Source organism: Marinobacter sp. MDS2 (assembly GCF_030718085.1).
Classification (GTDB): Bacteria; Pseudomonadota; Gammaproteobacteria; order Pseudomonadales; family Oleiphilaceae; genus Marinobacter.
This window is the reverse complement of record NZ_JAVAJF010000002.1, coordinates 1-57671: the sequence shown is the minus strand read 5'-3', so window position 1 is coordinate 57671 and position 57671 is coordinate 1. Positions and strand designations below refer to the sequence as shown.

Genomic DNA, 57671 nt, shown 5'->3' with positions numbered 1-57671 from the left:
GACCCCCGATTACGGGTTAAGTTAACGGCCGGACAGAAGCTTCTGGGCTTCATTCACCCGCTCTCGTGCATCACTCAGCACCTTAAGACTGCGCGAAGCATTCAACTGCAGCTCACCCAACCGCCGCCAGGCCGGAACCTGATCAAACGCGGGTAACGCGCCGCCCTTGCTGGCACCAATCATGGCGTGCATCTGGGCAACAATCACGATATCAACAAGCTGCGGCGCAGGCTGACGGCACTCGTAACTCCAATCCTCGGCATGCCGGGCCGCTTCAATAAAGCTTTTAGGGAACGACCAGTTTTCTAGCACAGCGCAACTGACATCTGCCCGCAACTCCGAGATCGCATGCTGCAGGTTCTTCTCGTCAGCAAACAGCTTCCCGTGTTTCTCGGCCTGCACCAGCACTGGCACCACACCCACGTCGTGCAACAGCCCTGCCAGCATCGCTTCCTCCGGATTGACGCCGGTGGCATGATCCGCCAGAACCCAGCACAAAGCGGCCACCTCTCGCGAATGCTGCCACAAAGCTTCCATTTCTTTTTTCAAGGTCGGCTGCTGGGTTTTGAACACTTCACGCATGGCAAACACCGTCACCAATTGCCGTGTCGTACGCATCCCTAACCGGACAACCGTTTCCTGCACATTCCGAACGTCACTAAAGCCACGATATAACGGACTGTTGCAGGCTCTCACCAGTTTGGCCGCCATCGCAGGGTCCGCCGACACAGCACCCGCCACTTCCAACGCGCCTGTATCTTCTCGTTCCACCAGCCGGCGAACTTTCCAGGCGACATCCGGCACACTCGGCAGTTGCAACTGGTTTGACCGCAGTTCCGCATAGAACTCCATCAGCAGAAGCTGCTCTTCGCTCTGCCCACCTTCGTCAACCGTTGATGCCATCCCATCCTGCGTGACAGGCGCATCACGCAACAGCTGGTTGAGCGTTTCCTGCTCAACCACCAGAAACTCACAAGGCTCCAACGCTTTGACGTCATACATTCTCGGCTGAAGCCGGGCAATGGGGTTGACGGCTTTGTCGGTTCCGGCCTGAATCACCGAATTTCGTCCATCATGAGATGCCAGCTGAACCGAGCCGGAAATCAAAAAGTAATCCAACCCGTCCCTCACCCCGCGCTCTAGTATTTTCGCTCCACGCTTAAACGCACGGCGCTCGGCACGGTTGGCCAACACCACCAATTGTCCGTCTGTCAGCCGACCGAGGGGATTGAAGTCTTTCAATCGACGAAGCGTTAGCCGTTCCTGGCTTCCCATAAACAAACTCTCAAGCTAATGAATAATCGTTGTTACATATTGTAATCACACACGGCCAAAACAGCCATGCGAACGCGTCGAATCTGGTATCCTCTGATGTTTACAGCACCAACAGCTTTTAATATAGCTTTAATAAGATCATTCGGGAGAGAAAAGCACATCATGCCCCAGTATCGTTCGCACACATCGACAGCCGGCCGGAACATGGCCGGAGCTCGCGCCCTCTGGCGTGCAACTGGTATGAAAAACGAGGATTTCGGCAAACCGATCATCGCCGTGGTTAACTCCTTCACCCAATTCGTACCGGGTCATGTTCACTTGAAAGATCTGGGCCAGCTGGTCTGCCGTGAAATTGAAGAGGCCGGCGGTGTTGCCAAAGAATTCAACACCATCGCAGTCGACGACGGTATCGCCATGGGGCACGACGGCATGCTCTATTCCTTGCCATCCCGCGAAATCATCGCCGATTCGGTCGAATACATGGCCAACGCCCACTGTGCCGACGCCCTGGTGTGCATCTCTAACTGCGACAAAATCACCCCGGGCATGCTGATGGCCGCCCTGCGCCTGAACATCCCCGCCATTTTTGTTTCCGGCGGGCCAATGGAGGCCGGCAAAACCAAGCTTTCGGAAAACAAGCTTGACCTGGTCGATGCCATGGTGATCGCCGCCGACCCAACCGCCAGCGACGAAAAAGTGGCGGAATACGAGCGCAGCGCCTGCCCAACCTGCGGCTCCTGCTCCGGCATGTTTACCGCCAACTCCATGAACTGTCTGGCCGAAGCCATTGGTTTGGCACTGCCCGGTAACGGCTCGATGCTGGCAACCCACGCTGATCGCGAGCAACTGTTCCTGAAGGCCGGTCGCCAGATTGTTGAAAACACCCGCCGCTATTACGAACAGGATGACGACAGCGTGCTGCCCCGCAGCATTGCATCGCTGGAGGCGTTCAAAAACGCCATGGTCATGGATATCGCCATGGGTGGTTCAACCAACACCATCCTGCACCTGCTTGCTGCCGCACAGGAAGGCGAAGTGAACTTCGATTTGGCAGACATCGACCGCTTGTCCCGGGAAGTTCCACAGCTGTGCAAAGTGGCGCCAAATTCTCCCAAATACCACATGGAAGACGTTCACCGCGCAGGCGGCATCATGGGTATTTTGGGCGAACTGGACCGCGGCGGCCTGATCAACAGCAATTTGCCAACCGTGCACAGCAAGACCATGAAAGAAGCCCTGCAAACCTGGGACATCATGCAGTCGCCCACGCCTGAAGTGATCGAATTCTACAAAGCTGGCCCTGCGGGCATCCCGACCCAAACCGCGTTCAGCCAGAGCACTCGCTGGCCAAGCCTCGACGGTGACCGCGAAAACGGCTGCATCCGCTCGGTTGAAAACGCCTACTCATCCGAGGGTGGCCTTGCAGTGCTATACGGCAACATCGCCTTGGACGGTTGCGTGGTAAAAACGGCCGGCGTTGATGAAAGCATCTTTGTCTTCGAAGGTACGGCCAAGGTGTTTGAAAGTCAGGATTCCGCCGTCGCCGGCATCCTCAATGATGAAGTAAAGTCTGGCGATGTGGTTATCATTCGCTACGAAGGCCCTCGCGGCGGCCCTGGCATGCAGGAAATGCTCTACCCCACCAGCTATCTGAAATCCAAAGGGCTGGGTAAAGAGTGTGCTCTGCTGACCGATGGCCGGTTCTCAGGTGGCACCTCAGGCCTGTCAATCGGCCACGCGTCTCCCGAAGCGGCGGCCGGAGGCGCTATTGGCCTGATCGAAGACGGCGACACCATTCTGATCGACATTCCGAACCGCTCGATCAACGTAAAGCTTAGCGATGAAGAGTTGAGTGAACGTCGTAGCAAGCGTGATGCTATTGGCTGGAAGCCGGCCCAGCCCCGAGAGCGCAAAGTTTCCACAGCGCTCAAAGCTTACGCTCTGCTCGCGACCAGTGCCGATAAGGGCGCGGTCAGAGATGCGTCCAAACTGGACTGACACAAAAAAGCCCGGTTCGTTCAGAGCCGGGCTTTTTCTCTCCATTGCTCGATCACCAGAGCGACCATTCCTCATCTTCTTCCGTTTTTTCTGCCTTCTCTGAAGCCGCTTGCGCAACGGCCTGAGCTGGCTCAACGGACTTGGTCGAAGACAATGCAGCGGCATTCGCGGCAGGTGATGCTGCGGCCTGTTGCACCGGAACCATCCCCAGCACTTTCTTCGTTTCCTCAGTCACCATGCCACTGGCTTTCAAGCCGTGGTCTTTCTGAAAACGAACCAGCTCGGCACGCGTGCTGTCATCCATGGTTGAACTGACATTGGTAATTTTATACCCGGCACCGTAAAGCGCATGCTTGAGGGCCACGGTGTCGTTCGCTTGAGCTGTGGAGGCCAACGTTCCCAGTACGACTGCCCCAATCAACAACGTCGGTTTACCGATATGACGTGCAACTGCTTTCATGGTTCTCACCTGCTCTACTCCTGATACCTGTCTAGTTATTATGTTGTGGCACCTGGTCCACCTACGGCTTAAAAACCGTAACATAATTTACGATTCAGAAACGTGCTCGCTGTCCCGTAATTCCGCCTTTGCCTCCGCGCCTTCACTGAACTCCCGGATAAAGATGCCCCAGAAAGCCATGAACAAAGCCGCCACCAAAGGCCCCATGACAAACCCGTTAATACCAAACATCGCGATACCGCCGAGCGTTGACAACAGCACCAGATAGTCTGGCAATTTGGTGTCGCGCCCCACCAGAATCGGTCGCAACAAGTTATCGGCCAGACCAATCACCACCACACCAAATACCGTGAGCACGATCGCAGAGACAATATCCCCCACCGCAGCCAGATAAATGGCCGCTGGCACCCAGACGATCGCCGCGCCCACGGCCGGCAACAGCGACACAATCGCCATCACCACCCCCCAAAGCAAGGCACCGGTTATCCCGAGAACCGCAAAGATAATCCCGCCCAACGCCCCCTGAATAATGGCGATCAACAGATTGCCTTTAACCGTCGCTCGAGTCACTTCGGCAAATTTGGCAAATAACAACCGCTCGCGCTCGTCTCCCAGCGGCAGCGCCTTGATCATCAGCTCAATGAGTTTGCTGCCATCCCGAAGCAGAAAAAACGCCAAATAAATCATAAGTGCCAGCCCCAGAAAGAACTGAAAGGTATTCTGCCCGAACCCTAACGCCTGCTTGGCTAAAAACTGACTTCCTCCAAGGAACGCGTTAACGGTCCGATCCCGGAGCTCTCCAACATTAATATCAAATTGCGCAAGAAACGATTGAATGACCGGGAACGACTTGTTCACCTGATCGATGTACTCACCCGGGCGAATTTCGCCATCCTGGATCTTCTGGTAGATCCCGACACCTTCGCCAATCATCGCAGCCCCCAGTATCAGGACCGGAATAATGACGATCACCAAACACACAACGAGCGTAATCAGCGCGTTGATGTTGGGCCTGTCACCCAGCCGCCTATGAAGAAGCTGTTGCACCGGATGGAAGATCAGTGCAATCGCGACCGCCCAAAAAATGGGGCCGAAAAACGGTTTCATGAGCAAAACGAACGCTAAAGAAACGCCCACCAGCATCGCCAGAAAAGTTCGTGTTTCAAGCTTGGCGTACATATCAGATAAGACCTTCAAACGGGGAGGTAAAAGGAAACCAAGACTATCACGAGAGCGTGGCCACTGTAGCCATCTTCGCGTTATAGTTGTTGGTTATTGACCCACGACTGAACTCGTTATGCCACTGCCATCTGAAGACTTCAGCATTGAGACGGCACTTGATGCCGCCACGGAATTGCGACGAGTGCTCGCCGCCCGCATGCATCGCCGAAAAGTCATGGGGCAGGAAGTTCTTGTGCCTGGGCAATTAGGGGAAGCCCTGCAACTACCGAAAATCATCAATCGCCTCACCAGCAAACAACAGCGCTATCGAGAACTGGGCCTGAACGACTTTCAAGAGCTCTGGCCAACCCTGTCTGAGCGCACCCGGGAGAAAGTGCTGGACGCCATCGGCTGGTACGACCCCAAAGAACTGGATTGGGATGACAAGCGTTCCAACCGTCGTCCGGTTATTGACCCGAAAGATGGCCCGGATTGACAGCCTCGCGCACTAAAATGGCGCAACGCGGCAGCGCCGGATTCAAACTGACAACGCTCTGTTACGCAACTCAAACAAACAAATTTGCCATCTGTTCTATTCTGAATCCTTAAGATTGTCGACCGGCAGTCGCGCACCCAATCAGTTAGGACAGTCGATGGTATGCGTATCCTGAGAACCGACGAAGCACGCTTCGAAGGCCTACCGGATTACCCGTTTCTTCCGAAATATCAAGAGGTCGAATCCGGCCTGCGAATGCATTTCGTGGACGAAGGACCGGCGACCGGTGTTCCCGTGATCATGCTGCACGGCGAGCCCACGTGGTCGTACCTATACCGGCACATGATCCCGGTTGTCGCCAAAGCCGGCCACCGGGTTCTGGCACCAGACCTGATCGGCTTCGGCAAATCAGACAAGCCCACCGCACTCAGCGATTATTCCTACGACAACCATCTGCGCTGGCTGTCCCATTGGCTGGAAGCACTCGACATTCGTGGAGCGACACTGGTTTGTCAAAACTGGGGATCGTTGCTTGGCCTGCGATTGGCGACAGACCACCCGGACAGATTCAATCGGATCATCGTCGGAAACGGCATGCTGCCAACCGGCGAAACCCGAGTACCGGCCTCCTTCAAAGTGTGGAAAGCCTTTGCCAGCCGGAGCCCGTGGTTTCCCGTCAGTAAAATGGTGCAACTCGGCACAGAACGAACGCTGTCCCGGCGGGAACTGGCGGCTTACGAAGCGCCTTTCCCGAGAGATGAATACAAAGGCGGCGCCCGAGCCTTCCCTGCCCTGATCCCAACGTCTCAGTCAGACGCATCCGGTGCTGCGAACCGCGAAGCCTGGCGCAAGCTGGAAAAATGGCGGAAACCGTTCATTACCTGCTTCAGCAGCGGCGACCCAATCACCCGAGGCGTTGACCGTCAAATGCAACGCCGCATACCCGGCGCCCACGGGCAGCCTCATATGAGCCTCCCGGGAGGACACTTCTTGCAGGAAGATTCACCGAACTCGTTTGCCAGAGTCATTATTGACGCCCTGAAACACGAAATGGCTGCCTGAAGGCAGCCTCTCGCTCTCAACCAAAGACGGTAACCGCCTGACGGCTCAGGGCGATTAGTTCTCCGCTCGCGCTCCAGATACCCGCATGGGTATGCCCATAACCTGAACCCGCCTGATCAACCGTAGCCCGGTACAGCAACCATTCATCCGATTTCAGCACAGGCCTGGGATGCACGATCTCCAAATTCCAGCTCAGCGAGCTGGCCGGAGCCGGTCCCTTCAAATGCGGCAAAATGGCCGGTGGCCACGCATCGGCCAGTGCAATGATATGGGCATCCGTCAACGCCTCCGGTTCGTCCCGGAATTGCATCCAGCCACCCATTTCTCGTCCACCCTTACCAGAAAACGGCATGTTCCCGAACGCCCAACGCATCTCAATGTGCTGGGTAAATTCCGGAGTCACGCCTTTTATGTAAGGCAACTCCGGACACTCCTCAACCGGTTTGGCTGTCGGCCCCGGCAAAGCAGTCACCTGCACCGCAGACTCACGGTCCCCACCAAAACTCGCCAAGCAAACCAGGCGAGGCTCGCCGTTCTGAACGATACGCCCGGTGACCTGAGACGCCGCCTTTCCTTCTCGCAGCAGTTCCACCTCAAAAATCGCAGGAACATCCGGCTCCACCGGCCCGACAAAGGATACCTGCAATGCCCGGAGTGCCCGCCCGGAGGCCACCTTGGACGCCATCACCTCGTAGGTCAGCGCAGCAACCACACCACCAAAGCTTGCCCGACCCTGGCCCCAACTCGCCGGAATCACCACCTCCAGCCCCAGGCGCGCGCCCGTTAAAAGCTCGTCAAACTTCATGTTCATTCTCCAACCCTTAGCCTGCAAACAATGGAGATTGCCCAACTTCGCGGCAGCTGGCAAGACACCCGCCCCGGCAACTACCTACCTGACCTACGGCATAAAATATGTCAATAGAGCCACAAAACGACTATAATCCTCGAAAATCATGCATTGCGTTTGCAATGTCATATCCTCCGAATACCGAGTACATTCATGTCAGAATTGTCTTTTGCCGAACTGGGGCTGGACCCAGCTGTCCTGGAAGCCGTATCCGCCGTAGGCTACGAAACACCGTCACCGATCCAGGCGCAATCCATTCCCGCCCTCTTGGCCGGCAACCATTTGTTAGGTGTCGCCCAAACCGGCACCGGAAAAACGGCAGCGTTTGCCCTGCCCTTGCTGAGCCGCATTGACCCGAACATTGCCCAACCGCAAATTCTGGTATTGGCTCCTACCCGCGAACTCGCCATCCAGGTAGCCGAAGCCTTCACTACCTACGCCAGCAAGTTCCGCCAGTTCCATGTTCTACCGATTTATGGCGGCCAGGACTTCTCGCCGCAGATTCGCGGCCTGAAACGCGGCGCTCAAGTAATCGTCGGCACGCCCGGCCGTATGCTGGATCACCTGCGTAAAGGCACCCTGAGACTGGAAAACCTGCGCGCCTTGGTACTTGATGAAGCCGACGAAATGCTGCGCATGGGCTTTATCGACGATGTTGAAGCCATCCTGTCCAAAACACCGCCGAACTGCCAGCGCGCACTGTTCTCGGCCACCATGCCGCCGCAGATCAAGAAAGTTGCGCAGACGTACCTGAAGAACGCCACAGAAGTCCGCATTGAAAGCGAAACACGCACCGTTGAGCGTATTTCCCAGTTTGTGCTGCCGGTCTATGCCGAACGCAAGCTCGACGCCCTGACCCGCATTCTGGAAGTAGAGCCGTTTGATGCGTCGATCATCTTTGTTCGCACCAAAGCAGAAACCACATTGCTGGCTGAAAAACTGTCTGCCCGCGGCCACGCCGTTGCTCCCTTGAGCGGCGATCTGAACCAGCGTCAGCGCGAGCAAACCGTTGAAGACCTGAAACGCGGCAAGAAAGACATCATCATTGCTACCGACGTCGCGGCCCGTGGTCTGGACGTGCCCAGAATCACCCACGTTATCAACTACGACGTGCCCTACGACACCGAAGCCTACATTCACCGCGTAGGTCGTACCGGTCGTGCAGGCCGCACCGGTAAAGCCATCTTGCTTGTAACCCCACGGGAGCGTAGCTGGTTGCGTACTCTGGAGCGCGCTACCAACTCACCCATGGAACCGTACCAACTGCCTTCGCCGGCTGCGCTGCAGCAAATGCGTGTTGAGCAGTTTGAAGCGCAACTGCTGGGCTTCACCGACGATCCGCGTGCCGCCAAAGCGATTGCTTTGCTGGACGAAATCGCCGAACGCAACGACATGGACATCACCGCAGTAGCCGGTGCCCTGGCCTGCTGGATGGAAGCGTCGCAGCCAGATTCACTGCCACTTGAGCAGCCTGAAGCTCTGCCTGAAGTCTCCTCAGCGCCACCACGTCGCAGAGGCGGCCCTTCCGGAAAAGGCAACTTCCGTAAAGGCGGTCATGGCAAAGGCAACTTCCGTAAAGACGGTAAGCCCGGTGGCGGCCCGCGCAAAGACGGCGGCCGAGGTCGTCCTGGCGGCGGCAAGCCCGGCGGAAAACCTGGCCCTAAGCGCGCCCCGCGCTCATAAGCCAGCTGGCGTAACCGGTCAGCTCGACCGGTTACGCTGGTAGACTACAAAGCTGTAGTCGTACGGATTATTGTCAGACGCGGAGAAATCTTCGCGTCCGATTTCTTCCCACTCATCCCAGTTCACTTGCGGAAAGTAGGCATCCCCGTCAACTTCGGCGTGCACTTGCGTGATATAAATCCGATCAACCATTGGCAGGGCTTCTGCGTAGATCTGCCCACCACCAATAATCATCACCTCTTCACCCCCATCCAGCTCAGCCTGAGCTTCAGCTTTCACCAGAGCCGCATCCAATGATGTAGCTGATACCGTTCCTGCTGGCGCTTCCCACTCCGGATTTCGGGAAATAACCACATTCATCCGGCCCGGCAACGGCCGACCGATGGAATCCCAGGTTTTCCGACCCATAATAATGGGCTTACCCATGGTGGCTTCTTTGAAATAACGCAAATCTCCCGGCAAATACCAAGGCAGCGCATTGTTGCGGCCGATAACCCGGTTTCGGGCCATGGCTACGATTAGTGCTTTTCTCATTTTGGTCTAATCCCCATTTGAATTTGGAGTTAGCAAAGGGCGGGGTGTGCTGTTCAAAACACGCTCGAGCACATCCATGTGGCGCTTGGGCTCCGCCATCCATGGCTCCGCACAGTTTTGAACAGCACACCCCGCCCTTCGCTGCAATACTTTAGGTGCTGGCTTCTCTCAAAATAAACGCTTTAACGTCTAGAACCCCGCATGCATACCGCGATGCTGAAGCGGATAAACGGGGCAAACCCTCCAAAAATGTGCGTAGCCATGGATGGCGGAGCAGAAGCGTCACAGGGACGTGCCGAAGGAGCGGTTTTTGGAGGGTTTGCCCCGTTTATCCGCCACCACCCAAGTCCACGATAAAGGTCAAATAGCGATGGGCGCCTTAATTCCAGGATAAGGCTCATACCCCTCAAACTCGAAATCTTCCAACTCGTAATCAAAAATCGAATCAGGCTTACGCTTGATTACCAGCTTCGGCAAAGCTCTAGGCTCACGCTTCAACTGCTCAAACACAATCTCATCAGTCAGGTGATTCTGATACAAATGACAATCGCCAAACGTATGCACAAACTCACCCACATCCAGATCACACTGCTGAGCAATCATATGCGTCAGCAACGCATAAGACGCAATATTGAACGGCACACCCAGAAACAAATCCGCACTGCGCTGATAAAGCTGACACGAAAGCTTGCCGTCAACCACGTAAAACTGGAACAAACAGTGGCACGGAGCCAACGCCATGCGCCCTTCCCGCACGTTATCCTGCGGACCAATAGACTCATCCGGCAACTCAGCCGGATTCCAAGCTGAAACGATCAAACGACGGGAGTTTGGCTTGTTGCGAATCTGATCGATCACCTCGCTGATCTGATCAATCACGCCACCATCGTGGCACTGCCAGCTACGCCACTGCTTACCGTAAATAGGCCCTAGATCGCCATTCTCCAAAGCCCACTCGTTCCAAATGGACACCTTGCGTTCTTTCAGCCAATTGTTATCGGTGGAGCCTTTCAGAAACCACAGCAACTCGTAGATGATACTGCGCAAGTGCACCTTCTTCGTGGTCACCAGTGGAAAACCTTCCTGCAAGTTGAAACGGATCTGCCGGCCAAACACCGAACGGGTTCCCACCCCGGTGCGATCGCCTTTATCGAATCCGTTATCAACCACGTCTTGCATCAGGTCGAGGTAAGCTTTCATGACGTTTTTCTCCGGTAAGCAATGGCAATCAAGGCGGCGCCAGCAATGATCATGGGCAACGACAATACCTGCCCCATGGTGACCCAATCAAAGGCCAGGTACCCTAGGTGCGCGTCTGGCAAGCGGACGAACTCGACCAGAAAACGGAACACGCCGTAACACAGCAAAAAGAGGCCCGAGACCGCCATTTTCGGCCGCTCTTTCGCCGAGAACCACCATAGAATGGCAAACAGCGCCACACCTTCCAGAGCAACCTGATACAACTGCGACGGGTGCCGCGCCAGCGCGTCTTGCGCCTGAGGGAACACCATGCCCCACGGCAGATCCGTGGGCTTACCCCACAATTCCCCGTTAATGAAGTTACCTACCCGGCCAGCCCCTAAGCCCACCGGCACCAAGGGCGCCACGAAATCGGCGATTTTCCAGAACCCGGCACCGGTTTTGCGGCCGTACCACACCATGGCGACCATGACACCGAGCAAGCCACCGTGGAACGCCATGCCGCCTTCCCAAACCCGCAACAACCAAAGCGGATCCGCAATGAACGCGTCGAAGTTATAGAACACCACGTACCCGAAACGACCGCCGAGGATAACCCCCAGTGCCATGTAGAAAATCAGATCGCCGACTTGCTCTTCCTTCAGCGGTGACCAAGGTTTACGGCTACGGATGGTCCCCAGCCACCAAGCGGCCGCAAAGCCGACCAGATAGGTCAGACCATACCAATGAATTTTGAGGGGGCCGATCGCGATCGCGACCGGATCAATCTGTGGGTATTGCAACATGGAAAGACTCTTAGCTCAGCAGGAATCGTAGGCCGACGATAATCAGCACAATGGCAAAAATACGTTTCAGCAGGCGGCCATCAAGGCGGTGTGCCAATTTCGCCCCCAATCGGGCAAAAATCACACTGGTGGCAACAATACCAATGAGTGCCGGCAAGTATATAAAACCGAAGCTCATCTCCGGCAATTCGGGATGCTGCCACCCGGTCCAGATATTCCCGACCGCTCCCGCCAGAGCAATCGGAAAGCCGCAAGCGGCAGACGTGGCAACCGCCTGCTGCATGCGGACGTTGGACCATGTCAGATAAGGCACGGAAATCGTGCCGCCACCAATGCCAAAAATCGCAGACGCCCAACCGATGAAGCCGCCAGCCACACCCAAGCCCGCGGTACCCGGCACGTCCCGGCCCGGCATGGGATTCACTTCCAGAATCATCTTCAGCGCCACCAGAATGGCGAACACACCGATGATGGTCTCGAGGAACGGCCCGCTTAACATGGCTGCAGTCCAGGCTCCCAATAGCGCGCCGACAATGATTCCGACCGTCATCGGCCGAAAAAGATCCCAACGCACGGCTCCGTGCTGGTGATGGGTTCGAATCGAACTGATCGAGGTAAACAAAATGGTCGCCAGCGAGGTACCAATAGCCAAATGCGCGGCAATCTCCGGACTAAAGTCCATAAAGTTGAAACTGAAAATCAGCACAGGCACGATCACCAGACCGCCACCAATACCAAACAGGCCAGCCATCGTGCCAGCAAGTGCACCCAGCAACAGGTACAGAACAAGTACGCCAATCAGGGTCATAATCGTTAAGGGTCCGGGAAGCATTCAGGCTGGTATGATACGCATTGTTGCCAATCGCTGCAGCCCCGATGAGTAAGGATGACTACCTGCTATGTGCACCATCGTTTTCGCCCTTGGCCAAAGCCGCCAATACCCGCTTGTGGTTGCCGCCAATCGTGATGAATTTTACCGACGTCCCACTGCAGCAATGGACTGGTGGACGACCGACAACGACTCAGAAGTTCTAGCCGGTCGCGATCTGGAATCCGGTGGCACCTGGCTGGCCGTTTCACCTGACGGCCGGGTGGCCGCCGTCACCAATGTCCGAGAAGGCAGTCCCGAAGCGGGCCGCTGCAGCCGGGGCGAATTGCCCCTGAATGCGCTCAGCCTGCCCTACCCGGAACTAAAAGAAACGCTGGGTTCAGAGCCCGGGCGCTACGCAGGCTTCAATCTGGTGTCGCTATCCCCTGACAGGGGCTGGTACTACAGCAACCGGGATGCGCACCCGGGAAGACAGGTGTTCCGCGGCATCTACGGTCTGAGCAATCATCTGCTACAAACACCTTGGCCCAAACTGCTGCGCCTGCGTTCCGCCGTCAGCCAGTCAATCGAAACAGCTCACATTGACACAAGCGCCTTGCACAGCCACCTGATCTCGGTGCTCCAGGACACCACACCCGCCCCTGACAACCTGCTGCCCGACACCGGCGTAGGGCTGGATACCGAGCGTTTTCTCTCCTCCCCGTTCATCAGTGGCGAGCACTACGGCACCCGTGCCACCACCATCGTCACGCTTTCTGCTGACGGTGACACACAGGTCACCGAGCAAACCTGGGGGCCATTCGCCCAGAAGCTCGAAAAGCGAGAGTTCCGCTGGCAGCGATAGCGCAGGGACTCTGTTATAATCCGCGCATTTCCTGACACATTGGAGCGGAGGGCGCCCATGGCCGGTGACAAAGACAAGACATCGATAGCCGACTTTGAAAAATCTCTGGACGAGCTCGAAAAGCTGGTTCGGGATCTGGAGCAGGGCGAACTGCCTTTGGAACAGTCTTTGGCGGCGTTCGAGCGAGGCATTAAATTGACCCGCGAGTGCCAAAGCGCCCTGAAATCGGCCGAACAGCGGGTGGAACAGCTGATTCAGAACAGTGATGGTTCCTTGGAAACACGCCCTTTCGCTGCGGATGATACCCACTGATGACTGATCGCACCGCTCTGGCGATTGACTATATTGAACAATGCCGCCAACGCATCGATGCCGAACTTGATCGCAGCATCCGCCAGGACTCCGCGTCTGAGCGTCTGCAAGAGACTATGCGCTACAGCGTGCTGGGCGGCGGCAAGCGTATTCGCCCTGCGCTTTGTCTGGCGGCCGCTCGGGCTGTTGGCTGCGACGAAGAGATCGCCCTGGTCCCCGCCTGTGCGCTGGAATTAATCCATGCCTACTCGCTGGTCCACGACGATCTGCCAGCTATGGATGACGATGATCTGCGCCGAGGCCGGCCGACCGCCCACATTGCGTTCGACGAAGCCAGCGCCATTCTCGCCGGCGACGCCCTGCAAACACTGGCGTTCAGCTTGCTGGCCAGCGCACCTGAATTAACCGATAGCCAGCGGGTCATCATGATCGCCAAATTGGCTCAGGCCAGCGGGCACGCGGGCATGGTTGGCGGACAAGCCATTGATCTGGAGTCTGTCGGTGTCCAGTTAAGTCTCGATCAGCTTGAAAACATGCACCGCCACAAGACGGGAGCATTGATTGAAGCCAGCGTGGATCTTGGCGCGGTAACCGCCGCCAGCGTCACTCCGGAGCAACGCTCTGCTCTGGCGAATTACGCCCGGGCACTGGGACTGGCCTTTCAGGTTCAGGATGATCTGTTGGATATCGAAGGTGACACGGCCATCATTGGCAAACGTCAAGGCTCGGATGCTGCCAAAGCGAAGCCAACCTACCCGGCTCTGCTTGGGCTCGAAGGTGCGCGGGCGCATCTTGCGACACAGCTGGAGCAAGCCCAGCGGGCACTGGACGGCTTTGGCCAAGAGGCTGAACCGCTGCGCGCGATGGCTGACTACGTGGTCACAAGAAACCACTGACATCCGCATGAACACATGGCAATGCGCCGTTTTGTAACATCTGGCCCGGGAAGCATGAAACAGCCACCGCTGTTCCCTATAATGGCCCGCCAGAGAACTCATATTTTCGAGAAAGACCCGAGCTGATGCAGGACACTTATATATTCAGGGAAATTCCCTCACAGCGGCCGAACACTCCGCTGCTGGACCGTATTGACGCTCCGGCCCAATTGCGTGAACTGCCACCGGAAAATCTGCCTCAACTGGCCCGGGAACTGCGCTCGTTCCTACTGTGGACCGTAGGCCAGACCGGCGGGCACTTTGGTGCCGGCCTGGGAGTTCTGGAGCTAAGCGTCGCCCTGCATTACGTGTTCAACACGCCGGAAGACCGCCTGGTCTGGGACGTGGGCCATCAAGCTTACCCCCATAAAATTCTGACCGGACGCCGAGAGCAAATGGGCACGATTCGCCGCAAAGGCGGGCTTGCCGGTTTCCCGAAACGCGCTGAAAGCGAATACGACACCTTTGGTGTGGGCCACTCAAGCACCTCGATCAGTGCCGCCTTGGGCATGGCCATTGCCGCCCGCATGCAGAACACCGGCCGCAAAAGCATTGCCGTGATTGGCGACGGCGCGATGACCGCAGGCATGGCCTTTGAAGCGCTGAACCACGCCGGCCACCTGCACGCCGATATGCTAGTGATCCTGAACGACAACGACATGTCGATTTCACGCAACGTTGGCGGTCTTTCCAATTATTTCGCCAAGCTGCTGGCAAGTCGCACGTACAACCAGGTTCGGGACAGCAGCAAAAAGGTGCTTGCCGGCACCCCCAATCTGATGGCGCTGGCGAAAAAGACCGAAGAGCACTTCAAGGGCATGATTGCCCCGGGCACCCTGTTCGAAGAACTGGGCTTCAACTACATCGGCCCCATTGACGGTCATGACCTGCCGTTGCTGGTAGAAACGCTGGAAAACATCCGGGACCTCGACGGCCCGCAGTTTTTGCACATTGTGACCACCAAAGGTAAAGGTTTTGCGCCGGCCGAGGCGGATCCTATTGGTTATCACGCCATCAACAAGATTGAGCCGGTCCCGGCCGACAAGCCGGAACCCGTAGTACCAAAACCGGCCAGCCCCAAATACGCCAATGTCTTTGGTCAATGGCTGTGCGATGCTGCGGAGCAGGATGATCGCGTTGTCGGCATCACCCCGGCCATGTGCGAAGGTTCGGATTTACTGGCTTTCTCCGAGCGCTTTCCGGATCGATATTTCGATGTCGCCATTGCCGAACAGCATGCGGTAACGCTCGCTGCAGGGCTTGCCTGTGATGGCGCCAAGCCCGTCGTCGCGATTTACTCGACCTTTCTTCAGAGAGGCTACGACCAGCTGGTTCATGACGTTGCCATTCAGGACCTAGATGTCCTGTTTGCGATCGATCGGGCGGGACTGGTGGGTGAAGATGGCCCAACCCATGCTGGCGCGTTCGATATCAGTTATCTGCGCTGCATTCCCGGCATGGTCATCATGACCCCATCGGATGAAAACGAAACCCGCCAGCTGCTGCACACCGGCCTGCTACACGAAGGACCTGCAGCCGTGCGTTACCCTCGGGGTACCGGCCCGGGTGCCGAGATCGCGCAAGAGCTGACACCGCTGCCAATCGGCAAAGGCCATCGTATACGTGAAGGGGCACGTGTGGCCATCCTGAACTTTGGCCCGCTGCTCGAGCCCGCATTGAAAGCGGCGGAAGAGCTAAACGCCACGGTGGCCGACATGCGCTTCGTCAAGCCACTGGATGAGGCTTTGGTGCTGGAGCTTGCGGAACAGCACGACTTGCTCGTTACCCTGGAAGAGAATGCGATAGCGGGCGGTGCAGGCAGCGCCGTCACCGAGTTCCTGTGCGCCAATGAAGTGACTCTGCCGGTGATGCAATTAGGCCTTCCCGACCGTTTTGTCGACCACGGCAAACCGTCGGAGTTGTTGGCCGAATGCGGACTGAATGCTGAAGGGATCAAAAACGCGATCGCCGGGCGGCTGGAACGCTTGCTCGGGCGGCCGGTTAGCGCGGCCAAATAAGAAAAAAGCGCTGGTTAACGCCAGCGCTTTTTTTACAAGAGGGGTCAGGCCGGATCGTCGTCCTGATGGGTTTCAAGCCAATGGCCCAGCTTGCTCTGCTTGGTATTGAGATAATGCTCGTTGTGGGGGTTTCGGCCCACGTGCAGAGGCACCCGCTCAACTATGTTCACACCATAAGACTCAAGCGCCTTCACCTTTCTCGGATTATTGGTCATCAGCTTTAAGCGACCAATGCCCAAGTGTTTCAACATGTCCTGACACATGCTGTAATCCCGCAAATCCGCACCAAAACCCAACTGCTCATTGGCTTCGACTGTGTCAGCACCTTGGTCCTGCAAGCGATACGCCCGTATTTTATTCAGCAGACCAATACCACGCCCCTCCTGGCGAAGATACATCAACAAGCCACGCCCTTCCCGGGCAATGCTGCGCAAGGCTTCTTCGAGCTGGTAGCCGCAATCGCAACGCATGCTATAGAGTGCGTCACCGGTCAGGCACTCGGAATGTGTTCTCGCCAGCACAGGCTCATCGGTACTGATATCACCCAAGGTCAGGGCCACGTGTTCCTTCCCTGTTTCGATCTCTTCAAAGCCGTGCATATCGAAGACACCAAAGGGGGTAGGCAAACGGCAGGTCTCAATGTAACGAACAGCCACTGTAATTCCTCGTGGTTCTGACAAATGGGGCGGGCATTCTATCACGTGGCCGCTAGCGGCGCGTAGTCTGAGCTAACCAATGACCGGAACGACCGCCTTTTTTTTCCAGCAGCCGAACGTTATCGACCACCATCCCTTTATCCACCGCTTTGCACATATCGTAGAGCGTTAACGCCGCCACCGAGGCGGCGGTCAGTGCTTCCATCTCGACACCGGTCTGGCCAGACAGCTTGCAGCGGGTTTCAATATGAACCGACGCCCCATCAGCACCCGGAGACAGCAGTACCTTGGTGGATGTCAGATTCAACGCATGACACAGGGGGATTAAATCGTGGGTTTTCTTGGCGGCCATGATGCCGGCAATTCGGGCCGTGGCCAGTACATCACCCTTCGGGTGCTCGCCATCCACAATCATTCTGAGGGTTTCGGGCAACATACGCAGCGTTGCTTCAGCACGCGCTTCGCGCTCAGTAACGGCTTTCTCCGTCACATCCACCATTCGCGCTTCACCTTTTTCATCCAGATGAGTCAGTTTGCTCACGCTTGGCACCCTCCGTGTTGAGTTTCAGTTCTGCGATTGTCATGCATGGGGCGGCCACCAGAAACGAATGCCGGCAATACCCTGCGCACCGCAGGATCGCGCCTGGCCTTGCTGTTCCAATGTCAAACCACCCAGCCCATAGACCGGGATGACCGCCGCCGACACCTGCCGTTCAAATTCCCGCCAACCCAGCGCCGGTTCGCCAGGATGGCTGGCCGTCGGCAAGACCGGCCCGAATACCGCGTAGTCCGCGCCCAAACGCTCAGCATGGCGCAGTTGGTCCGCATTATGGCATGACACTCCCAGCACTCGATTCACCGGCACAGGGCGCTCTGACAAGCCTTCAGCTTCGCGCCAAGGCAAATGCAATCCCGCAGCCTCCGGAAACTCGGAGATCAGATCCGGACTACCGTGCAACAGCACCCCTACCCCGGAATCTTCCACCTCGGTCAAAACCGCTTTCGCCAACTTTCGATAATCATGAGCGGGCAAATCCGGCGCGCGCAGAACCACCAACCCGGATTTCAGGGAAGGCAATGCGGCGGCGAATCGACTGTAGCCATTTTCCCACGATGCCATGGCACCGGTTATTGGTAGATTCACGGGTAAGTTCAAGGCTCGAATGATTGGCCGGTTGGCAGCCGGGAAATCTTCATCCCGTAACGAAAGAGGCGGCAGCCACTCGATCGGCTGGCCTTCCCGCCCCTCGGGCTCGCCTTTGGCGGCGGAGGTTTTCCACACATCCAGAAAAACCTGCTTGTCGCCGTAGTCGTGACGAATACCAATCACCGGCTCAAGGCTCTCCAACGGCACGGTCAAACCGGTTTCTTCGGCGATCTCGCGCACCAAAGCCTGCTGAACCGTCTCCCCAGCTTCTACTTTGCCACCGGGAAACTCCAGCAAGCCGCCCTGATGGACGTGATCAGGGCGGCGCGCAATCAACACGCGACCGTCGCGGACAATAACCGCAACGGCAACATGAACCAGCTTGGGCACGGACGGACGATTAGCTGCGGTATTCGGCATTGATGGTCACATAGTCATGGGAAAAATCGCAGGTCCACACCGTTTCCCGGATCTCTCCGCGCTTGAGGTCAATCGCGATGGTAATTTCTTCCTGATCCATCACCGCCTGACCACGCTCCTCGGAATAGTCATCAGCTCGGCCGCCATCACGCACCAGACACACATCACCGAGGTAAATTTCCAGGGCGTGCAAATCCAGGTTCGGGACGCCGGCCCGACCGACCGCCGCCAGAATCCTGCCCCAGTTCGGATCTGACGCGTACAGCGCTGTCTTCACCAATGGCGAATGGGCCACGGTGTAAGCCACATCCAGCGCCTCTTGCTGATTCGCCGCACCGGATACGTCAATGGTCACGAACTTGGTCGCGCCTTCACCGTCACGAACAATGGCGTGAGCCAGCTCCAGATAGATATCACGCAATGCTGTTTTCAATTCTGCGAACAGCGGGCTGTCTGTCGTGATTTCCGGCCCACCGTAACGGCCACTGGCAATCAGCATGCAGGCATCGTTGGTGGAAGTATCGCTATCAATGGTAATCCGGTTAAAGGACTTTTCGCCCAGTTCCGAGGCCAATTCCTGCAAGGCGTCCGGAGCAATTTTTGCATCGGTGGCAATAAAGCCGAGCATGGTCGCCATATTCGGGCGAATCATGCCGGCCCCCTTGCTGATGCCCGAGATCGTCACCTTATGGCCGCCCAGGTTGATTTGACGGGATGCCCCTTTTGGCCGGGTGTCGGTCGTCATGATACCGCTGGCCGCCTCAGCCCAACGGCCTTCTGAAGCTCCTGCCAGTGCGTCTGGCAAGGCTCCAACGATCTTATCGACCGGCAAAGGCTCGCCAATCACGCCTGTGGAGAACGGCAAGACACAATTTGTATCCACACCCGCATTTTCTGCCAGGGCCGCACAGCATCGCTCGGCATCTGCCAGCCCGGCGTCTCCGGTGCCGGCGTTGGCATTACCGGTATTGATCAGTAGATAACGGGGGGCCGTTTCAGCCAGATGGCGGCGACTCAGTACAACAGGGGCTGCGCAGAACTGGTTCTGTGTAAAGATGCCGGCGACCCGGGCATCGGGGGCCAGCTCAAACACGACAATATCCTTACGACCAGGCGTTTTGATGCCTGCACTGGCAATACCAATCTTCACCCCTGCAACCGGATGAAACTCCGGCAAAGTTCCGGGACCTACCGCCATGCGAATCTCCTTGAATGAGTACCAATCTGAAAACGACAAAACCCGCAAGCTGCTCTTGATCAGGCAGTTTGCGGGTTCTGGTTTGCGCGCTTAGGTGCCGGCTTAACTCACCTTACCGCAGCATTGCTTATATTTCTTACCAGACCCGCAGGGACAAGGCTCGTTTCGGCCAACTTTGCGCTCCTGGCGGACAAAGGTATCCGGCGTTGCTTGCTGCCCGCCCTCGCCTTCACCTTGCGCGGGAGCGGCGGCACTGGTTTCGTCATGGCGCAGGTTAGCTCGCGCCATTTCGCGCTCAAGCTCTTCCTTACGGCGACGCTCTACTTCTTCCATTTCTTCCCGACTCTGAACGCGAACGTGGCTCAGCACCCGGGCAACATCCCGTTTCATACCGTCCAGCATATTTTCAAACAGGTTAAACGCTTCGCGCTTGTATTCCTGCTTGGGGTTTTTCTGAGCATAGCCACGCAAGTGAATACCGCGGCGCAAGTGGTCCATGTTTGACAGATGCTCTTTCCAGAGCGTATCCAATACCTGCAGGAAGACCTGTTTCTCGAACTTGCGCATGGACTCGGCGCCAGCAATCTCTTCCTTCGCTTTATACTCGGCAACAATGGCGTCCAGTATTTTCTGACGCAAGTTGTCTTCGAACAGCTTGCTGTCCTCTTCCAGCCACTGCTGGATCGGCAGTTCAATGGCCATTTCTGACTGCAGCTGCGCTTCCAGCCCGGCCACATCCCACTGCTCGGGCATGCTTTGAGGCGGAATGAACTCACTGATCAGCGAATCAACTACATCTTCCCGAATCGTATCCACCATTTCGGATACGTCTTCAGAGGCCATAACCTCATTACGCTGTTCGTAAATAACGGTACGCTGATCGTTGGCAACGTCATCGTACTCAAGCAGCGTTTTACGCATGTCAAAGTTGCGCCCTTCAACTTTGCGCTGGGATTTCTCGATGGCATTGGTGACCATGCGATGCTCGATGGCCTCGCCTTTCTTCATGCCCATGGCCTGCATCAGATTCTTCACACGCTCGGGCGCGAAGATTCGCATCAGGTTGTCTTCCAGTGACAGGAAGAAGCGAGAGGAACCCGGGTCGCCTTGCCGGCCGGCACGGCCTCGCAGCTGGTTATCAATCCGGCGGGATTCATGCCGCTCAGTACCGATAATGTGCAAGCCACCCGCTTCCAGCAGCTGATTGTGGCGCTCGGTCCACTCCGCCTTCAGACGGGCAACCTCTTCTTCCGAGGCATCGGCCATGCCAGCGGCTTCAAACTCCCAGTTACCGCCCAACACAATATCGGTACCACGGCCTGCCATGTTGGTGGCAATGGTAACAGCCCCCGGACGACCCGCCTGAGCAATAATCTGCGCTTCCGATTCGTGCTGTTTGGCGTTCAGGATCTTGTGATCGATACGAGCTTTCTTCAGCAGCATCGACAGCAACTCAGACGCTTCAATAGAAGCGGTACCCACCAGAATCGGCCGACCTTCAGCGGTTACGTCTTTGATCTCGTCGATGATGGCGTGAAATTTTTCTTCCTGCGTCAGATACACCAGATCATTGTAATCAATACGCTGGATGGGTTTGTTAGGCGGAATCACCACCACGTCCAGGCCGTAAATCTGGCGGAATTCGAACGCTTCGGTGTCTGCGGTACCGGTCATGCCGGCCAACTTTTCGTACAGGCGGAAGTAATTCTGAAAGGTGGTTGAAGCCAGAGTCTGGCTTTCGGCCTGTATCTTGAGGCCTTCTTTCGCTTCAATCGCCTGATGCAGACCTTCGCTCCAGCGGCGACCCGGCATAGTACGGCCCGTGTGCTCATCAACGATCACCACCTGGCCACCCTGAACGATGTAATCCACATCTTTCTGGAACAAATGGTGCGCCCGCAGGCCGGAGTGCACATGGTGCAGCAGGCCCAGGTTGGCTGCCGAGTACAGGCTTTCGCCTTCCTGCAGGAGACCGCGGCTCAGCAAAAGCTCTTCGACTTTCTCGTGACCGGTTTCGGTCAGCTCCACCTGACGGGACTTTTCATCAATGGTGAAGTCGCCGGTGGATTCACCCTCTTCACTGACCTCGCCCTTCTCCAGGCTCGGGATCAGTGTATTGATGGCTTGGTACATCTTTGAGGAGTCTTCCGCAGCGCCCGAAATAATCAGCGGCGTGCGCGCCTCGTCGATCAAAATGGAATCGACTTCGTCCACAATGGCGAAGTTCAGCCCACGCTGCACCTTGTCTTCAATGCTGAAGGCCATGTTATCGCGCAGGTAATCAAAACCGAATTCGTTGTTTGTGCCGTAGGTTATGTCAGCCTGGTAGGCGGCTTTCTTTTCTTCCGGCGCCTGTCCGGCAACGACAACACCCACTTCCATACCCAGGAAACGGTAGAGCTTGCCCATCCACTCGGCATCCCGTCGGGCAAGGTAGTCGTTCACGGTAATAACGTGTACGCCTTTACCCGGCAGAGCATTCAGATACACCGCGGCGGTCGCAACCAGCGTTTTACCTTCACCGGTTTTCATCTCGGCGATACGGCCCTCGTGCAGGGTCATACTGCCCACCAGCTGGACATCGTAATGGCGCATGCCCATTACGCGGCGGCTGGCCTCACGAACGGTGGCGAAAGCTTCGGGAAGGATGGCGTCTAACGTTTCGCCCTCTTCCAAGCGACGGCGGAACACGGCCGTCTTGCCCTGCAATTCGGTATCCGACAGTGCGCTAAACTGCTCTTCAAGTTCATTGACACGCAAGACAACCTTGCGCATCCGCTTGATTTCTCGAGCGTTCTTACTGCCAAACATCTTGGTTGCGAGCTTTGTGAACATAGACCACGGCTTCTTCAGTTAAACGGAGGAAGCCGGCATTCTAACCTTATTTAGGCGAAGGACAAAAGGAGGGCTTCACGGGAATGAAATCAGCGGCTTGCGCGCCGGATATATTTTTCGGGGTTTTCGGGCTTGCCGTTGCGGATAACTTCAAAATGCACGTGCGGGCCGGTAGAACGACCGGTACTGCCCATCAGCGCAACACTCTGCCCCTTCTGGACGATATCTCCCACCTTCACCTTGATGGCTTTTGCGTGCGCGTATCGGGTCACAAGCCCCTCGCCATGATCAATCTCGACCAGGTTACCGTACCCATAGCGCTCATCGGCGTAGGTGACCACGCCACTGGCAACCGCAATGATGTCACTGCCGTCTTTACCAGCGAGATCCACACCGCTGTGCCAGGTGCGCTTACCCGTAAACGGATCAGACCGATAACCATACTTCGAAGACAACCAGCCCCAGGTAATCGGGCGCCCCTGCACGTACAATTCGTCTTCCAGCTTCTGGCGCGAGGCCACTTTCTCCAGCAGGCGCAACTGCTTTTCCCGATCTTCAATTTGCGCCTCGATCTGATCGATCATATCGGTCAATTCAGGCGCACGAAAAGAATCTGCTGACAACCCACCCTCTTCCGGGCCACCAACCGCGGCGGGCTGATCAAAATTAAACTCGTCGCTGGTGACAATGCCGGATTCAACAAATCGCTGCCCCAGCGCATCCAGCCGCAACAAGCTGCCCTGAATGCGGCCTAGCCGAAGGGTCAATGCATCAATCTGTAGATCTACATCCTGGCGCACCCGATCCATTTCGGCTTTTTGTTCTTGCAGTTTTGCCCGCCATTCGGCCACCAGCTCCGACTCAGTCGGTTCCGCTGCCGCGACTCTTTCCATGGCAAAACGGTAGCCGCCCCAACCAGCTGCCAGTACCACCACCAACACGCCAAAAAAGAGGGCGGTTATGGTTGCTGCGTTCAGGTTAAGAGATCTTGGCTGGCTATGGCTTTTGCCAACGAAAATTACATTCATATCGTCGTTCGGTGTCATATAGGGAGTCGCAACCATATCCGTTGTAGTGCTGCGATCCGGAGTGTTTCCGAGCGGGTCTGCTATCCTTAGCAACAACTACGCACTGAAAAAAGTCGTAGCATCCGGTAGACATTGACTTCCATCACAATGTAAAACGGCCGTGTTATAGACGCTACGCATAAAACGTGCCGAAGTGTAACCAATCGTAAACCGATGAGTCGAGCAAAACCCGGCAATGAGCAAAAAAAACGATCAAAAAACGATCTTCAGCACAGTTTCGGCAAGCTCAGGGACGACCCTGAAACAACTGGTCGCGAAAGCCGGAATGCATCTCGAAGCTGAACAAATCGTGCTTTCGGCCATTCCCGATGAGCTCAGTGAAGGCACGCGATTTGTCGCCTGCCAGGACGGGGAACTGGTACTGTCAACGGATACCGCCAGCAAAGCCACCCGGCTCAGATTCCGCCAACACGAAATTATGGAAGCACTGCGGGAAAACGAGCTCTTTCGGTTCGTCTGGAAGGTTCGCGTTAAAGTCGCGCCCGCCCGCTACAAAACACGCAAAAAAGTCGAAAAGGTACCCCTCAGCAAAGAAAATGCCCGACTCCTCTCAGAGGAAGCCGGGCACACGAAGGATAAAGCTCTACGCGAGGTTCTCGAAAAACTCGCAAGCCACGTCCGGGATTAAGGCGTCCCGCCTTAGCCCTCGACCGCCAGCACAGGCTTCATGTAGGAAATCGGAGCCGTTGCTTCGTCTTCGAAGGTCACAACTTCCCACGATTCCTCTTCAGCCCTGAGCTTACGCAGCAGTTTGTTGTTCAAGTCGTGGCCAGACTTCACACCACGGAACTCTCCAATCAAACTGTTGCCGAGCAAATACAGATCTCCGATCGCATCTAACACTTTGTGCTTGACGAACTCGTCGTCGTAGCGCAAACCGTCTTCGTTCAGGATCTTGTAGTCATCAACCACAATCGCGTTATCGACACTGCCACCGAGGGCCAGATTCATGGCTCGCAGCTTTTCGATATCACGCATGAACCCGAAAGTACGGGCCCGGGATACTTCTTTAACAAAGGAAGTGCTGGAGAAATCGACCGTTGCGGTTTGGGCGCGGCCCTTGAACACCGGGTGATCGAAATCAATACCAAAGCTGACCTTGAAGCCCTCGAACGGCAGGAAGGTGGCCTTTTTGCCATCTTCTTCAACGGTCACTTCCCGTTTGATACGGATAAAGCGCTTGGCGGCTTCCTGTTCGGCAATACCTGCTGACTGCAGCAGGAACACGAACGGGCCAGCCGAGCCGTCCATAATCGGCACTTCGGCAGCGCTCAGCTCCACGTAACAGTTGTCAATTCCGAGACCAGCCATAGCAGACAGTAAATGCTCTACTGTTGCCACACGCACACCGTCTTTTACCAGCGTCGTGGACAGCGTGGTCTCACCCACATTTTCCGCACAGGCACGAATTTCAACCACTGGGTCGAGGTCCGTGCGCCGGAAAATGATTCCGGCGTCGACCGGGGCCGGTTTCAGGGTCAGGTAAACCTTTTCCCCTGAGTGCAGGCCAACACCGGTCGCGCGGATGGTGTTTTTGAGTGTGCGTTGTCTAATCATCGGTCATTATTCCGTCACAAAAGAGCGATATTCTGAGCAAAAATCTGCCCGAAGAATATCAGAATTCAAGACTGAGCACCATTTAACCAACACAAGTTTCGTTAACTTATGCAATAGCGTATGGCTATGATCAATCAGCTCGTCTTTGACAGAGGCTTATCACTCCGCACTCGTAACGAATGCACGCCTACCTGTCAGCATCGAGCCAGATTATCAATCAGCCTGCCGGCGAAGGAATGCGGGAATATCGAGATAGTCCACGCCTTGCTCTTCGCTTTCTTTGCTCTGGTCCAGTGCTACGTTGCCTTGCGTGACCGCGCGACGACGCAGAATGGCCGGTCGATCCAACTGGTTGTAATCGGTTTTACCATCCAGAGTGCGGGAGTTGTCCACAACCTTGGTTGGCTTTTCGCGATCACCACCGAGACCGGTCGCCACCACAGTGACTTTCAGCTCTTCCGTCATTTCCGGATCAATCACGGTACCCACAACAACCGTGGCAGATTCGGAAGCGAATTCACGGATAATGTCACCCACCTCGGTGAACTCACCCAAGTTAAGATCCATACCGGCTGTGATGTTAACCAGAATACCTTTGGCACCCTGCAGGTTAACGTCTTCAAGAAGCGGGCTGCGAACCGCCGCTTCAGCAGCTTCCTGCGCCCGGTTTTCACCGGTTGCACGAGCGGTACCCATCATGGCCATGCCCATCTCGGACATCACTGTCTTCACGTCGGCAAAGTCGACGTTGATCATACCGTTACGGGTGATCAGGTCGGCGATACCCTGAACGGCGCCCAGCAGAACATCGTTAGCCGCAGCGAATGCGTCCAGCAGACTGGTCTTCTTGCCCATGACCGCCAGCAGTTTTTCGTTCGGAATGGTGATCAGTGAATCGACGCTTTCTTCGAGCTCCTTCAAGCCGGATTCGGCCACGCTCATACGCTTGCCGCCTTCAAACTGGAACGGCTTGGTGACCACCGCCACAGTCAGGATGCCCAGCTCTCGGGCCACCTCGGCAACAATCGGTGCTGCTCCGGTACCAGTACCACCACCCATACCAGCAGTAATAAACACCATGTCGGACCCGCTCAGCGCCTCCGCGATGCGGTCACGATCTTCAAGGGCCGACTGGCGCCCAACTTCCGGATTCGCACCGGCACCCAACCCTTTGGTGATGTTGCCACCGAGCTGGATGATTTGACGCGCGTCCAGGTCTGTCAGTGCCTGGGCGTCTGTGTTGGCGCAAATAAACTCAACGCCCTCAATGTCGCTGTTAAGCATGTGACGAACGGCGTTACCACCACCGCCACCAACACCGACAACCTTAATGACTGCGCTTTGTTGCACATTATCAACGAGTTCAAACATATCCCCTACTCCTTCGTGCTGTTTCCGGTCTATCCAGACCAGTTATTGCATTCGTTATGTGTTTTCGAGAAACCTTCGTGTACTGCCCCTGATCACCGTCAGAACTGACCGGTAAACCAGGCTTTCATGCGCTCAATCAATGAGGGAGCATCCTCAGCTTTGAGCACCGGTGTCCGGCCAAGGTCCATTTGCCGGAAACCATGAATCAACAAGCCAACGCCGGTGGCGTAAATCGGATTGTTGACCACCTCCGTCATGCCGGAGACCGCCTGCGGACAGGCCAGTCTTACCGGCATGTGGAAGATCTCTTCGGCCAGCTCTACCACCCCTTCCATGGTGGAGGAGCCGCCGGTGATAACGATGCCTGCCGGAATCATCTCTTCGAATCCCGAGCGGCGTAATTCTGACTGCACCAACGTGAACAGTTCTTCGTAGCGAGGCTCCACGACCTCCGCCAAGGCCTGCCGGGACAGATCCCGCGGTGCCCGGTCACCAACGCTGGGCACTTTGATGGTGTCTTCAGCGCCTGCAAGCTGGGTCAGCGCGCAGGCGTATTTGATCTTGATTTCTTCCGCGTTCTGGGTCGGCGTGCGCAGGGCCATGGCGATGTCATTGGTCACCTGATCACCGGCGATCGGAATGACCGCGGTATGGCGGATGGCGCCACCGGTAAACACAGCGATGTCGGTGGTGCCGCCGCCCACATCGACCACACAAACGCCCAACTCTTTTTCGTCTTCGGTCAGGATCGCGTGGCTGGAGGCCAGTTGCTCTAGGATGATGTCGTCCACTTCCAATCCGCAGCGTTTCACGCACTTGTCGATATTCTGGGCCGCGTTGACCGCACAAGTGACCAAATGCACCTTGGCTTCCAGACGAACGCCGGACATCCCCATGGGCTCTTTGATGCCTTCCTGGTTATCGATGACGAATTCCTGCGGAAGAATATGCAGTACCTTCTGATCCGCTGGTATCGCGACGGCCTGAGCCGCATCAATCACCCGATCAATGTCCGCCTGGGTCACTTCCCGATCCCGGATTGCAACAATGCCATGCGAGTTCAGGCTCTTGATGTGGCTTCCGGCAATTCCCGCATACACAGAGTGGATCCGGCAGCCAGCCATCAGTTCGGCTTCTTCCACCGCCCGCTGAATGGCCTGCACGGTAACCTCGATGTTCACCACCACTCCGCGCTTGAGCCCGCGAGATGGGTGCGAGCCAATTCCGACGACTTCAATGGTTCCATCCATTTTGCGCTTGCCGACGATCGCAACCACCTTGGAGGTTCCGATATCCAGGCCGACAATCATGTTTTCCGTTTCAACCGATGACATGTGATTCACCAAACCCCAAGTTCGTAATATTCGTGATCAGGACTTCGGTGCAGCCACTGCTGCATCCGCTTTCCACTGCACCGCTATGCCGTTTGTATAGCGGGCATCTACCCGGCTGACTTCGTCCACGCGGGACGCCAACCGGTTCTCGTAAACCGTTATGAAACGCTCGAATCGCTGCTCGACCTTATCGCGCCCCAACACCACTTCAATGCCATTCGCGAGCGTCAGCGTCCAGGCGCCCCGCGCCTCAAGCGCCAGCCCGGCAAAACCAAGCCCGTATCCATACAACTGCTCACTCATTTTCCGCGCCATGGTGATGACCTCTCTCACTCGCTCATCCGGCCCCGACAGCTTTGGCAAGCGGCCGGCCACTTCCGGATTCGGCGGCGAAAACAGCTCGCCGGAGCGGCTAACCAGTCGGCCATCACTCCAATAGGCCAGAGGCTTTTTCTCGCGAATATCAATCACCAGACGCCCAGGCCATACACGCTTAACTGCGGCAGATTCAACCCACGGCCTCTGCTCCAGCGACGCTTTGATGTCGGCCAGATCGGTCGAGAAATAGCTTTTACCGATCCAGGCTCCCGCAGCTCGCTCCAGGTCCACCCGGCTGTCCCCGACAAACTGGCCCTGAACATCGACGGCCAGGATCTGCTGGTCCATTGCCGTCAACAGACGATCGGTTCCCCACGGCACCAAAGCTGCCAGTAAAACCACCGTCGCTCCCAAGCCAACCTGCAACCAGGGCACAGCCGCCAAAATCGCTTTCAACACCCCAAACCGGTCTTGCCCAGGCTCTACGGTGGTTGCCCCCCGTCGCCGGGGCTGCTCAGGCGGTATCGCCCGGCTCCGGATCAGTAGTGTTTCAAGCATTCGGTGCCTCCACCAAAGTGTCTTCCAGAATTCTCACCACCAGCTCTTGAAAGCTGATGCCAGCGGCTTTCGCCGCCATAGGTACCAGGCTGTGATCGGTCATTCCCGGTACGGTGTTAACCTCCAGCAGCCAGAACTCACCCTGGGCATCCTGCATGATGTCTACGCGGCCCCAGGTTCGGCAGCCAACCACACGAAACGCCTCCAGTGCCAACTGCTGCAACTGCAGCTCTTTCTCGACCGACAAGCCGCAGGGAATGCGGTAGCGCGTGTCGTCCGCCAAATACTTTGCGTCGTAATCGTAGAAGTCGTGATCGGTGCTCAGGCCAATCGCCGGGAGTGCTTTGTCTTGCAGCAGGCTCACAGTGAATTCAGGACCTTCAATCCACTGTTCCACCAACACCAGATCGTCCATCGCAGCAGCCGATTCGTAGGCTTCAACAAGTTCACTGACGCTGCGGACCTTGCGAATGCCGATGCTGGAACCTTCGTGCGCGGGCTTGACGCTCAGCGGCGTACCCAGCCTGGCCACAATATCTTCTGCTTCCTCGGCGGACTTCATCGCGCGAAACGCCGGCGTCGGAAGCCCACAGCCTTCGAACACGTACTTGGTGCGCAACTTGTCCATCGCCAACGCAGATGCCAATACTTCGCTTCCGGTATAGGGAATACCCGCCTGCTGCAGAATCGCCTGTATGGTTCCGTCTTCACCGCCTCTGCCATGCAGAGCGATAAACACCCGGTCAAACTCCGGGGATTCTACGGTGCTCAGCAAACAGCCCTGAACATCGATCCCATGGGCATCCACACCAGCCGACTGCAGGGCTGACAACACCGCTTCGCCACTATTCAGGGAAACCTCCCTCTCGGCAGAGTTGCCTCCCATAAAGACCGCAACCCGGCCCAAGGCTTTCACCAGCTCGGGCGATGCCAAATAGTTATCGGAGTCGGTATGGCTCATCTCACTCACTTTTCGCTACTCCTGCTGCGGCGAGGCGTGCCGCCACACCGCCAATGTCACCGGCGCCTTGCGTAATCAACAAGTCGCCATCTTGAAGCATCTTTTCCAGAAGACCTTCAATTTCCTGGTTGTCTTCAACAAATACCGGCTCGACGTTGCCGCGCTGGCGAATGCTTCGGCACAAAGCCCGCCCATCAGCGCCCGGAATGGCAGCTTCGCCGGCGGAATACACGTCCATCAACAACAGGCCATCGACTTCAGAAAGCACTCGAACAAAATCTTCGTAAAGGTCACGTGTTCGGGTGAAACGGTGAGGCTGATACAGCATCACGATGCGACGATCCGGCCATGCGCCCCGAGCAGCCTTGATAACCGCTTCCACCTCCGTGGGATGGTGACCGTAGTCATCCACCAAGGTGGCTTGAGCATTGGCTGTCTGGTATTCACCGTACACCTGGAAACGGCGACCAACGCCGGCGAAACCTGCCAGACCCCGGCAGATGGCCTTGTCGTCTACGCCTTCATCCGTTGCAACCGCAATTACCGCCAGCGCGTTAAGCACGTTGTGCCGACCAGGCATCTTAAGCTCGACATCCAGATCGGGGCGGCCGCCCGGACGACGAACTACAAACCGGGTTTTCAGACCGTCCGAGGAAATATTCTCCGCTCGATAGTCCGCATCCGGATTGTCGATGCCATAGGTGATGATGGCTCGGGAAATGCGCGGGATGATTTCCTGAACATAGGGATCGTCCACACACATCACCGCGATGCCGTAGAACGGCAGGTTGTGCAGGAAGTCCACAAAGGTCTGCTTCAGCTTTTCAATATCGCCGCCATAAGTTTCCATATGGTCGGCTTCGATATTGGTGACCACCGAAATCGTGGGGGTCAGATGCAAGAAGGAAGCATCACTTTCGTCGGCTTCTGCCACCAGATAGCGGGAACCACCGAGCTTGGCGTTGGTACCGGCACTATTGAGCTTGCCGCCGATAACAAAGGTAGGGTCTAGCCCAGCTTCACCCAAAACCGATGCAATCAAACTGGTGGTCGTGGTTTTACCATGGGTACCGGCAACGGCAATACCATGGCGATAGCGCATGATCTCCGCCAGCATCTCGGCACGAGGTACGATCGGCACCCGGCGACTGCGAGCCGACACCACTTCCGGGTTATCCGACGACACGGCAGACGACACCACTACAACATCTGCGTTCGCACTGTTTTCTTCACGGTGGCCGATGTAAACCTGAATACCCATGGCCCGGAGGCGGTCGGTGACCACGCTCTCTTTAATATCGGAGCCGGATACGTCATAGCCCTGGTTCTTCAGAACCTCGGCGATACCGCTCATGCCTGCACCGCCCACACCGATAAAGTGGATACCACGGATACGGCGCATTTCGGGAACCTGATACACCAGCGGCGTATTGTTCGAATCAGCCATTGGCGGCCTCCAGACAGTAATTCACAACTCTCTCCGTTGCATCAGGGCGCGCCAGCGAACGAGCGGCCTGTGCCATGTTCAGTATGCGTTCGCGGTTGCCCGCTAAATCTTTCAGCGTGCCGGCCAACAATTCTGGCGTCAGCTGAGACTGAGGCACCAGAATGGCAGCACCCGCTTTCACCATGTGTTGACCATTGCGGGTTTGATGATCGTCCACTGCGTGTGGGAACGGCACCAACACAGCGCCAACCCCCGCCGCGCACAACTCCGAAACGGTCAAGGCGCCAGCCCGACAAATCACAAGATCAGCCCAGTTATAGGCTTCCGCCATATCGCGGATAAACGGCTCAACGCTGGCGTTAACCCCCGAGGATTCATAAGCTTCGCGCGCGGCCTCAACGTTTTTTTCGCCACACTGGTGGCGCACTTCCGGTCGTTCATTTTCAGGCATGGTCGCTAGCGCCTGAGGCAACTGTTGGTTGAACACTTGCGCACCCAAGCTACCGCCCACCACCAGAATTCGTACCGGCGTGCCTCTACCGTCAAATCTCTGCGCGGGGTCTGGCAGCGCTGCCAAATCTTTACGCACCGGGTTGCCGGTGCAACGGGTAACCGTTTTGCTGCCGAAGCTGCCCGGAAACGCTTCCAACACAATGCTGGCGAAGCGCGTTAGCAGGCGGTTGGTCATGCCCGAAATCGCGTTCTGCTCATGAATAATCAAGGGCTTGCGCAGTAACCAGGCAGCCACGCCTCCTGGGCCAGTGACAAAACCACCCATGCCCACCACACAATCCGGGTTGATCTTGCGCAGCAACGTGTAGGCTTCACCGAGCGCTCGCATCAAACGGAATGGCGCCAACAGTAATGCCAGCTTGCCCTTTCCTCGCAGGCCCTTAATGTGAATCAGCGAAAGCGGAATGTCGGTTTCTCCAATCAACCGCTCTTCCATGCCGCCCTTGGCACCGAGCCAATGCACTTCATGGCCTTGCTCTTGCAGGGCGCGAGCCGTGGCTAATGCCGGAAATACATGGCCGCCCGTTCCGCCGGCCATCATCAGGAAGCGACGGGAACTAGTCATAAACCGCGCCTCCTTTAACTTTCCGGGCAGGTTTGTCTGCCGCCATTTTCTCTTTATCCAAACGTTCCATTTCGACCCTGGCGATGATGCCAAGGCCCACACACGTCACCAGCAAACTGGAACCGCCGTAGCTCACCAAAGGCAGCGTGAGGCCTTTGGTTGGTAGAAGGCCGGTTGTTACACACATGTTGATGGCAGCCTGTAACCCGACCAGCATCGTTAAGCCGTAGCTGAAACAAGCGCCAAACGGCATACCGCTGCGTTCGGCCCGGCGACCAATCACAAAACCGCTCACCACCAAAGCTGTAAACAAGGCCACCACGATCAGCGCCCCGAGCAATCCAAATTCTTCGGCAATGATCGCGAAGATGAAGTCGGTATGGGCTTCCGGCAAAAAGAACAGCTTCTGCACGGAGTTGCCCAGCCCCACGCCGGTCCATTCGCCACGACCAAAGGCGATCAACGATTGGGTGAGCTGATAGCCGCTATCAAACTGATCTTTCCAGGGGTCGAGGTAGCTTACGACCCGCTTCAATCGGTATGGGGCACTGACCACCAGCACGGTTCCCGCAACCACCATCAGGCCAATCAGCGGTAAGAACCGCGTAAGCCGAACGCCGCTCAGGAAAATCACGCCCGCAGCGGCGGCACTCAGCACCACCGAGGCACCGAAATCCGGTTCGATCATCAGCAAACCGACCGCTAGGCCCAAAACGATCAATGGCCGGAAGAAGCCGGACCAATCATTCAGCAAAGCTTCCCGGCGGCGCACAACATAACCCGAGAGGTAGGCGATCAAGCACAGCTTGGCCACCTCGGAAACTTGCACGTTGAACACGCCCATAGGTATCCAGCGGGTTGACCCGTTTACCGTGCGGCCAAGCGGAGTCAAAACCAAAACCAGAACCAACAAGCCAACACCCAGCAGTAACCAGCCACTGCGCTCCCACCAGGAAATCGGAATATTCACCGCTACCAAGGCAGCCAAACACCCGAGCATGGCGAAAATCACTTGCCTTACCACGTAGTGATAGCTGTTACCCAGCGTCGCCGCGGCCACGTCCATCGAAGCAGACGAGATCATCACCATGCCGATAACCAGCAAAGCCACCGATGTCAGCACCAATACCGGCAGGGGCTGAAACTGAAAAGCTTTGGCCTGGTGCTGGGGAATACTGGCGGCGATCTGCATCACAGCGCCTCCACCAACTCGCGGAACTGATCTCCGCGGTCGTTGTAGTCTTTGAACATATCGAAACTGGCGCAGGCCGGTGACAACAACACCCGATCGCCCACGCAGGCCACGTCCCGAGCTTTACCGACCGCTTGCTTCAGGGAGTCAGCCGAGATCTTCTCAACGCCCGGCCCCAGCACGTCGGCAATTGCACCGGCATCCCGGCCAATCAACACGACCGCGCGACAACACGCGATAACCGGCGCGGCCAAGGGGCCGAAATCAGCGCCTTTGCCGTCGCCTCCCACAATCAGAACCACCTTGCCCTGATCCGGCGCCAAACTTTCGATCGCGGCAACAGTTGCGCCGACATTGGTGCCTTTGGAATCGTTGATGTAATCCACCCCATCCAGCTTACGGACAAACTCGCAGCGGTGTGGCAAACCACGAAACTCTCGAGCCACATCCAGCATCACGGGCATCGGCAAACCGGCGGCGTGGCCAAGTGCCAAGGCAGCCATGACATTGCTGATGTTATGGCGCCCCATCAGGTTCAATTCGCTGGCCAGTAACAAGTTGTCGAAGCCAAAGGTAATCCAGGTTCCCTGGTCATCATCCCGGGTACTGAAGGTGTCGGGGTTAACCCGATTGAAACCAAAACACAGGAATCGCAGGTTATCCCGCGCCATGGGAGTGCTCAGAGCATCATCGAGATTCACAATGGCGTGCTTACAACCGCGATATACCCTTTGTTTGGCTTGGAAATACGCCATTTTGTCGGGGTAGCGATCCATGTGGTCATCGCTGACGTTCAACACGGTAGCCGCCACAGCGTTGAGCGCATCGGTGGTTTCCAACTGGAAGCTCGACACTTCCAGAATATAGAGATCCGCGCCTTTGCCGAGCAGATCCAGGGCCGGCGTGCCAATGTTGCCGCCCACCTGCACCTTGAGCCCGGCGGCTTTCGCCATCTCGCCCAACAGGGTGGTCACGGTGGTTTTCCCGTTAGACCCGGTAATGGCAACGACAGGCGCATCGGCTGCCTCGGCAAACAGATCGACGTCACCGCGAATCAGCGCACCTTTCTTCGCAGCGGCCTCGATGGCCGGCTCGGCAATGCTGATGCCCGGACTCACAACCAACTCGCTGAAACCGGCGAATAATTCGGGATCAAACTCTCCGAGGTGCACCGGCACTTCTGGCCAGCCCTCGTGCAACTCTTCCAGCCCCGGTGGATTTGTACGGCTGTCAGCCACCGTCACCGATCGGCCCTGCCCGGACAAATAGCGCACGCACGAGAGCCCGGTCTTACCGAGCCCTACGATCAATGTGCGACGATCCGAAACAATGACACTCATAGCGACGTTACTTTCCTATCGGAGTTTCAGACTGGCCAGGCCAATCAGTACAAGAACCACGGTAATAACCCAGAACCGCACGATGACTCGAGGTTCCGGCCAACCTTTGAGCTCAAAATGGTGATGCAAAGGGGCCATACGGAAAATCCGGCGTCCGGTCAGGCGGAACGAAGCCACCTGGAGAATCACCGACACAGTTTCCATAACAAACACGCCCCCCATGATGAACAAAACAATCTCTTGGCGAACAATCACCGCAACCACACCCAAAGCGGCTCCCAGTGCCAGTGCGCCCACATCCCCCATAAATACCTGGGCGGGATAGGTGTTGAACCACAAGAACCCGAGCCCTGCGCCTACCAGAGCGCAACAGAACACGATCAGCTCACCGGTACCCGGGAGATGCGGGATCAACAGGTAATTGGCAAATTGTGCGTGCCCGGACACGTAAGCGAAGATAGCAAGCGCACCGGCAACCATCACGGTGGGCATAATGGCCAACCCATCGAGACCGTCGGTCAGGTTCACCGCGTTGCTGCTGCCGACAATGACGAAGTAGGTCAGCAGGATGAACAGTACTGGCCCCAGGGTGAGGGACACATTTTTCAGAAACGGCAAATACAACGACGTTTCCTGCGGCAAGGTCGATGTGGCATACAGAACCACGGCAGCCGCCGCTCCAATCACCGATTGCCAGAAATATTTCCACCGACCCGGCAAACCACGGGGGTTGCGCTCAACGACCTTGCGATAGTCATCCACCCAGCCGATTGCACCGAACAAAATGGTGACCAACAGCACGGTCCAGACATAGCGATTACTCAGGTCGGCCCATAGCAACGTTGAAATGGCAATTGCCACTAGAATCAACGCACCACCCATGGTGGGTGTGCCGGCCTTGCTCAGATGGGTCTGAGGACCGTCATCCCGAACCGCCTGCCCGATCTGGTACTGGCTGAGTTTGCGGATCATCAACGGACCGATCATCAGCGAGATCAACAGTGCCGTCAGCACTCCGAAAATAGCGCGCACGGTCAGGTACTGAAACACCGTCAGCGCAGAAAAATATTGAGATAAAACCTCTGTCAGCCAGAGCAGCATGCGTTTTTCACCTTTGTCTGCATTCCCTCCACCACGCGATCCATGGCGGAACTTCGAGAACCTTTTACCAGCACCACCATGGCACCCTGTCGGCCATCAACGATGGCATTCACAGCTTGCTCATGGGTCTGGAAGTGTTCAGCACCTTGTCCGAAGCCATTGGCGTAGCCCTCACAACCCGGGCCCACCAGCAACAAACGTTCAATACCTTTTTCTTTGGCGTGGGCCCCTACCTCGGCATGCAGGTCGTCGCCCTGCTCACCCAGCTCGGCCATAGCACCCAGCACAGCTACCCGCTGCCCCGTGTATCCGGAAAGCACGTCGATCGCCGCTTTCATGGAAGCCGGATTCGCGTTGTAGCTATCATCAATGACCGTGAACCCCGGCGCTGGCTCACACACATGCAAGCGCCCTTTAACCGCCTTCACACCGCTTAACCCCTGAACAAGCTGGTCGTCCGTTGCGCCCAACTCGCGGCAAGCGGCAATGGCGCACAGAGCGTTACTGACATTGTGTTCACCGACCAACGGCAAAGTGAACGCACAGCGCCAGCCATTCGGCCCTTCCGCCGTGACCGTCATGGTTTGATCGGACCCAACCTGCGCCTCAGCCCTATAGTCCGCCTCCGGATGGCTCATCCGGGAAACACTCACCACCCGACGCTCGCCGGCCCGCTCGAGCCACTGATCAAACGCAGGATCGTCTCGGTTGAGCACAACCAGACCCTGCTCGGCGACGCCATCAATGATTTCACCTTTGGCTTTGATGATGTTCTGGTAACTACCAAAGCCTTCGAGATGCGCCTGACCGGCATTGGTCAGAATCGCCACTTGCGGGCGCACGATCGCCACCGTGTGGGCGATTTCACCCAAGCCACTCGCACCCAGCTCAACGGCGCCGTACTGGTGTTCCGGGGACAACCGGAACATCGTTAGCGGCACACCGATGTGGTTATTCAGATTGCCCTCAGTGGCCAGCGCCTTCCCCATCTGTTCGAGAATGGAAGCCGTCAATTGACGAACCGTGGTCTTGCCGCTGCTACCGGTAATGGCCACCAGCTGCGCGTTGCTTTCGTTGCGGTTCCCCGCCGCCAAAGCAGCAAGCGCATTCACCGTGTCATTGACCACCAGTTGCGGGAACGAAATCGTATCGTCTGCAGTATCAACCACGGCAGCGACAGCCCCCTGCGAGCGGGCCTGTTCCAGAAATTCATGGCCATCGAAACGCTCACCGCGCAGGGCCACAAACAACTGCCCCTCGCCAACAGCGCGGGTATCGGTGGACACGCCTTTGAACCAAATCTCTTCCGCGTTCACCGGCTTGCCCGCCAGCGATGCGTCTAGCCAGGATTTGGCTTCTGCCAGCGAAAAGGCGCGCATCATGCCACACCTCCATTCAGGCGCAACTGATTCTGCACCTGCTCGGCATCACTGAATGGTAATTTCTGGCCCGCCACTTCCTGCCAGGTTTCGTGACCTTTTCCGGCAATCAGCACCAAGTCTTTCGGACCAGCCATGGCAACGGCCTCTGCGATGGCGGTCGCGCGATCATGAACGATCTGATACTGGCCTTCTTCAGAGAAACCTTTCTCGATATCCCTGACGATTTGTGCCGGGGCCTCTGACCTTGGGTTGTCATCGGTCACGATCACCACATCGGCACCTTTTTCTGCTTCAGTGGCCATCTCAGAGCGCTTACCGGGATCACGATCACCGCCGCAACCAAACACGCAGATCAGCTTACCTTTCGCGTGCGGGCGCAGAGCCGCTAACGCATTTGCCAGCGCATCGGGTGTATGTGCGTAATCAACCACCACACAGCGACCGTCTGCGCCCAGGTACTTCTCCAACCGTCCTTGAGGAGGTACCAGCCGGGAGCAGGCATCAACGGCTCGGTCCAATGGAACACCCAGCGTTAGCACCGTCGCCATCGCAGCCAAAACATTGCTCGCGTTGAAGCTGCCCAGCAGAGGTACATCCAACTCAAACTCTCCCCACAGACCATCGACCAGTGCGTGAAAGCCCGTTGCGGTCGGGGTAAATTCTTTCAGCCACAGTTCGGTTTGGGCTTCATGCAAGCTGTAACGGACACGGTCGCACAAGCCTTCCGTCTGTTCATACAACTGACGCCCGAACGGGTCATCGAAGTTGATCACAGAAAAGTGCAACTCTTCACGGCGGAACAAGCGGGCCTTCGCCTCGCCATAGGCTTCCATGGTGCCGTGATAATCCAGATGATCCCGGGTCAGGTTGGTAAATACCGCCCCGGTCATCGCAACCTTGTTAATCCGCCCCTGCGCCAACGCATGGGAAGACACTTCCATAACCGCAGCGCGACCGCCGTCCCGGCGAATCTGGTGCAGCACGCGATTCACCTGAACCACATCCGGAGTGGTATGGGTGGCTGGCTGCAAATTTCCGGGCATGCCATAACCCAAAGTGCCAAGCACGCCGCAGGGCGTGCCCGCCTCTTTCAGCAAAGCCGAGATGTATTGTGTCACCGACGTTTTCCCATTGGTGCCAGTGACACCAACAACCCGCAAATGCCTTGAGGGATGCTCAAAGAATCGGGTGGCGATTCGCCCCATCTGATCGCGAAGGCCGACAATCGGGACAATCAACGCGCCATGACGTTCGTGACACTCTTTCGGGATGGCCGTTTCCAGTAACACCGCAGTGGCGCCAGCCGAGATCGCCTGATCAAGATAAGCATCGGCTGGGGTAGCAGCCCCCGACAAGGCAATAAATGCATCGCCTGACGTGATGTTGCGACTGTCCGTTTGCAGGCCATGGATGGTGACATCGAACACCGAAGGCACTTCAACAATGCCTTGCAAAAGGGTACTGATCGACGTGATGCACATGGTTACCCCCTATCCCCTGACGCAATAGCGGCGCGCCCGACCTCGGAAACTTCCAATTCCGGCTTCACATTCAACAACCGCAACGCATCGCCCATGACCCGAGCGAACACCGGTGCAGCCACTTCACCACCGTAATACTCGCCCGACTGGGGCGCATCTACCGCCACCACCGTGACGATTTTCGGATCGTCAATCGGTGCCATGCCCGCAAAAATGGCTTTATACATGCTGTCTTCGTAACCGTTGGCGCCAACCAGGTGGACAGTTCCGGTTTTGCCGCCAGCCGCGTACAAGCCGGGCTGAGCTCTGCCCCCCGTTCCTTTTGCTACCGCATCTTTCAACATCTGCCGGACTTCGTAGGTGACTTTTTCACTTAGAACCCGCTGCCCCTGCGGCCGCTGCTCTTGCTTCAATAGGCTGACCGGATACCGTAAGCCGCCATTGGCCAGCACCATGTAGGCTTGCGCCAACTGCAATGCATTGACGCTCAGGCCATAACCGTATGACAGAGTCGCTTCCTCAACCGGTCGCCATTTCGGACGGGCGGGCAACACACCAACGGCTTCGCCGGGGAAACCAATTCCAGTGGCCTGCCCCAGCCCCATGCGCGAGAACAAGTTACTCAGAACATCGCCACCCAGATCGTTCGCGATCTTGCTGACCCCGACGTTGCTTGATTTGACGATAATCTTGGTCAAATCCATCACACCGTAATTACGATGATCCCGAATGGTGAATCGCCCGAAGCGGCGATAGCCGGGCGAGGTATCGATGGTGCTATTGGCGTTGTATTCACCAGACTCCAAAGCGGCAGCAATCGTCAGCGGCTTGATAGTGGAGCCGGGTTCAAACAAATCGGTAATGGCCTTATTGCGTAGATTCTCGACCGCCAGCTGAGACCGGTCGTTCGGGTTATAGGAACCCTGGTTAACCATCGCCAGCACTTCTCCCGTACTGACATCCAGCATCACCAATGTACCGCCGCGCGCCTTATGGGCTTCCACTACCGCTTTCAGCTCGCGGTAGGCGAGATACTGGAGCCGGAGGTCAATGCTCAGCTCAAGATCTTTGCCCGGGCGGGCATCTCGCACCAGCATCAGGTCTTTGATGATGTGGCCTCGACGATCCTTCAGAACCCGTTTTGCGCCCGGCTCACCTTCGAGCCACTGGTTATAAGCCAGCTCAATACCTTCCTGGCCGTCCTCATCAATGTTGGTGAACCCAACAACGTGCGCAGTCACTTCACCAGCAGGGTAATAGCGACGATATTCCTGACGTGCATAAATGCCGCCCAGCCCCAGCGCCAAAGCCTCTTTCGCCATCGCTGGCTGCACTTTACGGCGCAGGTAAATAAACTCTCGGCTGGCATAATCACGAAGGCGCTGGCGCAGCTCGCCTTCAGAAAGCTCCAGCAGCCGGGCCAGCACCGCTAATTTCGGATGCTCGGGGTCGATCTCGGACGGGTTTGCCCACACCGTCTGAACCGGAGTGCTCACCGCCAGCGGTTCGCCGTGGCGATCTGTAACCACCCCGCGGTGGGCGTCAATGGATTCCGTTCGAATAGTACGGACATCACCCTGCTGGCGCAGGAAGTCATTATCAACGACAAGCAAATCGGTCAGGCGCCAACCAATGCCCAGCATCACCAACAGAAAAACACCGAGCACAGAATAAAAGCGCCAGGCTTTCAAGCCTGCCGCCAGTCGCTGCACCCTGCTGTTTGTCTGTTCGCTTCGAGCGGACAAATTGGCCACCTTGCTGCTGTTATAGTTTTAATTCGCCGCAATCGGCGTCATCAACGGCACCAGCACGATATCCTGGCGGCCCGGAACCCTCATACCAAAACGCTCTGCTGCCAACTTCTCGACCCGTCCGTGGGCGCTCAGGGCACTCTGCTCCAGTAGCAGCTGGCTCCATTCGCGCTCATGAGCGTCGCGCTGCTGTTGCAGCGTCGATAGACGATTGAACAGCTCCCGGTTCTCGTGAGCACTTACCACCACACCAATGGCAGACACCGTCAGCGCCAATATCAGCACCAACGACACCAGAACCTGTTGTTCACGGGCCGTTTCAAACACTTCCCTAGACACACGAACCGCAGAGACAACACCTTCTCTGACCTTCTCTCGGTTGAGCTTTGCGGTTTTCGTTGGCTGTTCAATCGCTACGGCGCCCATGGCGTCTCGCTCCCTTGCGAATTCGCTTCAGTGAGTTCTTCGTTCCAGCACGCGCATGACAGCACTGCGAGCCCGAACGTTTTCGTCTATTTCGTGATCACTGGCCTTATTGGCCTTGCCGATCAGACGGTAAGAAGACTGCATCTGCTCCGCCGTCACTGGCACGCCCTTTGGAATCTTTGGCCCTTGGGCCAGATCTCGCATAAACCGCTTAACTAAACGATCTTCCAGAGAGTGAAAACTGATCACCACCAATCGACCACCCGGCGCCAGACGCTCGGCAGCGGCCTTCAACCCGATTTCCAGATCCTCCAGCTCCCGATTGATAAAGATTCGGATCGCCTGAAAGGTACGGGTAGCCGGGTGCTTGTGCTTCTCTTTCTTGGGGACGGCCTCGGCCACCAGCTCAGCCAGCTGCCGGGTTGTCTCCAGCGGTTCTTCCGCCCGGCGCTGAACCACCAAACGCGCAATACGGCGAGAGAAGCGCTCTTCGCCGTACCGGAAAATTACATCGGCAATGTCTTTTTCATCCGCGCTGGCCAGCCATTGCGCGGCGCTGGGCGCCTGCTGCGGATTCATCCGCATGTCCAACGGGCCGTCCCGCATAAAGGAAAACCCGCGCTCGGCATCATCCAGCTGCGGCGAGGACACACCCAGATCCATCAACACACCGTTGACGGTCGGCCACTGCCTGGCGTCCAACGCGTCGTTCAGCTCCGAAAACGAACCATGGAACCAGCCAAACCGTTGGTCGCTGGCTGCCAATTCCTCCGCCACCCGGATTGCTTCAGGATCTTTATCAACCCCCAACAGGCGCCCTTGCTCGTTAAGCTGACTCAGAATGAGCCGACTGTGGCCGCCGCGCCCGAATGTGGCATCGACATAACAACCTGAGCCGTCGTTAATCAGGTAATCGACCGCCTCATCGAGCAATACAGACCGATGCTTGAAGCCTTCCATCGCGCCAGACCCGGACTTGTTCATAGTGACAATGCCTCCATCTCTGGTGGCACATCGTCGTCATCAGAAGACTCATCCAGCCAGGCCATCCAACGCTCTTCGCTCCAGAGCTCCCATTTATTTCCCTGACCAATCAGCATCAATTTCTTTTCCAGATACGCATAACTCCTGAGCGTGGGCGGCACCAGAATGCGGCCTGCCGAATCCAGCTCCATGGGTGCAGCATTACCGAGCATCAGGCGCTGCAGACGCCGAACCGGCTTCTTGATATTGGGCAGAGCTTCAATTTTGGGGCGCAGAGCCTCCCATTCGGGCTCCGGGTACAACAGCACGCAACGTTCCTCGTCGGTATTGGCGCTGGCAGTCAAAACAATACGGCCACCACAAAGCTGCGCGAGTTCTTCGCGCAGCTTTGTCGGGATCGCCAAGCGACCCTTCGCGTCCATATTGATGGCATGACTGCCAAGAAAGTTGCTCATTTACGCCGTATCCAAGGGTGCTATTTCCACAAAAAACCACTAGAAACCACTTTTTCCCACTTCCGCACACTATAGAAACACGCAAAAGACAATGCAAGCGCCACTTTCGCCGCCGCAAGGCCAAAAGTTCCTTTAATGACAAGAGGTTACGAAATAGAAATTTATGGAGATACTGAACAGGCGATGAGAAGTATCGAAAAAACAAGAACCTGCAGAGCGTTCTAAACGCTTAACCTAAAGTATAAGATCTTTTGGCTATAACCGCAGGGTTGTGAGAAGTACGCACATTAAATAATGATAGGAAAAAGAGCTCGCCGATAAGCCGGGTTCTGTCGTGGACAGTCATTCATCTAGGGCCTGCGTCACCACAGGCCTCAAGCAACCTACCCGAATCCAGCGCGGGCCACGCCAACGGATTCCTATTTGGTCTTGCTCCAGGTGGGGTTTACCATGCCGTGAACTGTTGCCAGTCACGCGGTGCGCTCTTACCGCACCATTTCAACCTTACCGGTGCCCGAAGGCACTTAGGCGGTGTATTTTCTGTTGCACTTTCCGTCGACTCGCGCCGCCCAGGCGTTACCTGGCACCTTGCCCTATGGAGCCCGGACTTTCCTCCCCCGGTAAAACCGGCGGCGACTGTCTGGCGAGCTCGGAGCTGACAATACCCCTGCAGCTGCCCGCACGCAAGTGCTTTAACCCTCCTTCAACTCCAGCGCTCGCTGATACAGCTCATTCTTCCCCAAACCGCAGACATCCGCGACAATTCTGGCCGCCTTCTTCACCGGCAACTCTTTCACCAGCATCGCCAGCAACTTATCCGCCTCAACAGAAGCCTCAGCGCCCGGAACCTCTTCGGAGCCACGAATCATCACCACAAATTCGCCCTTGGCACCATGAGGATCGGCTTGCAGATCGGCCAACACCTCAGCTGCAGCCCCTGTATAGAAGGTTTCGAAGGCCTTGGTCAGCTCTCGGCCCAACACGCACTCGCGCTCTGCACCCATCACCTCGACAAGATCCTCCATAAAATCCGCAATACGATGTGGCGACTCGTAGAACACCAGCGTAGCAGGTTGGCGCTTAAAGTTTTCCAGCGCAGACTTGCGCCCCGCCCGCTTCGCAGGCAAAAAACCGGCGAACAAAAACTGGTCGGTTGGCAAACCCGCAGCCGACAGAGCCGCCACCAAGGCACATGCGCCGGGAATCGGAGAAACCTGAAAACCGGCCGCCCGAGCCTCTCTCACCAGAATATACCCGGGATCGGAAATCAAAGGCGTACCCGCATCAGACACCAACGCGATGCTTTGTCCTTGCGACAACGCCTCGAGAACCTGCTGTACTCGAGCCCGTTCATTGTGGTCATGCAACGCGAGCATCTGCTTATTTAGCCCGAGATGCTGAAGCAATCTGCCACTGTGGCGGGTATCCTCGGCCGCCACCAAATCAGCTTTAGCCAACACCTGGCGCGCCCGCTCGGTTAAATCTTCGAGATTTCCGATCGGTGTGGCAACGACGAACAACTGGCCGCCGACACTAACGGGTGTTCGCTCAGAACTGGGCATATATGACTCCGAAGAATTGATAACACGGTTATATAGTCGGCCCATGACAGGCACGTCATGTGAAAAAGACCGGGAGCTGGTAAACTTGCCAGCTAATTAGCGGCATCACAAGCCCAATGATCCGGAGACCACCGAGCCTGCCATGATGACAAACCGCAACTCATTACCCACGTTCACGCTACTCGTCGTTCTGATGACCCTGTTTAGCGGCTGTGCGTCCATTAATCTGGACACTCACGTTGCCGAAACGCCAGAACAAGCCTTGTCCATAGCGGCGGATGAAAACGACCCGCAACGCGCCCAACGCTATCTTCTCCGCATAGCCAGCAATTACCAGACGAAGGGCGATCACGCTGCAGCCCGAAAGATCCTTCTGCACGACCTTTTAAAATCTGCTGAGGGACAACTCCTCGAACAGCAACGACTACTGGCCATGGTCAGCGCCATCGAGCTGGAAGACCGCACCTGGGCAGAAGAACTCGCGGCCACCAGCAAGACCGAAGACTTTCTCCAGTATCCCAGCGATTTACTGGCCCGGGCTGCGAACCTGCAAGCACAAACCCAGGCCTTGGCAGGCGAACCACTCGATGCAGCCATGACACTGATCTTGCTGGGCCAAACCGACAGCAGCACCAGCCCCCAGAATATTCATGACAGGATCTGGAATCAGCTGAAAACCGTTGACAGCCAAGAACTGCAAGCCAGCAACAACAAAGCCATCGGCTTTGAAAACCAGGGCTGGCTGGAATTGGCGAGCACGCTCAGAAACACCAGCGGAAATCTCGATGCACAGGGCCGATTGATTCGACAGTGGCAAAATAACTGGCCCGGACACCCTGCAGCCCAAACCCTGCCAAAAGAACTCGCGCTCATGGCCGACATTTCCTCGTCGCGGCCGGAAAACATCGTCTTGGCGTTGCCACTCAACGGGCCATTAGCCAGCGCCGGCAAAGCCATTCGGGACGGGTTCATCGCAGCCTATTACGACGACAGCACGAACCGTAGCAAGACGGATATCCGTGTTGTTGATACGACCAACCAGTCGTTTCTCGAGCTTTACGGCAAGCTCAGTACCAGCAACGCTGACTTGATTGTGGGCCCTCTCGAGAAAGCCGGCCTGACGGAACTATCTGAGATGAACACCCTTCCGGTACCCGTACTAGGCCTGAACTATCTGCCGAATGATCACAAAGCACCTGACGGCCTCTACCAATACGGACTGTCGGCCGAAGATGAGGCCCGACAAATTGCCCGGCAACTGGCGAAGGACAACATCACACGTATTTTGGCGCTCATCCCGAGCGGCGAGTGGGGAGATCGGGTTACCACCGCACTAACCAACAAGCTTGAAGAAACCGGAGTGACCGTACTCCACGTTCAGCGCTTCTTCCCCGAAGACAACCTGCGCGCCATCACCGCCGACGTGCTCGGTGTAACCGCATCCCGGCAACGCGCAATCGATGTCGAACGCACCATCGGTCTGAACGTCGAATTCGAACCCCGCCCACGCCAGGATGCCGAAGCCATCGTGATGGTCGCCGCACCAACGATCGCCCGTCAGTTTAAACCGTTGTTCGCCTTCTATTTCGCGGGCAACCTACCGGTATACGCGCCATCCATCACCTACGAAGGCGTGCCCAACCCGAGCCGGGACCGCGATTTAAACAACGTCATATTTACCGATATTCCGTGGGTGCTCGCAGAAGACAACCCGCTGCGCAGTGATGCGGAAAAGTATCTCAGCGGCACCAAAGGGCAACTGGGGCGACTGTTTGCCATGGGCGCTGACGCCTGGCAACTCAGCAAGCGCTTACCGCTTCTTCAACAGGTCAAAGATGCTGCCATTAACGGCCACACAGGCACACTTACCATGGCCCCTTCCGGCGCAATACACAGAGAACAGCTGTGGGCCAAATTCGTTAATGGCAGCCCCGAAGTACTGGAAACCAAATCTCCGGACGCTCTCGTATCTGGCGAATAACAACCACAAAGCGATAGACCATGGCCAAGGACGGCAAAAAAGCGTTAGGTGCCTTCTACGAGGGAGTGGCCGCCCGATACCTCATCAGCCGGGGCGTATCCATACTTGAACGCAACGTTTATAACCGCGGAGGCGAAATCGACCTCATCGGCCTGGACGGAACCGCGCTGGTGTTTTTTGAGGTACGGTACCGGAAGAGCAACAGCTTGGTAGATCCTTTGGATTCCATCAACCCGAGCAAACAGAAGCGGCTAGTGAGAGCCGCCTCCTTTTACCTTCACCGAAACAACCTTTGGGATGCAGAGACGCGCATCGACGTAGTCGGTATTACGCCGGGAACTACCAGCAAATACCGGGTACAATGGGTTAAAAATGCAATTCAGGCAGATTAGTACCGGCACCATGACCAATACCGAAGAACGAATCAATTACTGGTTTGCAAACCACATGGAACAGACAGCGCAAGCTGCAGTCACCGCAGGCCCGGCCATTGGAACCGTAGCAGACGCGTTCGTAACCACACTGCTCCAGGATGGCAAAATTATCGCCTGCGCGAATGGTAACGCCAACGTGCTTACCCAATACCTGTGCACAGCGCTGCTCTCAAGGTTTGATCAGGATCGTCCCGCGCTCCCCGCCATCAACCTGGGCGCGGACGCGACCACCTACTCTGCAATTTGCCGAGACAACCGCTTTAACGACACTTTTTCCAGACAAGTAAGGGCTGTAGGCAAACCCGGAGACCTACTGTTCGTGGTTGTCGACGACGGCCACAAAGCCAACCTGATTCAGGCTATTCAGGCGGCCCACGATCGGGAAATGATGGTTGTTGTCCTCAGCGCACGGGAGAAATCGGACATCACCTCTCTGATGCACCCGGAAGACCACGAAGTTGCGTTGAACGATCTGTCACCCCACGAAGCCACACCGTTAATGATGGTGATCATCAATGCTTTGTGTGATCAGATCGATGCGAAGCTATTTGGCGGGTAAGAAAAAAGCCGGCAAGCCGGCTTTTTTTTATTTCACTACCTTTAGCGTCGGCCGGCCGGAAGGCCGCTCGTCCGCTTTCGGGGCGGGAGCATCATCCCCTTCCGGATCAGGAAAGCCCGGCTCGCTGCCGAACACCATTCCCTCACCATTTTCTTTAGCATAGATTGCCAGCACAGCCTGCAGCGGAATGAACACCTGCATGGGCACGCCGCCGAATCGGGCGCTAAACTCAATCGCTCCATTACCAATCACCAGACCTCGTACGGCACCAGTGCTGATATTCAGAACAATCTGGCCATTAGCTACGTGCTCTGTCGGCACCTGAACACCCTGTACCCCCGCATCAACCACAATATACGGGGTACAGTCATTGTCCAGAATCCACTCATTCAGCGCCCTTACCAAGTAGGGGCGGCTGGAGGTCATGGCAATATTTAAATCAGACACTACAACAACTCCTGATTTGGAAGCCGGGCGCTATGCCATCAGCTGCGAATATCTTCTTCAAGATCAGAAAGGCTAGCCTTAAAGCCTTCGCGACTGAAGATACTCTCCATATACTTGAGCAGCGGCTTGGCCTGCTTGTCTTTATCGCTCAGCTCGATCCCGAGCGCCGGCAGACGCCACAAGATCGGCGCAATGCAGCAGTCCACAATGGTGAACTCTTCAGACAGGAAGAACGGCATTTCCGCGAACAGAGGGCCGGTCGCCAACAAGCTTTCTTTCAGCTCTTTACGGGCGGCGTCTGAAGCCTTACCGGTTGGCTGAGCAACGATTTGATCAACCAGAGCACACCAGTCTTTCTGAATCCGGTGGATCATCAAGCGGCTGTTAGCTCGTGCAACGGGGTACACAGGCAAAAGCGGTGGATGCGGAAAACGCTCATCCAGATACTCCATCATGATGTTCGGCTCGTACAGAACCAAATCACGATCCACCAATGTCGGTACGGCGTTGTACGGGTTCAGATCCGCCAGTTCTGCCGGAGGGTTGTCCGGCTCCACATCAACAACATCAACGGTAACGCCCTTCTCAGCCAATACAATACGCACGCGATGGCTGTAGTGGCTGTTCGGGTCCGAGAAAAACGTCATTGATGACCGCTTGGTCACAACGCCCATATAAGCTACCTCACGATTCTAAAATCGAAACAATCCAGTAAACGCAAAAAACCAGCGGTCCTTTGAGGGACCGCTGGAATCTAGGATTAAGGATTATACCCTAAATCTTAATGTACGTCTTTCCAGTACTCGCGATTGAGCAAGTATGCGAAGACGAAGAAGATGGCCACGAAGATCAGCACGAAAATACCAAGACGCTCGCGCTCAACCTTCACCGGGTCACCCATATAGGACATGAAGTTGGTCAAATCCCACATTGCCTGATCGAACTCAGCACCATTCATGCTGCCTTCGATGGCGTACTCAGGGCATACATCTCCATTGTTGATGTTTCCGCTGAGAGGCTCAACCGTAGGTTTCACACCGATGTTCGGCTTAACCGCACACAGCCCTTGCAGGCCAACCATCACGTGGGGCATACCGACGAGATCGAAAACCACGTTGTTCACGCCCAAGGGACGGCTTTCGTCCTTGTAGAAGCCACGCAGGTAGGAATACACCCAGGACTCACCACGCAACCGGGTCTCCAGAGTCAGGTCAGGTGGCGGTGCACCGAACCAACCCGCAGCCAGATCTTTGTCCATTGAGTTCTTCATCAGCTCACCAATTTTGGCGCCGGTAAAGATCAGGTTCTCTTCGTACAAATCGGCCGGAATTTCCAGATCTTCGGATACACGCTTGTAGCGCGCGTATTCCATGGAATGACACCCCATGCAGTAGTTGGTGAACAGCGCAGCACCACGCTGCAAAGACGCCTTATCGGTGTGATCCGGAGTCATCTCGTCCAGAGGAACCGCGGCACCCGCTGCCAGCCCGAAAGCTGGCAGGATCGCTATGAAAAGACCAAATATCAGCTTTCTCATTATCCTGTCACCCTCTCTGGTACTGGCTTGGTTTTTTCCATGCGTGTATAGAATGGCATGAGAATAAAGTACGCGAAGTAGAGTGTGGTCAGGATCTGAGCAACCGTGGTACGACCTTCAGTTGCAGGGACAATACCCAGGTAACCCAGCACCACAAAGCTGATCACGAAAATCGTCAGAGCAATCTTGCTCAGCCAGCCTTTGTAGCGGATTGACCGAACCGGGCTTCTGTCCAGCCAGGGCAGAACAAACAGGATAGCAATGGCCGCACCCATCACAACCACACCCCAGAACTTGGCATCGAGACCGAACAGATCAACCGTTACCGCGCGCAGCATTGCGTAGAAGGGCGTGAAGTACCATACCGGTGCAATGTGGGCTGGTGTTTTCAGACTGTTAGCCGGTTCAAAGTTAGGCTTCTCGAGGAACAGCCCTCCCATTTCCGGGAAGAAGAACACCACGATAAAGAAGATAAAGAAGAACACCGCCACACCCAGCAGATCGTGCACTGAGTAATAAGGGTGGAACGGGATACCGTCTTTCGGAATGCCGTTTTCATCTTTGTTCTTTTTAATATCGATCCCGTCAGGGTTGTTGGAACCCACTTCGTGCAACGCCAGGATGTGCAACACAACCAGCGCCAGCAAAACAATCGGCAGTGCAACAACGTGCAACGCAAAGAAGCGGTTCAAAGTGATACCGGAAATCAGGTAGTCACCACGAATCCACAAAGACAGATCTTCCCCGATCACCGGAATAGCACCAAACAGGTTAACGATAACCTGGGCACCCCAGTAAGACATCTGACCCCATGGCAGCAGGTAGCCCATGAAGGCTTCCGCCATCAGCACCAGATAAATCAGCATGCCGAAGATCCAGATCAGCTCACGAGGCTTCTGGTAGGAGCCATACATCAAGCCACGGAACATGTGAAGATAAACCACCACGAAGAATGCCGAAGCACCCGTCGAGTGCAGATAACGCAACAACCAACCCCATTCAACATCACGCATGATGTATTCGACAGAGGCAAATGCGCCTTCGCCGGACGGGTTGTAGCTCATGGTCAACCAGATACCGGTAACCAGCTGGTTGACCAGTACGAGCATGGCCAAAGAGCCAAAGAAGTACCAGAAGTTGAAGTTCTTGGGCGCGTAATATTTCCCAACGTGTTTGTTCCAGGCATCGATGACCGGCAGTCGCTCATCTACCCAATTCAGAAGTTTTTGCATTACGCTGCCTCCGGATCAAGACCAATCGTCATGGTCGTATCGTTATCAAACCGGTAAGGCGGCACTTCCAGATTCAGAGGTGCTGGCTGCCCGCTTAGCACGCGGCCCGACAAATCGAACTTGGAGCCGTGACACGGGCAGAAAAACCCACCCAACCACTCGGCGCCCAAATCTGCTGGAGCCACCTCAGGACGATAGGTAGGCACACACCCCAGGTGCGTACAGATACCCACAAGAACCATAAACTCCGGATTAATGGAGCGGTGGGTTCCTTTGATGTAGTCTGGCTGCTGACTGGCTGCTGTTGACTCTGGATCTTTCAACCGGGGAGTCATTTCCTCAACACGATCCAGCATTTCTTTGGACCGGCGAATAACCCATACCGGCTTACCCCGCCACTCAACAGTCACCTGTTGACCCGGCTCAATTTTGTCGACATTCATTGTTACCGGTGCACCGGCCGCTTCCGCTTTCGCACTGGGGTTCCAGGACGCTACGAAAGGAACGGCTGCACCGACGACGCCGACACCACCTACCACGGACGTGGCACCGATTAGAAATCGGCGCCGACCTTGGCTCACGTCGCCATTACTCATTATGGTTTTCTCCCATCAGGCGAGGCACAGACGCGGAAACACCGATACTGCGCTTCGAAAAGGACTTCACAACCCAAAATTATAAGCGAGGAAATGGTAATGAAATTAACCTTCGCTTACAAGTTAGAAAGGCCCAGTGCTGGGCCTATCCCTGCGCCAGGTCAAAATTTTCGATCATCTTCAGGCACAAAAAAACCCGACCAAAAGATCGGGTTTTTCCATCGGCACAAAGTGCAGATTAACGCTTGGAGAACTGCGGACGCTTACGCGCTTTACGCAGACCAACCTTCTTACGCTCAACCTTACGTGCGTCACGGGTTACGTAACCCGCTTCGCGCATTGCTGGGCGCAGAGTTTCATCGTAATCCATCAGGGCGCGAGTCAGACCGTGGCGAATTGCGCCCGCCTGACCACTGATACCACCGCCCTTGACAGTGATATTGATGTCGAAACGATCTTCAGAACCCGCAACAACCAGCGGCTGACGAACGATCATCCGAAGAGTCTCACGACCGAAAAATTCTTCGATAGTGCGACCATTGATAGAGATGTTACCGCTTCCCGGCTTGATAAAAACCCGAGCCGTGGATGACTTGCGGCGACCAGTACCGTAATTTTGTGCTACAGACATATTCGCCTTCCGTTAAATGTCGAGTTCTTTGGGCTGCTGGGCGGCATGCGCATGCTCAGCGCCGGCGTACACTTTCAGCTTCTTGAACATGGCACGACCAAGCGGACCTTTCGGAAGCATGCCTTTCACAGACTTCTGAATGATTTGCTCGGGAGCCTTGTCAACCAGCTTCTCGAAATTGATGGATTTGATTCCACCTGGAAAGCCGGTATGGCTGTAATACATCTTATCAGATGCCTTGTTGCCGGTAACCTTCACCTGGCTGGCATTGATAACAACGATATAATCGCCAGTGTCCACATGAGGGGTATACTCAGGCTTATGCTTGCCCCGCAGACGAAGGGCGATTTCGGTTGACAGACGACCCAGCGTCTTGCCGGCTGCGTCTACAACGTACCAGTCACGTTTTACAGTTTCTGGTTTCGCACTCAGAGTCTTCATTGATTCCGCCTTGAACGCTAAAAGAAACGTTAAAAACCACCACCGGTACATGCAAGGCATCCGGAGGAGGTCCATACCTAGTTTGCGCTGGCACTATTCGGGGCTGAGATAGTGACATCGCCTTGAAAAGCCAGGGCGCGAAGTATACTCGAACCCCGTAAGAAAGCCAACCCTACGTCGACTTGTCTCGTAAATCCCCTACACAACCTTCAGCTTGGCGCCAACACATTCGCTGCCACGCCATACAGCTTAGCTGTGTTTTCCAACAACACCTCCGCAAGCTTTTCCCTGTCGTCACCCCGAAGCTCAACCAATCGGGAAAAAACATCCGGAATGTACTCGGGAGAGTTCTGCCCCTTTGGGACTCCCGCAGGCGGCATATCCGGAGCATCGGTTTCCAGCACCAATGCGCCTGCCGGCAACCGTGAGATCACGTCCCGCGTTTTCTTTGCCCGGTCGTGAGTAATCACGCCACCCACGCCAATATAGCAGCCCAATTCAATAAAACGGCAGGCTTGCTGATAACTGCCAGAGAAGCCGTGGATCAGCGCGCGCCCCCGCCAACGCTCCGAGCGCAGCAATGTCGCCACCTGATCATGAGCCTTGACGGAGTGAATCACCAGCGGCAAATCAAAACGAGCAGCCATTTGAACCTGCGCCGAGAACCACGGTAACTGTTCGTCTATCGATCCCCGTAACGCATCAAGCCCACACTCACCCACGCCAAGACATTCTGGAGCCTTAGCGCCCAGCGCGGCTTCCAGGGCAAGCAAATCCGCCGGACCATGTTCACCGACGAACCAGGGATGAATTCCCAGGCAATACCACAGCCCCTTTTCGCGGGAGGCCAAAGACGTAAGCCGCGGCCAATCGGCTCGCCGAACCCCGGGCATGACCAACCCTTGCACCCCAACCTCTCTTGCCCGGGCCAGAACTTGCTCCCGACGCTCGTCAAATTCAGGAAAATCGAAATGGCAATGGGCATCAAACAGGCGCATTTTCGGCTCCGCCAGGTTTTCTTAGTGCTCCCGGGTTTTATGGAACTGAACATCCGGGTAGCGCTCCTGAGCCAAGCTCAGATTCACCATCGTCGGCGCGATGTAGGCCAATCTATCGCCACCATCCAGCGCGACGTTCTCCTGATTTTTGCGCTGAAACTCTTCCAGCTTGCGCTCATCTTCGCAAGTCACCCAGCGCGCGGTTGCTACGTTGATCGGCTCGTAGATAGCTTCAACCTTGTACTCACTCTTCAGCCGGGCAACCACCACGTCAAATTGCAGAACACCGACAGCACCCACAATCAGATCGTTGTTTTTGAACGGCCGGAATACCTGAACCGCGCCTTCCTCGGAAAGCTGGATCAAACCTTTCTGCAGCTGCTTGGCCTTCAACGGATCTTTCAACCGAATCCGGCGGAACAACTCCGGCGCAAAGTTCGGAATACCGGTGAACTTCATGTCTTCGCCGGCAGTAAAGGTATCGCCAAGCTGGATCGTTCCGTGGTTGTGCAAGCCAATGATGTCACCGGCAAACGCCTCCTCGGCATGTTCACGATCACCGGCCATGAACGTAAGTGCATCCGAAAAACGAACATCCTTACCGATGCGCACGTGGCGGGCTTTCATACCCTGCTTATAGCTGCCAGAGACAATCCGGACAAAGGCGATCCGATCCCGATGCTGCGGGTCCATGTTCGCCTGAATTTTGAACACGAACCCGGAAAAGCCGTCTTCCTCCGGCTCCACCGTCCGTACATCCGTCGCGCGGGCTTGCGGCGTTGGCGCCCAATCCACCAGACCATCAAGCATATGATCAACGCCAAAGTTGCCCAATGCGGTGCCAAAAAACACGGGCGTCAGCTCTCCCGCCAGGAACGCTTCTTGATCGAACTCGTGGGACGCCCCTTTCACCAACTCGATCTCGTCACGCAAATCTGCGGCATATCCGCCCAGCGCCCCGTCAAGCTCAGGGTTGTCCAGACCCTTGATGACCCGCTGTTCCTGAATCGTATGACCCTGCCCTGTCTGGTACAAAATCACCTCATCGCGGATCAAGTGGTACACACCCTTGAAACTTTTACCCATACCAATCGGCCAGGTTACCGGAGAGCAGGCAATCTTCAGTACATCCTCCACCTCATCCATCAGCTCAATCGGATCGCGAGTGTCGCGGTCGAGCTTGTTCATGAAGGTCAGTATGGGAGTATCCCGAAGGCGAGTTACCTCCATCAGCTTGATGGTCCGCTCCTCGACCCCTTTCGCGCTATCGATCACCATCAGACAGGAGTCAACGGCAGTCAGAGTACGGTAGGTATCTTCAGAGAAATCTTCGTGGCCCGGGGTATCCAGCAGGTTGACCAGCTTGCCACCATAGGGGAACTGCATCACCGAAGTCGTCACCGAGATGCCCCGCTCTTTCTCCATTTCCATCCAGTCAGACTTTGCGTGCTGACCCGACTTCTTGCCCTTGACCGTACCGGCTTTCTGTAAAGCCTGCCCGAACAGCAGTACCTTTTCAGTAATGGTGGTTTTACCGGCATCCGGGTGCGAGATAATCGCAAAGGTATGGCGCTTGGCCACTTCCTTCGATAGGTTAGACATAAGACAACAGCCTGAATGGAATGGATGATAAACGCGGTATTATAAGGCCTAGCGGGGGGTCAGGTGAACTGCAACTCCATGACCCTGGCATCTTCCCCGCCGGATGGCCCGGGATAGTATTTCGGCCTGACGCCAATCTGCTGGAAACCTTCACTTTTATACAGCATGGTAGCCGCACGGTTGCTTTTGCGGACTTCCAGAATCATGCATGCAAGATCGTCTTCGATAGCAACTGCTATTGCATGCTGAAGCAGCTTTCGGCCTAGCCCCATGCCTCGATATTTCGGGTGCACACAGACATTAAGCAAATGCGCTTCATCAAACTGGTAACTGACGATTGCGTAGCCAACCAGTTCGTTTTCATAGATGAACGCCCACACCCGATAGCTGTCTTTGAAACAGTCTCGAAAGATTCCCTCAGTCCAGGGGTGCGAATGCCCCAGTCGCTCCAGCTCCATGACTCGCGGAAGATCTTCCTGAACGAGCGGGCGGATAGCGGAAGAGGTCGCGTAAGACGCGTTCGCCCCCGTCATAGACTGGCCAACGGTTTGAGCTCTTGCCATAGCTGCCGCTTCAACTGAGGGTCCGCTGCCAGTTTTGCCAAGCTGTCGGAAAACCTTACAGTCGGCGCTTTACCAAAGGCCTTCTCAAGTAAATCCCCGCCGTGCCCCAGAACAACGACGTGCCGAGATTCCGCATTACCGTAGCTCGCGGAAATCGCCTCTAACAAATGCTCAACGCGATTGAGCGACACCTTCAGGTTATTAAACAATGGCCAATGGAGAGCACCAAGCCCAACAGGAGAAACCTCCCCCAGACTTTTCAATATGTTCGCCGCCAATGTCTGTTGCAGCGATAGGCTAGTGTCTTCGGACATCTCCGCGACTAATAAGAAGCGGTTACCCTGCCATGCCTCGATAAACACGCGCGGCACCGCGTCAGGCACATGAGGAGGAACGATCTCATGTTCTTCCTCGGCAACTGGAACTTCCTGAGCCGCGACCAATTCACTAACCGTTTCACTCTTCTCGGGTGAAGGCTCCAGGGCCTCGGCCTGACGAGGCGTTGCCTTTGGCGCTTCGACCGCCGACATCAAACTCTGCAGGTGGGCAATTTTGTCGCGACTGCGTGCCGCGAGCTCCGGATCCCTTTGCGCAGCCGCTACCGGCACTGCCACCGAAATTTCTGGCGCGACCGACACTTCTGCTGACTCGCCGAAGTCATACTCTGGGCTCGGCGCAGCACCCGGCAAGGGGTCCCGCGCGTACCACATCCTGACCCCGGCGACCCCGAGATAGAATTGCCTTGCCGCTTCAGTGTGCATATTAATGAAACCTGATCGCTCGTCTGGGTGTGAACGGCTGGCGTTCAGACATCCGCAACCTGTGGATGCTGGCGAATCCCGCCCGACGTCACCAGATTAAGGGCCTCGATATAGGCTTTGGCAGACGCAATGATGATATCGGTGTCTGCACCCACGCCGTTAACAATTCGGCCTCCCCGCTCCAGCCGAACGGTCACTTCACCCTGTGCGTCCGTACCGCTGGTGATATTGTTGACCGAGTACAACTGCAAGTTGCAACCGGAATCGACCAGTGATTCAATCGCCTTAAAGGCGGCATCCACCGGTCCACTGCCTTCAGACGTCACCGTGTGCTCATTACCATCAACCGTCAGGGTCAGGGTTGCTGTTGGCACAACGCCGGTTTCTGATGCCACTTTCATGCACACCAGACCATAGCGGCCGACTTCTTCTTTCTGCTTGGTATCACTGGCAATGGCCTGCAAGTCTTCATCGAAGATCTCGTGTTTAAGGTCTGCCAGTGCTTTGAAGCGGGTGAACGCTTCATTCAACTCGGTCTCAGTTTCAAACTGGATACCCAATTCCTGCAAACGAGTGCGGAAAGCGTTACGACCGGAGTGCTTGCCCAACACCAGGCTGTTGGTATGCCAACCCACATCCTGGGCCTTCATAATCTCGTACGTTTCACGATGCTTCAGCACGCCATCCTGGTGAATACCGGATTCATGGGCGAACGCATTAGCTCCCACAATGGCTTTGTTGGGCTGAACGGGGAACCCGGTAATGGTGGATACCAGACGTGAGGCAGGAACAATGTGCTCGGCATTCACCCGAGTATCGATATTGAACAGATCTTTACGGGTGCGCACCGCCATGACGATCTCTTCGAGAGAGGCGTTACCTGCACGCTCACCCAAGCCGTTAATCGTACACTCGACCTGCCGTGCTCCGTTTGTCACCGCAGCGATCGAGTTCGCCACAGCGAGCCCGAGATCGTTGTGACAGTGAACAGAGAAGATTGCTTTATCGGCATTAGGTATACGGTTCAGCAGCTGGCGAATCGTCTCCCCGAATTCTGCAGGGATGGCATAGCCGACCGTATCAGGAATATTGATGGTGGTGGCACCCGCATCGATAGCCGCTTCGATAATGCGACACAGGAAATCGAGCTCTGAACGCCCTGCATCCTCACAGGAGAATTCCACATCATCAACGTGGCTTCTCGCTCGCTTCACGGCACGCACCGCTTGCTCGACGACCTCGTCCGGCTTCATCTGCAATTTGTGCTGCATATGAATGGGCGAAGTCGCGATGAAAGTATGGATTCGCCCTTGGGCCGCCGGCCGGATAGCCTCTGCCGCCCGGTCGATATCTTTATCGAGTGCTCGTGCAAGACTACAGATGGTTGATTCTTTGATGGTTTCAGCAATGGCTTTGACCGCCTCAAAGTCGCCCTGACTGGCGATAGCGAAGCCAGCTTCGATCACATCGACTCGGAGCTTTTCCAAGGCCTTGGCGATACGAAGCTTTTCATTTTTGTTCATTGTCGCGCCGGGGCTTTGTTCGCCGTCACGAAGAGTTGTATCGAAAATCACCAAATGATCAGGTGCAGCCATTGCCGGGCTCCCATCAGAAACTAAGTGTTATTTGTTGGCGTGAGTATATCACTTCTTAGTTTCAGGAGCGTACGCCGATAAAAAGCCAGAAATGAAAAAACCCCAGCCTCTTTCGAAGCTGGGGTTTTGGTATTAAGAGTCTGACGATGACCTACTCTCACATGGGCAAGTGCCACACTACCATCGGCGCAGGCTTGTTTCACTTCTGAGTTC

56 protein-coding genes and 1 other RNA gene are annotated in these 57671 nt (G+C 56.1%); 12 read left to right on the top strand and 45 right to left on the bottom strand.

All coding sequences use genetic code 11. From position 1 onward, the window contains the following. Positions 1–21 precede the first annotated feature (21 nt). Entirely contained in the window at positions 22–1275 is a 1254-nt protein-coding gene (locus tag Q9245_RS11070; protein ID WP_305897246.1) for an HDOD domain-containing protein, read from the bottom strand. Positions 1276–1437: 162 nt separating this feature from the next. On the opposite strand from Q9245_RS11070, the gene ilvD reads away from it, so the two are divergent. Beyond that, complete coding sequence (gene ilvD, locus Q9245_RS11065; protein ID WP_305897245.1) at positions 1438–3273, top strand: dihydroxy-acid dehydratase; 1836 nt, start codon at positions 1438–1440, stop codon at positions 3271–3273. Between the two features lie 52 nt (positions 3274–3325). Here the strand turns inward: ilvD and Q9245_RS11060 are convergent, their stop codons facing one another. Together Q9245_RS11060 and Q9245_RS11055 are read right to left on the bottom strand one after the other, a co-directional pair. Then, a complete protein-coding gene (locus Q9245_RS11060; RefSeq protein WP_305897244.1) occupies positions 3326–3733 on the bottom strand; it encodes a peptidoglycan-binding domain-containing protein in 408 nt (135 codons plus the stop codon). A gap of 87 nt (positions 3734–3820) precedes the next feature. Then, on the bottom strand, positions 3821–4912 hold the full coding sequence (locus Q9245_RS11055; RefSeq protein WP_305897243.1) for an AI-2E family transporter: 1092 nt from the start codon (positions 4910–4912) through the stop codon (positions 3821–3823). A 118-nt stretch (positions 4913–5030) separates the two neighbouring features. Between Q9245_RS11055 and Q9245_RS11050 the strand changes: the two genes are divergently transcribed. Both Q9245_RS11050 and Q9245_RS11045 read left to right on the top strand, forming a co-directional pair. Then, complete coding sequence (locus Q9245_RS11050) at positions 5031–5390, top strand: hypothetical protein (protein WP_305897242.1); 360 nt, start codon at positions 5031–5033, stop codon at positions 5388–5390. A 162-nt stretch (positions 5391–5552) separates the two neighbouring features. Beyond that, positions 5553–6452: a haloalkane dehalogenase gene (locus Q9245_RS11045; protein ID WP_305897241.1), complete on the top strand. Its 900-nt coding sequence runs from the start codon at positions 5553–5555 to the stop codon at positions 6450–6452. Between the two features lie 16 nt (positions 6453–6468). On the opposite strand, the gene Q9245_RS11040 is transcribed toward Q9245_RS11045, so the two are convergent. Next, a complete protein-coding gene (locus Q9245_RS11040; protein WP_305897611.1) occupies positions 6469–7257 on the bottom strand; it encodes an acyl-CoA thioesterase II in 789 nt (262 codons plus the stop codon). 195 nt (positions 7258–7452) lie between these two features. Between Q9245_RS11040 and Q9245_RS11035 the strand changes: the two genes are divergently transcribed. Then, positions 7453–8982, top strand: coding sequence for a DEAD/DEAH box helicase (locus Q9245_RS11035; RefSeq protein WP_305897240.1), 1530 nt, complete (start codon positions 7453–7455; stop codon positions 8980–8982). Positions 8983–9000: 18 nt separating this feature from the next. Here the strand turns inward: Q9245_RS11035 and Q9245_RS11030 are convergent, their stop codons facing one another. From Q9245_RS11030 to Q9245_RS11015, 4 genes are all read right to left on the bottom strand, one after another. After that, on the bottom strand, positions 9001–9516 hold the full coding sequence (locus Q9245_RS11030; RefSeq protein ID WP_305897239.1) for a dihydrofolate reductase: 516 nt from the start codon (positions 9514–9516) through the stop codon (positions 9001–9003). Between the two features lie 360 nt (positions 9517–9876). Beyond that, the gene (locus Q9245_RS11025) at positions 9877–10716 is read right to left on the bottom strand and encodes a thymidylate synthase (RefSeq protein WP_305897238.1); all 840 of its coding nucleotides are present in this window, start codon (positions 10714–10716) and stop codon (positions 9877–9879) included. After that, the gene (gene lgt, locus Q9245_RS11020; protein WP_305897237.1) at positions 10713–11501 is read right to left on the bottom strand and encodes a prolipoprotein diacylglyceryl transferase; all 789 of its coding nucleotides are present in this window, start codon (positions 11499–11501) and stop codon (positions 10713–10715) included. Before lgt ends, Q9245_RS11025 begins: the two co-directional genes overlap by 4 nt. Before the next feature lie 10 nt (positions 11502–11511). Further along, the gene (locus Q9245_RS11015) at positions 11512–12309 is read right to left on the bottom strand and encodes a sulfite exporter TauE/SafE family protein (protein WP_305897236.1); all 798 of its coding nucleotides are present in this window, start codon (positions 12307–12309) and stop codon (positions 11512–11514) included. 91 nt (positions 12310–12400) lie between these two features. Here Q9245_RS11015 and Q9245_RS11010 point away from each other — a divergent pair, with 91 nt between their 5' ends. The 4 genes from Q9245_RS11010 to dxs all read left to right on the top strand — a co-directional run bounded on the left by Q9245_RS11010 (position 12401) and on the right by dxs (position 16439). Continuing rightward, positions 12401–13174 (top strand): NRDE family protein, encoded by a 774-nt coding sequence (locus Q9245_RS11010; protein WP_305897235.1) that lies wholly within the window; start codon positions 12401–12403, stop codon positions 13172–13174. Between the two features lie 57 nt (positions 13175–13231). Then, on the top strand, positions 13232–13486 hold the full coding sequence (locus Q9245_RS11005) for an exodeoxyribonuclease VII small subunit (RefSeq protein WP_133006394.1): 255 nt from the start codon (positions 13232–13234) through the stop codon (positions 13484–13486). Continuing rightward, positions 13486–14382, top strand: a complete 897-nt coding sequence (ispA, locus tag Q9245_RS11000; protein ID WP_305897234.1) for a (2E,6E)-farnesyl diphosphate synthase — start codon at positions 13486–13488, stop codon at positions 14380–14382. The genes Q9245_RS11005 and ispA overlap by 1 nt, the downstream gene beginning before the upstream one ends. Before the next feature lie 125 nt (positions 14383–14507). Next, entirely contained in the window at positions 14508–16439 is a 1932-nt protein-coding gene (gene dxs, locus Q9245_RS10995) for a 1-deoxy-D-xylulose-5-phosphate synthase (RefSeq protein WP_305897233.1), read from the top strand. A 44-nt stretch (positions 16440–16483) separates the two neighbouring features. Here the strand turns inward: dxs and ribA are convergent, their stop codons facing one another. From ribA to Q9245_RS10965, 6 genes are all read right to left on the bottom strand, one after another. Continuing rightward, positions 16484–17095: a GTP cyclohydrolase II gene (ribA, locus tag Q9245_RS10990; RefSeq protein ID WP_114332903.1), complete on the bottom strand. Its 612-nt coding sequence runs from the start codon at positions 17093–17095 to the stop codon at positions 16484–16486. Positions 17096–17147: 52 nt separating this feature from the next. Next, positions 17148–17636 (bottom strand): cyclic pyranopterin monophosphate synthase MoaC, encoded by a 489-nt coding sequence (gene moaC / locus Q9245_RS10985; protein WP_305897232.1) that lies wholly within the window; start codon positions 17634–17636, stop codon positions 17148–17150. 39 nt (positions 17637–17675) lie between these two features. After that, complete coding sequence (locus Q9245_RS10980; protein WP_305897231.1) at positions 17676–18662, bottom strand: Nudix family hydrolase; 987 nt, start codon at positions 18660–18662, stop codon at positions 17676–17678. After that, positions 18643–19860 carry a bifunctional glutamate N-acetyltransferase/amino-acid acetyltransferase ArgJ gene (argJ, locus tag Q9245_RS10975; RefSeq protein ID WP_305897230.1) on the bottom strand — a complete coding sequence of 406 codons (1218 nt, stop codon included), beginning with the start codon at positions 19858–19860 and terminating at the stop codon, positions 18643–18645. The genes Q9245_RS10980 and argJ overlap by 20 nt, the downstream gene beginning before the upstream one ends. A 102-nt stretch (positions 19861–19962) precedes the next feature. Beyond that, positions 19963–22695: a preprotein translocase subunit SecA gene (gene secA, locus Q9245_RS10970; RefSeq protein WP_305897229.1), complete on the bottom strand. Its 2733-nt coding sequence runs from the start codon at positions 22693–22695 to the stop codon at positions 19963–19965. An 89-nt stretch (positions 22696–22784) separates the two neighbouring features. Then, positions 22785–23723, bottom strand: coding sequence for a M23 family metallopeptidase (locus tag Q9245_RS10965; protein WP_371824809.1), 939 nt, complete (start codon positions 23721–23723; stop codon positions 22785–22787). Positions 23724–23958: 235 nt separating this feature from the next. Between Q9245_RS10965 and Q9245_RS10960 the strand changes: the two genes are divergently transcribed. Further along, on the top strand, positions 23959–24411 hold the full coding sequence (locus Q9245_RS10960; RefSeq protein WP_305897227.1) for a DUF721 domain-containing protein: 453 nt from the start codon (positions 23959–23961) through the stop codon (positions 24409–24411). Between the two features lie 11 nt (positions 24412–24422). On the opposite strand, the gene lpxC is transcribed toward Q9245_RS10960, so the two are convergent. The 18 genes from lpxC to rsmI all read right to left on the bottom strand — a co-directional run bounded on the left by lpxC (position 24423) and on the right by rsmI (position 44081). Continuing rightward, the gene (lpxC, locus tag Q9245_RS10955; protein WP_247063142.1) at positions 24423–25340 is read right to left on the bottom strand and encodes a UDP-3-O-acyl-N-acetylglucosamine deacetylase; all 918 of its coding nucleotides are present in this window, start codon (positions 25338–25340) and stop codon (positions 24423–24425) included. 213 nt (positions 25341–25553) lie between these two features. Continuing rightward, a complete protein-coding gene (gene ftsZ / locus Q9245_RS10950) occupies positions 25554–26711 on the bottom strand; it encodes a cell division protein FtsZ (protein WP_199007668.1) in 1158 nt (385 codons plus the stop codon). Positions 26712–26809: 98 nt separating this feature from the next. Beyond that, positions 26810–28045, bottom strand: coding sequence for a cell division protein FtsA (gene ftsA, locus Q9245_RS10945; protein WP_133006405.1), 1236 nt, complete (start codon positions 28043–28045; stop codon positions 26810–26812). A 36-nt stretch (positions 28046–28081) separates the two neighbouring features. Beyond that, positions 28082–28921 carry a cell division protein FtsQ/DivIB gene (locus Q9245_RS10940; protein ID WP_305897226.1) on the bottom strand — a complete coding sequence of 280 codons (840 nt, stop codon included), beginning with the start codon at positions 28919–28921 and terminating at the stop codon, positions 28082–28084. Next, a complete protein-coding gene (locus tag Q9245_RS10935) occupies positions 28914–29882 on the bottom strand; it encodes a D-alanine--D-alanine ligase (RefSeq protein WP_305897610.1) in 969 nt (322 codons plus the stop codon). The genes Q9245_RS10940 and Q9245_RS10935 overlap by 8 nt, the downstream gene beginning before the upstream one ends. Position 29883: 1 nt before the next feature. Then, positions 29884–31329 carry a UDP-N-acetylmuramate--L-alanine ligase gene (gene murC / locus Q9245_RS10930; protein WP_305897225.1) on the bottom strand — a complete coding sequence of 482 codons (1446 nt, stop codon included), beginning with the start codon at positions 31327–31329 and terminating at the stop codon, positions 29884–29886. Next, positions 31322–32407, bottom strand: coding sequence for an undecaprenyldiphospho-muramoylpentapeptide beta-N-acetylglucosaminyltransferase (gene murG / locus Q9245_RS10925; RefSeq protein WP_305897224.1), 1086 nt, complete (start codon positions 32405–32407; stop codon positions 31322–31324). The genes murC and murG overlap by 8 nt, the downstream gene beginning before the upstream one ends. Then, complete coding sequence (gene ftsW / locus Q9245_RS10920; protein ID WP_305897609.1) at positions 32400–33599, bottom strand: putative lipid II flippase FtsW; 1200 nt, start codon at positions 33597–33599, stop codon at positions 32400–32402. The genes murG and ftsW overlap by 8 nt, the downstream gene beginning before the upstream one ends. Continuing rightward, positions 33599–34939, bottom strand: coding sequence for a UDP-N-acetylmuramoyl-L-alanine--D-glutamate ligase (gene murD, locus Q9245_RS10915; RefSeq protein WP_305897223.1), 1341 nt, complete (start codon positions 34937–34939; stop codon positions 33599–33601). Before murD ends, ftsW begins: the two co-directional genes overlap by 1 nt. A 15-nt stretch (positions 34940–34954) precedes the next feature. After that, positions 34955–36040 (bottom strand): phospho-N-acetylmuramoyl-pentapeptide-transferase, encoded by a 1086-nt coding sequence (gene mraY / locus Q9245_RS10910; protein ID WP_133006412.1) that lies wholly within the window; start codon positions 36038–36040, stop codon positions 34955–34957. Next, positions 36025–37422, bottom strand: a complete 1398-nt coding sequence (gene murF / locus Q9245_RS10905; protein WP_305897222.1) for a UDP-N-acetylmuramoyl-tripeptide--D-alanyl-D-alanine ligase — start codon at positions 37420–37422, stop codon at positions 36025–36027. Before murF ends, mraY begins: the two co-directional genes overlap by 16 nt. Next, the gene (locus tag Q9245_RS10900) at positions 37419–38903 is read right to left on the bottom strand and encodes a UDP-N-acetylmuramoyl-L-alanyl-D-glutamate--2,6-diaminopimelate ligase (protein WP_305897221.1); all 1485 of its coding nucleotides are present in this window, start codon (positions 38901–38903) and stop codon (positions 37419–37421) included. The genes murF and Q9245_RS10900 overlap by 4 nt, the downstream gene beginning before the upstream one ends. A 2-nt stretch (positions 38904–38905) precedes the next feature. After that, positions 38906–40648, bottom strand: a complete 1743-nt coding sequence (locus Q9245_RS10895) for a penicillin-binding protein 2 (protein ID WP_305897220.1) — start codon at positions 40646–40648, stop codon at positions 38906–38908. Between the two features lie 27 nt (positions 40649–40675). Further along, positions 40676–41080, bottom strand: coding sequence for a cell division protein FtsL (ftsL, locus tag Q9245_RS10890; RefSeq protein ID WP_305897219.1), 405 nt, complete (start codon positions 41078–41080; stop codon positions 40676–40678). Positions 41081–41107: 27 nt separating this feature from the next. Next, the gene (gene rsmH / locus Q9245_RS10885; protein ID WP_305897218.1) at positions 41108–42064 is read right to left on the bottom strand and encodes a 16S rRNA (cytosine(1402)-N(4))-methyltransferase RsmH; all 957 of its coding nucleotides are present in this window, start codon (positions 42062–42064) and stop codon (positions 41108–41110) included. Continuing rightward, on the bottom strand, positions 42061–42519 hold the full coding sequence (gene mraZ, locus Q9245_RS10880) for a division/cell wall cluster transcriptional repressor MraZ (protein WP_114332882.1): 459 nt from the start codon (positions 42517–42519) through the stop codon (positions 42061–42063). The genes rsmH and mraZ overlap by 4 nt, the downstream gene beginning before the upstream one ends. 302 nt (positions 42520–42821) lie before the next feature. Beyond that, positions 42822–43171: RNase P RNA component class A (rnpB, locus tag Q9245_RS10875), an RNA gene on the bottom strand. Between the two features lie 40 nt (positions 43172–43211). Then, the gene (rsmI, locus tag Q9245_RS10870; RefSeq protein WP_305897217.1) at positions 43212–44081 is read right to left on the bottom strand and encodes a 16S rRNA (cytidine(1402)-2'-O)-methyltransferase; all 870 of its coding nucleotides are present in this window, start codon (positions 44079–44081) and stop codon (positions 43212–43214) included. Positions 44082–44223: 142 nt separating this feature from the next. On the opposite strand from rsmI, the gene Q9245_RS10865 reads away from it, so the two are divergent. The 3 genes from Q9245_RS10865 to Q9245_RS10855 are packed head-to-tail and all read left to right on the top strand — an operon-like array spanning position 44224 to position 47055. Then, entirely contained in the window at positions 44224–46062 is a 1839-nt protein-coding gene (locus Q9245_RS10865; protein ID WP_305897216.1) for a penicillin-binding protein activator, read from the top strand. 20 nt (positions 46063–46082) lie between these two features. Further along, on the top strand, positions 46083–46454 hold the full coding sequence (locus Q9245_RS10860; RefSeq protein WP_305897215.1) for a YraN family protein: 372 nt from the start codon (positions 46083–46085) through the stop codon (positions 46452–46454). A 10-nt stretch (positions 46455–46464) separates the two neighbouring features. Then, positions 46465–47055, top strand: coding sequence for an SIS domain-containing protein (locus Q9245_RS10855; protein WP_133007616.1), 591 nt, complete (start codon positions 46465–46467; stop codon positions 47053–47055). 27 nt (positions 47056–47082) lie between these two features. Here the strand turns inward: Q9245_RS10855 and Q9245_RS10850 are convergent, their stop codons facing one another. The 13 genes from Q9245_RS10850 to Q9245_RS10790 form a co-directional block, all read right to left on the bottom strand. Beyond that, a complete protein-coding gene (locus tag Q9245_RS10850; protein WP_305897608.1) occupies positions 47083–47481 on the bottom strand; it encodes a ClpXP protease specificity-enhancing factor in 399 nt (132 codons plus the stop codon). A gap of 59 nt (positions 47482–47540) precedes the next feature. Next, complete coding sequence (locus Q9245_RS10845) at positions 47541–48176, bottom strand: glutathione S-transferase N-terminal domain-containing protein (protein ID WP_199007681.1); 636 nt, start codon at positions 48174–48176, stop codon at positions 47541–47543. A 107-nt stretch (positions 48177–48283) separates the two neighbouring features. After that, the gene (locus Q9245_RS10840) at positions 48284–49039 is read right to left on the bottom strand and encodes a cytochrome c1 (RefSeq protein WP_305897214.1); all 756 of its coding nucleotides are present in this window, start codon (positions 49037–49039) and stop codon (positions 48284–48286) included. Further along, entirely contained in the window at positions 49039–50271 is a 1233-nt protein-coding gene (locus Q9245_RS10835; RefSeq protein WP_305897213.1) for a cytochrome bc complex cytochrome b subunit, read from the bottom strand. The genes Q9245_RS10840 and Q9245_RS10835 overlap by 1 nt, the downstream gene beginning before the upstream one ends. Then, on the bottom strand, positions 50271–50867 hold the full coding sequence (petA, locus tag Q9245_RS10830; protein ID WP_305897212.1) for a ubiquinol-cytochrome c reductase iron-sulfur subunit: 597 nt from the start codon (positions 50865–50867) through the stop codon (positions 50271–50273). The genes Q9245_RS10835 and petA overlap by 1 nt, the downstream gene beginning before the upstream one ends. A gap of 238 nt (positions 50868–51105) precedes the next feature. Beyond that, a complete protein-coding gene (gene rpsI / locus Q9245_RS10825) occupies positions 51106–51498 on the bottom strand; it encodes a 30S ribosomal protein S9 (protein WP_114332874.1) in 393 nt (130 codons plus the stop codon). Positions 51499–51510: 12 nt separating this feature from the next. After that, positions 51511–51939: a 50S ribosomal protein L13 gene (gene rplM, locus Q9245_RS10820; protein WP_114333849.1), complete on the bottom strand. Its 429-nt coding sequence runs from the start codon at positions 51937–51939 to the stop codon at positions 51511–51513. A gap of 209 nt (positions 51940–52148) precedes the next feature. Continuing rightward, the gene (locus Q9245_RS10815) at positions 52149–52937 is read right to left on the bottom strand and encodes a TatD family hydrolase (RefSeq protein WP_305897211.1); all 789 of its coding nucleotides are present in this window, start codon (positions 52935–52937) and stop codon (positions 52149–52151) included. Positions 52938–52958: 21 nt separating this feature from the next. Beyond that, positions 52959–54539, bottom strand: coding sequence for a peptide chain release factor 3 (gene prfC, locus Q9245_RS10810; RefSeq protein ID WP_305897210.1), 1581 nt, complete (start codon positions 54537–54539; stop codon positions 52959–52961). A gap of 59 nt (positions 54540–54598) precedes the next feature. Further along, positions 54599–55102, bottom strand: a complete 504-nt coding sequence (gene rimI, locus Q9245_RS10805) for a ribosomal protein S18-alanine N-acetyltransferase (protein WP_305897209.1) — start codon at positions 55100–55102, stop codon at positions 54599–54601. Then, the gene (locus Q9245_RS10800; RefSeq protein ID WP_305897208.1) at positions 55069–55863 is read right to left on the bottom strand and encodes a hypothetical protein; all 795 of its coding nucleotides are present in this window, start codon (positions 55861–55863) and stop codon (positions 55069–55071) included. Before Q9245_RS10800 ends, rimI begins: the two co-directional genes overlap by 34 nt. Positions 55864–55907: 44 nt before the next feature. Beyond that, positions 55908–57458, bottom strand: coding sequence for a 2-isopropylmalate synthase (locus tag Q9245_RS10795; RefSeq protein WP_305897207.1), 1551 nt, complete (start codon positions 57456–57458; stop codon positions 55908–55910). A gap of 20 nt (positions 57459–57478) precedes the next feature. After that, a partial coding sequence (locus Q9245_RS10790; RefSeq protein ID WP_305897206.1) for a hypothetical protein occupies positions 57479–57671 on the bottom strand: 193 nt, incomplete at its 5' end.

Coding starts and splice junctions, on each gene's coding strand:
- Q9245_RS11070 (WP_305897246.1), bottom strand. CDS start 1,275: ATGGGAAGCCAGGAACGGCTAACGCTTCGTCGATTGAAAGACTTCAAT.
- ilvD (WP_305897245.1), top strand. CDS start 1,438: ATGCCCCAGTATCGTTCGCACACATCGACAGCCGGCCGGAACATGGCC.
- Q9245_RS11060 (WP_305897244.1), bottom strand. CDS start 3,733: ATGAAAGCAGTTGCACGTCATATCGGTAAACCGACGTTGTTGATTGGG.
- Q9245_RS11055 (WP_305897243.1), bottom strand. CDS start 4,912: ATGTACGCCAAGCTTGAAACACGAACTTTTCTGGCGATGCTGGTGGGC.
- Q9245_RS11050 (WP_305897242.1), top strand. CDS start 5,031: ATGCCACTGCCATCTGAAGACTTCAGCATTGAGACGGCACTTGATGCC.
- Q9245_RS11045 (WP_305897241.1), top strand. CDS start 5,553: ATGCGTATCCTGAGAACCGACGAAGCACGCTTCGAAGGCCTACCGGAT.
- Q9245_RS11040 (WP_305897611.1), bottom strand. CDS start 7,257: ATGAAGTTTGACGAGCTTTTAACGGGCGCGCGCCTGGGGCTGGAGGTG.
- Q9245_RS11035 (WP_305897240.1), top strand. CDS start 7,453: ATGTCAGAATTGTCTTTTGCCGAACTGGGGCTGGACCCAGCTGTCCTG.
- Q9245_RS11030 (WP_305897239.1), bottom strand. CDS start 9,516: ATGAGAAAAGCACTAATCGTAGCCATGGCCCGAAACCGGGTTATCGGC.
- Q9245_RS11025 (WP_305897238.1), bottom strand. CDS start 10,716: ATGAAAGCTTACCTCGACCTGATGCAAGACGTGGTTGATAACGGATTC.
- lgt (WP_305897237.1), bottom strand. CDS start 11,501: ATGTTGCAATACCCACAGATTGATCCGGTCGCGATCGCGATCGGCCCC.
- Q9245_RS11015 (WP_305897236.1), bottom strand. CDS start 12,309: ATGACCCTGATTGGCGTACTTGTTCTGTACCTGTTGCTGGGTGCACTT.
- Q9245_RS11010 (WP_305897235.1), top strand. CDS start 12,401: ATGTGCACCATCGTTTTCGCCCTTGGCCAAAGCCGCCAATACCCGCTT.
- Q9245_RS11005 (WP_133006394.1), top strand. CDS start 13,232: ATGGCCGGTGACAAAGACAAGACATCGATAGCCGACTTTGAAAAATCT.
- ispA (WP_305897234.1), top strand. CDS start 13,486: ATGACTGATCGCACCGCTCTGGCGATTGACTATATTGAACAATGCCGC.
- dxs (WP_305897233.1), top strand. CDS start 14,508: ATGCAGGACACTTATATATTCAGGGAAATTCCCTCACAGCGGCCGAAC.
- Q9245_RS10980 (WP_305897231.1), bottom strand. CDS start 18,662: ATGCCGAATACCGCAGCTAATCGTCCGTCCGTGCCCAAGCTGGTTCAT.
- argJ (WP_305897230.1), bottom strand. CDS start 19,860: ATGGCGGTAGGTCCCGGAACTTTGCCGGAGTTTCATCCGGTTGCAGGG.
- secA (WP_305897229.1), bottom strand. CDS start 22,695: ATGTTCACAAAGCTCGCAACCAAGATGTTTGGCAGTAAGAACGCTCGA.
- Q9245_RS10965 (WP_371824809.1), bottom strand. CDS start 23,723: ATGAATGTAATTTTCGTTGGCAAAAGCCATAGCCAGCCAAGATCTCTT.
- Q9245_RS10960 (WP_305897227.1), top strand. CDS start 23,959: ATGAGCAAAAAAAACGATCAAAAAACGATCTTCAGCACAGTTTCGGCA.
- lpxC (WP_247063142.1), bottom strand. CDS start 25,340: ATGATTAGACAACGCACACTCAAAAACACCATCCGCGCGACCGGTGTT.
- ftsZ (WP_199007668.1), bottom strand. CDS start 26,711: ATGTTTGAACTCGTTGATAATGTGCAACAAAGCGCAGTCATTAAGGTT.
- ftsA (WP_133006405.1), bottom strand. CDS start 28,045: ATGTCATCGGTTGAAACGGAAAACATGATTGTCGGCCTGGATATCGGA.
- Q9245_RS10940 (WP_305897226.1), bottom strand. CDS start 28,921: ATGCTTGAAACACTACTGATCCGGAGCCGGGCGATACCGCCTGAGCAG.
- Q9245_RS10935 (WP_305897610.1), bottom strand. CDS start 29,882: ATGAGCCATACCGACTCCGATAACTATTTGGCATCGCCCGAGCTGGTG.
- murC (WP_305897225.1), bottom strand. CDS start 31,329: ATGGCTGATTCGAACAATACGCCGCTGGTGTATCAGGTTCCCGAAATG.
- murG (WP_305897224.1), bottom strand. CDS start 32,407: ATGACTAGTTCCCGTCGCTTCCTGATGATGGCCGGCGGAACGGGCGGC.
- ftsW (WP_305897609.1), bottom strand. CDS start 33,599: ATGCAGATCGCCGCCAGTATTCCCCAGCACCAGGCCAAAGCTTTTCAG.
- murD (WP_305897223.1), bottom strand. CDS start 34,939: ATGAGTGTCATTGTTTCGGATCGTCGCACATTGATCGTAGGGCTCGGT.
- mraY (WP_133006412.1), bottom strand. CDS start 36,040: ATGCTGCTCTGGCTGACAGAGGTTTTATCTCAATATTTTTCTGCGCTG.
- murF (WP_305897222.1), bottom strand. CDS start 37,422: ATGATGCGCGCCTTTTCGCTGGCAGAAGCCAAATCCTGGCTAGACGCA.
- Q9245_RS10900 (WP_305897221.1), bottom strand. CDS start 38,903: ATGTGCATCACGTCGATCAGTACCCTTTTGCAAGGCATTGTTGAAGTG.
- ftsL (WP_305897219.1), bottom strand. CDS start 41,080: ATGGGCGCCGTAGCGATTGAACAGCCAACGAAAACCGCAAAGCTCAAC.
- rsmH (WP_305897218.1), bottom strand. CDS start 42,064: ATGAACAAGTCCGGGTCTGGCGCGATGGAAGGCTTCAAGCATCGGTCT.
- mraZ (WP_114332882.1), bottom strand. CDS start 42,519: ATGAGCAACTTTCTTGGCAGTCATGCCATCAATATGGACGCGAAGGGT.
- rsmI (WP_305897217.1), bottom strand. CDS start 44,081: ATGCCCAGTTCTGAGCGAACACCCGTTAGTGTCGGCGGCCAGTTGTTC.
- Q9245_RS10865 (WP_305897216.1), top strand. CDS start 44,224: ATGATGACAAACCGCAACTCATTACCCACGTTCACGCTACTCGTCGTT.
- Q9245_RS10860 (WP_305897215.1), top strand. CDS start 46,083: ATGGCCAAGGACGGCAAAAAAGCGTTAGGTGCCTTCTACGAGGGAGTG.
- Q9245_RS10855 (WP_133007616.1), top strand. CDS start 46,465: ATGACCAATACCGAAGAACGAATCAATTACTGGTTTGCAAACCACATG.
- Q9245_RS10850 (WP_305897608.1), bottom strand. CDS start 47,481: ATGACCTCCAGCCGCCCCTACTTGGTAAGGGCGCTGAATGAGTGGATT.
- Q9245_RS10845 (WP_199007681.1), bottom strand. CDS start 48,176: ATGGGCGTTGTGACCAAGCGGTCATCAATGACGTTTTTCTCGGACCCG.
- Q9245_RS10840 (WP_305897214.1), bottom strand. CDS start 49,039: ATGAGAAAGCTGATATTTGGTCTTTTCATAGCGATCCTGCCAGCTTTC.
- Q9245_RS10835 (WP_305897213.1), bottom strand. CDS start 50,271: ATGCAAAAACTTCTGAATTGGGTAGATGAGCGACTGCCGGTCATCGAT.
- petA (WP_305897212.1), bottom strand. CDS start 50,867: ATGAGTAATGGCGACGTGAGCCAAGGTCGGCGCCGATTTCTAATCGGT.
- rpsI (WP_114332874.1), bottom strand. CDS start 51,498: ATGTCTGTAGCACAAAATTACGGTACTGGTCGCCGCAAGTCATCCACG.
- rplM (WP_114333849.1), bottom strand. CDS start 51,939: ATGAAGACTCTGAGTGCGAAACCAGAAACTGTAAAACGTGACTGGTAC.
- Q9245_RS10815 (WP_305897211.1), bottom strand. CDS start 52,937: ATGCGCCTGTTTGATGCCCATTGCCATTTCGATTTTCCTGAATTTGAC.
- prfC (WP_305897210.1), bottom strand. CDS start 54,539: ATGTCTAACCTATCGAAGGAAGTGGCCAAGCGCCATACCTTTGCGATT.
- rimI (WP_305897209.1), bottom strand. CDS start 55,102: ATGGCAAGAGCTCAAACCGTTGGCCAGTCTATGACGGGGGCGAACGCG.
- Q9245_RS10800 (WP_305897208.1), bottom strand. CDS start 55,863: ATGCACACTGAAGCGGCAAGGCAATTCTATCTCGGGGTCGCCGGGGTC.
- Q9245_RS10795 (WP_305897207.1), bottom strand. CDS start 57,458: ATGGCTGCACCTGATCATTTGGTGATTTTCGATACAACTCTTCGTGAC.